At 42.0% G+C, this 57,671-nt stretch carries 46 protein-coding genes (1 of these 46 cut by a window edge); 10 read left to right on the forward strand and 36 right to left on the reverse strand.

Annotated elements, in window-relative coordinates:
- Window positions 1-69: 69 nt before the first annotated feature.
- From DFQ04_RS12485 to DFQ04_RS12525, 9 genes are all read right to left on the reverse strand, one after another.
- The gene (locus DFQ04_RS12485; protein WP_133556341.1) at window positions 70-435 is read right to left on the reverse strand and encodes a DUF2200 domain-containing protein; all 366 of its coding nucleotides are present in this window, start codon (window positions 433-435) and stop codon (window positions 70-72) included.
- A gap of 5 nt (window positions 436-440) precedes the next feature.
- Window positions 441-1,388, reverse strand: a complete 948-nt coding sequence (locus DFQ04_RS12490; protein ID WP_133556343.1) for a tetratricopeptide repeat protein — start codon at window positions 1,386-1,388, stop codon at window positions 441-443.
- Between the two features lie 15 nt (window positions 1,389-1,403).
- Window positions 1,404-2,216 (reverse strand): amidohydrolase family protein, encoded by an 813-nt coding sequence (locus DFQ04_RS12495; protein WP_133556345.1) that lies wholly within the window; start codon window positions 2,214-2,216, stop codon window positions 1,404-1,406.
- 152 nt (window positions 2,217-2,368) lie between these two features.
- Window positions 2,369-2,707, reverse strand: coding sequence for a hypothetical protein (locus DFQ04_RS12500; protein ID WP_133556347.1), 339 nt, complete (start codon window positions 2,705-2,707; stop codon window positions 2,369-2,371).
- A 16-nt stretch (window positions 2,708-2,723) separates the two neighbouring features.
- Entirely contained in the window at window positions 2,724-3,908 is a 1,185-nt protein-coding gene (locus DFQ04_RS12505; RefSeq protein WP_133556349.1) for a DUF1624 domain-containing protein, read from the reverse strand.
- A gap of 120 nt (window positions 3,909-4,028) precedes the next feature.
- Window positions 4,029-4,922 (reverse strand): NAD-dependent epimerase/dehydratase family protein, encoded by an 894-nt coding sequence (locus tag DFQ04_RS12510; RefSeq protein ID WP_208110533.1) that lies wholly within the window; start codon window positions 4,920-4,922, stop codon window positions 4,029-4,031.
- A gap of 134 nt (window positions 4,923-5,056) precedes the next feature.
- On the reverse strand, window positions 5,057-5,749 hold the full coding sequence (locus DFQ04_RS12515; RefSeq protein ID WP_133556351.1) for a cupin domain-containing protein: 693 nt from the start codon (window positions 5,747-5,749) through the stop codon (window positions 5,057-5,059).
- Between the two features lie 93 nt (window positions 5,750-5,842).
- A complete protein-coding gene (locus DFQ04_RS12520) occupies window positions 5,843-6,850 on the reverse strand; it encodes a serine hydrolase domain-containing protein (RefSeq protein ID WP_243739679.1) in 1,008 nt (335 codons plus the stop codon).
- Between the two features lie 172 nt (window positions 6,851-7,022).
- A complete protein-coding gene (locus tag DFQ04_RS12525; protein ID WP_133556355.1) occupies window positions 7,023-7,868 on the reverse strand; it encodes an alpha/beta hydrolase in 846 nt (281 codons plus the stop codon).
- Between the two features lie 228 nt (window positions 7,869-8,096).
- On the opposite strand from DFQ04_RS12525, the gene DFQ04_RS12530 reads away from it, so the two are divergent.
- Window positions 8,097-8,933: a hypothetical protein gene (locus DFQ04_RS12530; protein ID WP_133556357.1), complete on the forward strand. Its 837-nt coding sequence runs from the start codon at window positions 8,097-8,099 to the stop codon at window positions 8,931-8,933.
- Between the two features lie 217 nt (window positions 8,934-9,150).
- Here DFQ04_RS12530 and DFQ04_RS12535 read toward each other — a convergent pair whose 3' ends face one another.
- From DFQ04_RS12535 to DFQ04_RS12595, 13 genes are all read right to left on the reverse strand, one after another.
- Window positions 9,151-9,681 (reverse strand): VanZ family protein, encoded by a 531-nt coding sequence (locus DFQ04_RS12535; RefSeq protein WP_133556359.1) that lies wholly within the window; start codon window positions 9,679-9,681, stop codon window positions 9,151-9,153.
- A 91-nt stretch (window positions 9,682-9,772) separates the two neighbouring features.
- Complete coding sequence (locus tag DFQ04_RS12540; protein ID WP_133556361.1) at window positions 9,773-11,254, reverse strand: hypothetical protein; 1,482 nt, start codon at window positions 11,252-11,254, stop codon at window positions 9,773-9,775.
- 137 nt (window positions 11,255-11,391) lie between these two features.
- Complete coding sequence (locus DFQ04_RS12545) at window positions 11,392-11,691, reverse strand: hypothetical protein (protein ID WP_133556363.1); 300 nt, start codon at window positions 11,689-11,691, stop codon at window positions 11,392-11,394.
- Between the two features lie 556 nt (window positions 11,692-12,247).
- On the reverse strand, window positions 12,248-13,087 hold the full coding sequence (locus tag DFQ04_RS12550) for an agmatine deiminase family protein (protein WP_133556365.1): 840 nt from the start codon (window positions 13,085-13,087) through the stop codon (window positions 12,248-12,250).
- A complete protein-coding gene (locus DFQ04_RS12555; protein ID WP_133556367.1) occupies window positions 13,084-13,596 on the reverse strand; it encodes a hypothetical protein in 513 nt (170 codons plus the stop codon). The genes DFQ04_RS12550 and DFQ04_RS12555 overlap by 4 nt, the downstream gene beginning before the upstream one ends.
- A 19-nt stretch (window positions 13,597-13,615) precedes the next feature.
- The gene (locus DFQ04_RS12560) at window positions 13,616-15,874 is read right to left on the reverse strand and encodes a DNA methyltransferase (protein ID WP_133556369.1); all 2,259 of its coding nucleotides are present in this window, start codon (window positions 15,872-15,874) and stop codon (window positions 13,616-13,618) included.
- 141 nt (window positions 15,875-16,015) lie between these two features.
- Window positions 16,016-19,153, reverse strand: a complete 3,138-nt coding sequence (locus DFQ04_RS12565; protein ID WP_133556371.1) for a VPS10 domain-containing protein — start codon at window positions 19,151-19,153, stop codon at window positions 16,016-16,018.
- A gap of 213 nt (window positions 19,154-19,366) precedes the next feature.
- A complete protein-coding gene (locus DFQ04_RS12570) occupies window positions 19,367-20,749 on the reverse strand; it encodes a DUF6600 domain-containing protein (RefSeq protein ID WP_133556373.1) in 1,383 nt (460 codons plus the stop codon).
- A gap of 559 nt (window positions 20,750-21,308) precedes the next feature.
- The gene (locus DFQ04_RS12575) at window positions 21,309-22,310 is read right to left on the reverse strand and encodes a Gfo/Idh/MocA family protein (protein WP_133556375.1); all 1,002 of its coding nucleotides are present in this window, start codon (window positions 22,308-22,310) and stop codon (window positions 21,309-21,311) included.
- Between the two features lie 82 nt (window positions 22,311-22,392).
- Window positions 22,393-22,902 (reverse strand): heme-binding domain-containing protein, encoded by a 510-nt coding sequence (locus tag DFQ04_RS12580; protein WP_133556378.1) that lies wholly within the window; start codon window positions 22,900-22,902, stop codon window positions 22,393-22,395.
- Between the two features lie 100 nt (window positions 22,903-23,002).
- The gene (locus tag DFQ04_RS12585) at window positions 23,003-24,046 is read right to left on the reverse strand and encodes a zinc-dependent alcohol dehydrogenase family protein (protein ID WP_133556380.1); all 1,044 of its coding nucleotides are present in this window, start codon (window positions 24,044-24,046) and stop codon (window positions 23,003-23,005) included.
- A 106-nt stretch (window positions 24,047-24,152) separates the two neighbouring features.
- The gene (locus DFQ04_RS12590; RefSeq protein WP_133556382.1) at window positions 24,153-28,538 is read right to left on the reverse strand and encodes a fibronectin type III domain-containing protein; all 4,386 of its coding nucleotides are present in this window, start codon (window positions 28,536-28,538) and stop codon (window positions 24,153-24,155) included.
- A 251-nt stretch (window positions 28,539-28,789) separates the two neighbouring features.
- The gene (locus DFQ04_RS12595; RefSeq protein ID WP_133556384.1) at window positions 28,790-30,256 is read right to left on the reverse strand and encodes a Gfo/Idh/MocA family protein; all 1,467 of its coding nucleotides are present in this window, start codon (window positions 30,254-30,256) and stop codon (window positions 28,790-28,792) included.
- A 328-nt stretch (window positions 30,257-30,584) separates the two neighbouring features.
- Between DFQ04_RS12595 and DFQ04_RS12600 the strand changes: the two genes are divergently transcribed.
- Genes DFQ04_RS12600 through DFQ04_RS12615 form a run of 4 tightly spaced genes read left to right on the forward strand, consistent with a single transcriptional unit; the run spans window position 30,585 to window position 33,872 of the window.
- Window positions 30,585-31,709 (forward strand): Re/Si-specific NAD(P)(+) transhydrogenase subunit alpha, encoded by a 1,125-nt coding sequence (locus tag DFQ04_RS12600; protein ID WP_133556386.1) that lies wholly within the window; start codon window positions 30,585-30,587, stop codon window positions 31,707-31,709.
- Between the two features lie 14 nt (window positions 31,710-31,723).
- Complete coding sequence (locus DFQ04_RS12605) at window positions 31,724-32,011, forward strand: NAD(P) transhydrogenase subunit alpha (RefSeq protein ID WP_133556388.1); 288 nt, start codon at window positions 31,724-31,726, stop codon at window positions 32,009-32,011.
- Window positions 32,008-33,396: an NAD(P)(+) transhydrogenase (Re/Si-specific) subunit beta gene (locus DFQ04_RS12610; protein ID WP_133556390.1), complete on the forward strand. Its 1,389-nt coding sequence runs from the start codon at window positions 32,008-32,010 to the stop codon at window positions 33,394-33,396. Before DFQ04_RS12605 ends, DFQ04_RS12610 begins: the two co-directional genes overlap by 4 nt.
- Window positions 33,397-33,428: 32 nt before the next feature.
- Entirely contained in the window at window positions 33,429-33,872 is a 444-nt protein-coding gene (locus tag DFQ04_RS12615; RefSeq protein WP_133556392.1) for a hypothetical protein, read from the forward strand.
- 49 nt (window positions 33,873-33,921) lie between these two features.
- Here the strand turns inward: DFQ04_RS12615 and DFQ04_RS12620 are convergent, their stop codons facing one another.
- Together DFQ04_RS12620 and DFQ04_RS12625 are read right to left on the reverse strand one after the other, a co-directional pair.
- Window positions 33,922-34,527, reverse strand: coding sequence for a ribonuclease HII (locus DFQ04_RS12620; protein ID WP_133556393.1), 606 nt, complete (start codon window positions 34,525-34,527; stop codon window positions 33,922-33,924).
- Entirely contained in the window at window positions 34,496-37,171 is a 2,676-nt protein-coding gene (locus tag DFQ04_RS12625) for an MGH1-like glycoside hydrolase domain-containing protein (protein ID WP_133556395.1), read from the reverse strand. The genes DFQ04_RS12620 and DFQ04_RS12625 overlap by 32 nt, the downstream gene beginning before the upstream one ends.
- A 139-nt stretch (window positions 37,172-37,310) precedes the next feature.
- Here DFQ04_RS12625 and DFQ04_RS12630 point away from each other — a divergent pair, with 139 nt between their 5' ends.
- Both DFQ04_RS12630 and DFQ04_RS12635 read left to right on the forward strand, forming a co-directional pair.
- Window positions 37,311-37,676: a BlaI/MecI/CopY family transcriptional regulator gene (locus DFQ04_RS12630; protein WP_133556397.1), complete on the forward strand. Its 366-nt coding sequence runs from the start codon at window positions 37,311-37,313 to the stop codon at window positions 37,674-37,676.
- The gene (locus DFQ04_RS12635) at window positions 37,673-38,911 is read left to right on the forward strand and encodes a M56 family metallopeptidase (protein ID WP_133556399.1); all 1,239 of its coding nucleotides are present in this window, start codon (window positions 37,673-37,675) and stop codon (window positions 38,909-38,911) included. The genes DFQ04_RS12630 and DFQ04_RS12635 overlap by 4 nt, the downstream gene beginning before the upstream one ends.
- Before the next feature lie 4 nt (window positions 38,912-38,915).
- Here the strand turns inward: DFQ04_RS12635 and DFQ04_RS12640 are convergent, their stop codons facing one another.
- A complete protein-coding gene (locus DFQ04_RS12640) occupies window positions 38,916-40,055 on the reverse strand; it encodes a glycosyltransferase family protein (RefSeq protein WP_133556401.1) in 1,140 nt (379 codons plus the stop codon).
- Entirely contained in the window at window positions 40,055-40,927 is an 873-nt protein-coding gene (locus tag DFQ04_RS12645; RefSeq protein ID WP_133556403.1) for a UDP-2,3-diacylglucosamine diphosphatase, read from the reverse strand. Before DFQ04_RS12645 ends, DFQ04_RS12640 begins: the two co-directional genes overlap by 1 nt.
- 224 nt (window positions 40,928-41,151) lie before the next feature.
- Here DFQ04_RS12645 and DFQ04_RS12650 point away from each other — a divergent pair, with 224 nt between their 5' ends.
- Together DFQ04_RS12650 and DFQ04_RS12655 are read left to right on the forward strand one after the other, a co-directional pair.
- Window positions 41,152-42,111 (forward strand): glycosyltransferase family A protein, encoded by a 960-nt coding sequence (locus DFQ04_RS12650; RefSeq protein ID WP_133556405.1) that lies wholly within the window; start codon window positions 41,152-41,154, stop codon window positions 42,109-42,111.
- 95 nt (window positions 42,112-42,206) lie between these two features.
- A complete protein-coding gene (locus DFQ04_RS12655; protein ID WP_133556407.1) occupies window positions 42,207-44,681 on the forward strand; it encodes a S9 family peptidase in 2,475 nt (824 codons plus the stop codon).
- Between the two features lie 93 nt (window positions 44,682-44,774).
- On the opposite strand, the gene DFQ04_RS12660 is transcribed toward DFQ04_RS12655, so the two are convergent.
- From DFQ04_RS12660 to DFQ04_RS12690, 7 genes are all read right to left on the reverse strand, one after another.
- The gene (locus DFQ04_RS12660) at window positions 44,775-45,383 is read right to left on the reverse strand and encodes a sterol desaturase family protein (protein ID WP_133556409.1); all 609 of its coding nucleotides are present in this window, start codon (window positions 45,381-45,383) and stop codon (window positions 44,775-44,777) included.
- 159 nt (window positions 45,384-45,542) lie between these two features.
- Entirely contained in the window at window positions 45,543-46,307 is a 765-nt protein-coding gene (locus tag DFQ04_RS12665; protein ID WP_133556411.1) for a DUF2490 domain-containing protein, read from the reverse strand.
- Between the two features lie 84 nt (window positions 46,308-46,391).
- Window positions 46,392-47,123: a VIT1/CCC1 transporter family protein gene (locus tag DFQ04_RS12670; protein ID WP_133556413.1), complete on the reverse strand. Its 732-nt coding sequence runs from the start codon at window positions 47,121-47,123 to the stop codon at window positions 46,392-46,394.
- A gap of 45 nt (window positions 47,124-47,168) precedes the next feature.
- On the reverse strand, window positions 47,169-48,710 hold the full coding sequence (locus DFQ04_RS12675) for an ArnT family glycosyltransferase (RefSeq protein ID WP_133556415.1): 1,542 nt from the start codon (window positions 48,708-48,710) through the stop codon (window positions 47,169-47,171).
- A gap of 11 nt (window positions 48,711-48,721) precedes the next feature.
- Window positions 48,722-51,148, reverse strand: a complete 2,427-nt coding sequence (locus DFQ04_RS12680) for an alpha/beta hydrolase (RefSeq protein ID WP_133556417.1) — start codon at window positions 51,146-51,148, stop codon at window positions 48,722-48,724.
- Between the two features lie 72 nt (window positions 51,149-51,220).
- Window positions 51,221-52,564 (reverse strand): sensor histidine kinase, encoded by a 1,344-nt coding sequence (locus DFQ04_RS12685; RefSeq protein WP_133556419.1) that lies wholly within the window; start codon window positions 52,562-52,564, stop codon window positions 51,221-51,223.
- Window positions 52,554-53,936 carry a sigma-54-dependent transcriptional regulator gene (locus DFQ04_RS12690; protein WP_133556421.1) on the reverse strand — a complete coding sequence of 461 codons (1,383 nt, stop codon included), beginning with the start codon at window positions 53,934-53,936 and terminating at the stop codon, window positions 52,554-52,556. The genes DFQ04_RS12685 and DFQ04_RS12690 overlap by 11 nt, the downstream gene beginning before the upstream one ends.
- A gap of 181 nt (window positions 53,937-54,117) precedes the next feature.
- Between DFQ04_RS12690 and DFQ04_RS12695 the strand changes: the two genes are divergently transcribed.
- A complete protein-coding gene (locus DFQ04_RS12695) occupies window positions 54,118-54,543 on the forward strand; it encodes an FKBP-type peptidyl-prolyl cis-trans isomerase (RefSeq protein WP_133556423.1) in 426 nt (141 codons plus the stop codon).
- Between the two features lie 58 nt (window positions 54,544-54,601).
- On the opposite strand, the gene DFQ04_RS12700 is transcribed toward DFQ04_RS12695, so the two are convergent.
- The 3 genes in view from DFQ04_RS12700 to ftsH are tightly spaced (at most 60 nt apart) and all read right to left on the reverse strand, a layout consistent with a single transcriptional unit that may run on beyond the window.
- Window positions 54,602-55,444, reverse strand: coding sequence for a hypothetical protein (locus tag DFQ04_RS12700; protein ID WP_133556425.1), 843 nt, complete (start codon window positions 55,442-55,444; stop codon window positions 54,602-54,604).
- Window positions 55,441-56,217 (reverse strand): UDP-2,3-diacylglucosamine diphosphatase, encoded by a 777-nt coding sequence (locus DFQ04_RS12705; RefSeq protein ID WP_133556427.1) that lies wholly within the window; start codon window positions 56,215-56,217, stop codon window positions 55,441-55,443. Before DFQ04_RS12705 ends, DFQ04_RS12700 begins: the two co-directional genes overlap by 4 nt.
- A gap of 60 nt (window positions 56,218-56,277) precedes the next feature.
- Window positions 56,278-57,671 carry the 3' portion of an ATP-dependent zinc metalloprotease FtsH gene (gene ftsH, locus DFQ04_RS12710; RefSeq protein WP_133556429.1) on the reverse strand. Its footprint extends 685 nt past the window's final position, so 1,394 of the gene's 2,079 nt are visible here — the last part of the coding sequence; the start codon falls outside the window, past its right edge — the gene reads right to left on this strand; the stop codon is at window positions 56,278-56,280.

A 57,671-nucleotide genomic window follows, 5' to 3' on the forward strand; every position in this document is an offset into this window, starting at 1 on the left:
CATTATTAAATCCGAAAAAAATATATCCTCTTGGAAAATAGTGGTAAAAAAATCAGTCAAGATGTCCACTTAACTGCTTCTAAGAATCTTTTCCATCTTTTTCCCCTTAGCCAATTCATCCACCAATTTGTCCAGGTAGCGAACCTGTCTGGAGATTGGAAATTCGATTTCTTCAACTTTATAGCCACAGATCGATCCAGAGATCAGGGACGCATTTGGATGGAGCTTGGCTTTCTGAAAAAACTCAGCAAAGCTGACTTTGTCCTCAATCATTTTCTGGATTTCATCCTCTGAAAATCCGGTCAGCCAGGAGATCACCTGATGTAATTCTTCCTTGGTTCTTCCTTTTCTTTCAACTTTCTTGACATAGTGAGGATAGACTGAAAAGAATTTCATTTTACTCATTTTCTCGTCTGCTTCGGGAGTTACTTTCATAGTTCTTATCGGTTTTGAGAAAAGAGTTTAATCCAATCCTGCTCTGCTGCCAGATACCCGAATGAAGCAAATGAATTCGTTTCAAGAAGTTCTTCCATCATTTTCTTGGCATTTGAGGTGTCTCTATGATATAAATACCAATTGGCTACTCCGTAGCGCACAGCATCATTAGATGGATTTCCTCCTGGTCCTTGTTGAATGAGAGAATCCACTGGGAGTAGTCCTTTGTATAGAAGACAAAGATCGGCATAGCTTTGATTTTCGATGACCGTTGAGTCAGGATAGATCGGAGCCAAAAGGGAATCGGCTTTTGTCGGATTTCCGATACGCTGCTGGATCATGTACAACCAATGGGTGCTGGAGACGATATTGTCATACTGACTTCCACTGTCCCTGCATTTCAAATAGGCTTGGTATGCTTTTTCATAATCCCCAACGAGGTAGTAAGCTAAGCCCAGATGGTAATAGATATTGCCATGAAGCGAACTAACAGGAATGTTCAATGCATTAGGCATTCCGTCTGGCTCGATTTCATTTGGAGTTCCTTGAATTAGCTTGGCTGCCTTTTCCAAATCAGCAATCGCTTTATCATACTCCCGAATGGAAATGTAGCGATGTCCACGATGGCGATATAGTCGGGCTTCATTGGGGAATTTTTCAATTCCTTCGGAATAGATTTCTATTGCTTGCTTGTATTGTCCTAGGTATGCAGTTCGTCGCCCATACCAAATGAGTGCATCCACATCCTCAGGATTTGCCTCAAAGTTAGACTTTGCTTCTTCGTATTGAGCTAGAGTTTTTTCACCTGGAGTTGGGATGGGATAGATTTTTCCCAAAGGAGTGGTAAAGGTGGTGTCTTGTGAAGAAATAGTCTCAGTATTGTCACTGGCGCCTGGGCTGCAGGACCAGATAAATAATGCTGAGGCCACAAAGAATAGCATGCCGTTTTTCATACAAGAAATATAAGATTAGCGAAGTGAATTCACATCGATGTTAAACAGTTCAGCAGCATTTTTCCATAAGATGAGTTCCTTCTTTTCGACGGTCAGATCCAGTTGGTCGATAAATTTCAAATAGGAATTCATGTTAGAAATAGGCCAATCGGTCCCGTAAAGCAGGTATTTTGGATTTCCCGCGTAGGTGATCATTTGTTCAATCTCCTGTTTCATGAAGCGTTCAAACTTTTCGGAGAAATTCCCCAAGACCAAGCCTGAAATATCCGCATGGACATTTTTGTTTTTATAGACCACCTCCATGCAATCTTTAATCCAAGGATTTCCGAGGTGACAGATCACAATTTTCAATTCTGGGAAATCCACCGCCAGATCATCAATCTGAAGGGGATGAGAATACTTGACCCGGCCTGTAGGAGCATAGGTGTCTCCCGAGTGAAACATGACGGGGATATTGTATTCTATAGCCATTTCATACCAGACCTTGAGCCTGCTGTCGTTTGGATAAAAGGGTTCGTAGCCGGGATAAAACTTCAGGCCTTTGATCAATCCTTGGCCTAAATATTCTCCGATCTGTCTAATGTCCCAATGATTGTAATGAAGAAAGCTAATACCCGCTACCACCCCAAGATTCTTTTTGTCAGCGATGGCTTCCACTACCTTTTGGGTACTGGGTCGGTGTTCGTTTACCTTGTAGGAGGAAAGAACCAAGGAGTAGTCTACCTTATTTTCCGCCATGGTATCCGTAAGAAGTGAAAGGCAATCTTCTAAGGATTTGACACGGTCTTCGTGGTAATTATTGATATGCGTATGGACGTCAATGATCATTTGATTGGATTTTTTTCAGATAAAAATTGCTGATTAAACAGCCTATAACCACTAGAATAACTAAAAAATGCCCAAAAACCCAGAAATCAAGCTTTTTGATGGCAAATAAGGAAAGGAATGTGCGACTTAAGATTGGCTAAAAGATCAAAGTTTCAATTCAAGATTCTGTATAGGACAAGTAAAAATCCAATCAAGAAAATTGTAGTGAAAATCAACTTGTTGTATTTGGCGAGCCACTCAGGCAGGAAAATGTCAAAATTTTCCCGGGTAGAATCGGAATACTTTCTTGCCCAAACAGTCAAAGGGCAATGCATCTTAAAGATTGCAAGGGTCAATCCCTCAGCAATAATCATTGCAATCCCAATCCAAGTAAATAAAGTCACCTGATTACTAATCCCAGAATAAAGGACATAGAAAATCACTCCCACCAAAAAGGCCCAGATAATAGTATGGCCAACCTTGATCCAAAAGAGTTTCTGTTCTGGATTCATTTCTCTCTGAAGGAGTTTACAAATAGCTAAGCCACCACATTTCCTTGTGCTTAGCCTTGTAGTTCATATACCATCTGCAAGGAAAATAAAGGATTGCCACTACCCCGATCCAAACCAAATAAACAACTCCTAAAGAAAAGCCATAATCCATCAGTTTTAGACTCAAAAATCCCTCAGCTGTGATGATGAGATCCTGCCAATCTCCTCCCCCTAGTTCGATGGCTATTAGAGATAAGCCATGGATTAGCAACATGTGAGCGAAATAGTAGAAGAGGGGAACCCTTCCAAAAACTAAGAAAAAGTCCGTGATTTTATTTTTTACACCCTCAATGAAGTAAAGGAAAAGAAATGCCGGTCCCAGGGTTATACAGACATAAAGAAGGGAGGGGGGATACTTGGTTACGTTTATAAACGAAAGGAAAGTCTTCGTGCCTGTCTCGTAAACTGACCAAGGATGTAAATCCCCGTACACATTTATTCCCCTTAAGACCACAAATAAAGTAATGGCACCGAATCCAATTCTAAGAAGCCACTTTTTTCGCTTTTCCGGGTCAAAATCTTTACTGTAAAATCCCCCAAAAAGATAACCCAAGGCCATAAGGCCAATCCAAGGAATCAAAGGATAATGAAAATAAATGGCTTGAGAGGGATTAAATACCACCAGTTGGTCTTGATGAAGTATATACCAAAGAATAGAGGAGAGGCTACTTCCCTCAGCGCTTATCCCATCCAATAAATTATGTCCTGCGATTAAAACTGAACCTAGGATAAGAATGATGGTTTTTGGAAGATAAATAAGAAACGAAAGGCAAATCATACTTGCTCCTATTGCCCAGATCACTTGAACCAGCACAAGGCTATAGGTTAGATCAAACGTCCAGATCAAGGAGTTAAGTGCCACTTCAAGGAAAACCAACCAAATCCCCCGAGTCAAAAGAAATTTGGAAAGTTCTGGCTTGGATTTGTTTCTTCCATATAAAAATGCTGAGGTGCCTGCAAGAAAAACAAAAGCGGGGGCACAGAAATGGGTGATAAATCGGGTGAAAAACAAGATCGGAGTGGTAGTCTCTAAATCGGTAGGATCACCGTAAAATGATTGATAAAAGAAATAATCTCTTACATGGTCCAAGGCCATGATGACCATGACGACCCCCCTCAAGAGGTCGATGGATTCTATTCTTGAGGTCTGGATTTTATTCATCTGTTTGGGTTAAAAATTAAAAAAAAAGTGTTTGGTCATTCAATATAAAAGTTTTCCTCAAGAATGAAAATCAAACTCTAGAACATATCAATAGCTATTAACTCAAAAGATTTCCAAATTTTATTCTCCTTTCACATACTTTCTCCAATTGTGCTGTTCCTTAAATCCTAAGAGCTCTTTGATCTTTTTATTGGAAAAAAGCGCCTCATGTTCTTCCAATTCCCTGGTCACTCGAACTCCCGGGAAAAAGTGTTCCGCCAGCTCCTTGCTGGGAATGATGGCCCCGTTATGATCATTTCCGGCATTGAATACCTGATAACCCAAACCATCCTTTTTTAAGCATAAATCCACAATTTGTCCCAAATCACGGGCGTCAATGTAGCAGAAGGCATTTCTTCTCCTCACTTCAGGATGCTTGAAGTAATGTGGGAAAAGGGCTTGGTATTCGTGAGGTTCGATCACATTGCCGATCCTCAAGGCATAAATATCTACGCCTGTCCTTCTTTGAAAAGCCCGGGCGGTTTGCTCGTTCACTACTTTCGAAAGTCCGTAGCTGTCCATGGGATTGACGTCGTATTCCTCGTCCAGTGGTAGGTAAGCCGGGTCAGTTTTTCCATCGGAAAAACAAATCCCGTAAGTCGTTTCAGAAGAGGCAATGATGATTTTTTTGATCCCAAGTTTTACGGCAGCCTCAATCACATTGTAGGTTCCGACGGTATTGACCCGAAAAGTTTCATTGTCAGGTTTGATCAAAATACGCGGTACCGCTGCGAAATGAACCACCGCATCAAATTGAGGTACCCCAGTTCCCGGCTCCATCTCATCAAATCCAGCATACATGCTCATGGCATTGAACATCTGTCCTGAATCGGTGATGTCGGCGGTCAAATTATCCACGCCGGGATGATTCAATGGGGTCAGGTCTACATTCATTACCCGATGCCCCTGCTCTAGAAGGTATGGGATTACGTGTCGACCTGCTTTTCCTGAACCTCCGGTAAAGAATACTCTCATGGTAGAAATTTTTAAAGTTGATGGGATGAATTCCAAATAGAAATTCGAGGTACAAAATCTGAATAAGGAATCCAATCTGATTCTTGATTTGGATTCTCAAAAAAGGATTTTCGGTAATCGGTATCCTTTCTTATTTACTTGGCGGGAAACTCTAATAAAACCATTTCAGCTGCTTGGCTTCCTGAATTGGTGATGGAAAATTTCTTCTTTCTTGGAACGGCGATGAAGCTTCCGGGCTTTAAATCCTGATTTTGGGCTTTCTCATTTTGAATAGATGCATCCTGAAGTGAAACTAAAAGAAAGGATTGCTTGGGTTTTTCAAGTTGGAATTCCTTTCCTGCTTCCAGATTCAATCTGTATACCCGAACCCAAGTGGTATCAATCTCCAAATTGAGATCAGGGAGGTCCAAAGGATTTTCCTCCAAGTCAAAATCTTTATACAACAACTCCACATCCATGACATGAAAATCACTTTTGTCCCTATTCCAAACCCGGTGAGTACGGATATTATCGCCCGATAAATCCTCTACCACAATATCACCAGCGATGGATTCAGCATTGACCTCACTCGCTCCCTTTAACTGGGAGCCCACAGCCGTCGAGGTAAAATGGATAAATACGGATGGTGTGGTATGGACGTGGTAAAGGGTAGTGTCTCCGGGAGGAAATTCCACATTCAAAATCCGGATTTCCTTATTCTCAAAAACAGGACAATGTCTGGGTTCTTGATGGACTAGAACCTGGCTGAGGAGAGGAGTTTGAATCAAAAAAAAGAGGAATAAAACGACTTGCTTTTGAGAGCTGAAGGCAAATGGGCTTGAAGGCATAAAGTGGGTTAGAATAGGATAAAAGTCAAATCTTTGGTAAGATCCCGACAAGGGAAGCTGAATTTAAGCTTATCTATTTGCCAAAAGAAATTTTTACTCCTTTTCCCTTCCTACCAGCTTCACAATCTTATTGTAAATAATCTCAGTCAAATTCCAGGTAAATCCCCCGTTGGTATTGACAAACTGGACTACCACGGCGTCGAGATCTGGGTGGTATCTGGCAATACTGGAATACCCGGGAAGAAGCCCGGTATGTCCGTATTCATACACGGAAGAATAGATCTCCTGCTCCTTTTCAGTGAGTAGAGTTCCGTTATTGAGTATTCTTAAAAATTTTCCTACATCTGAGATCGTAGCCACCATGGATCCTCCAGGATTGGTGTAGTCATTTGCCTTGATGTCAGGTTCATAGCCCACAAAATATCCGCTCATGACGCTATCCAGAGGAACCTCCTTCAAAAGGCTGAAGGTATGCGTCAAACCATGAGGAAGTAGGAGTTTTTCCCGGATAAACTGATGGTGAGAATAGCCCAATGTTTTATCCAGGATTTCTCCGATCAGAAGGTAATTGGTATTGGAATAGGCATATTTTTCATCTGGTCCAAAATCTGCCGGAGTATCCAAAATAAAGGCCAAGGCCCCCGCATTATCCGGAGCTTTGTCCCAAGGGTAATCAGGATGATCACTGTAATTGGGTATTCCGCTTCGGTGTCGGATCAGCATGCGGAGGGTAATTCTGTCAGCATTTTCGATTCTTCCTTGGAGTTCTGGTAAAAGCTCGGCAAGAGTTTGGTCCAGGGAAAGCTTGTCTTCAGCCACCAATTTTACTGCGGCTGCAGCGATGTAAAGCTTGCTGATGCTGGCAATTTTAAAATAGTCATTGGGATCTGCAGGAATTTTGTTTTCTCTGTTTTTCCAGCCTGCCGTGTAGATTTTTGGCTCTTTCCCTCCTTGCTCCACATAGACAATAATCCCATCCAAGCCATACTCAATGCCTTGTTCTACTTGCTCCTGAATAGTGTCCGGCAAAGGGGCAATCCATGAAAACACAAGAGTCCATGGTACAAAAATCACCATACTGGCAACACCTAGCAGTGGCATGAGGATTTGAAAAAAACGTTTAGCGGAAATTTTCATGATGCTGGACCCGCAAGATAAGCATCTTTTATAAAATGGGTTTTTGAGGTGATTTCGACTCTAGGATGGTAGATTTTTCAGGAATAAGAAAAGGTCAAATGGCTTGATTTTAGGGTTTAAACGGATTGATTGCCTTTTACTTCACTTCCACTTTAGGCATTTTGTCCAACAAGCCCAGCGAAACCAGAAATTCATCTGCTTTTAAAAGTGTCTCCTTATAGAATTCAAAATTCCGGTAGTTGAAGAAGCCATGAACTTGATCTTCATAGAGGTATAATTCACATCTGCTACCTACTTTTTCCATGACCATTTGATAGTATTCCATCGTTTTTACTGGGATCAGCTCATCCTTGGTCCCCAGGAAAATCACGGTAGGCGGAGCACCTTTTTGGATATTGTGGAGGGGAGAAAATTCCTTGTAGTGAGCTCCGATTCGCTCAAATCCATAGCCACCCGGCCCATTGTCGATCACGGGATTGAAAAGGACCAAAGCATTGGGCTTGCAACTGATCGTCAAATCGTCCTTGGGATCATTGTAAGATTCAATCAAAGCCGTGGCTGCTGCCAAATGACCACCCGCAGATCCACCAGCCGCTACGATATGAGAAGGGTCAATTTGAAATTCTTCTGCATGAGCTCTGATAAAGCGCATGGCAGATTTGGCATCCATTAGGGATTCAAAAGGGGAGGTCTTGTTCCGGGAATTGACTCGATAATCGACCAAAAAGCAAACCATACCGCGTTCTGAAAAATACTTTGCTTGGGGTTCAAATTGGGCGGTCGAACCTCCATTCCAGCCTCCCCCAAAGAAGAAAACTAAAGCTGGATAGTTTCCTAATTCCTTAGATGAATTTGGACGATAAATTTCTAGAGTCAACTCCAGTGTGTCGATTTTCTTGTAGGTTATTTTTTCCTGGGAAAAGGCAGAAGTGGATAAAAAAATGAATAGGAGAGAAAAGAAAAGGTTTTTCTTGTAGTTCATTCTAAAATATAGGAAAAACACCTTCTAATACCTAGTTGATGTGGATTCTTAAAACTTAAACAAAGCGCTTTTAAATCAAATTGGGATCGGATACAAATTATATGTCAGTCAGTGATTGAATCAATAGGCTAGGGTCTGAAATTTTTTCTTGCTAAATTTTATCTAGCTAATCTTCAATTGGATATGAAATCAATATTGCTAGGTTTTTTTACTTTATACTGTTTCACTATGGCTTATTCACAAGAATCAAACCGTGTCAATTATTCCCAATTGGGACTTTCTTTTGTCATTCCAAATCAATGGCAAGGAAGTGAGGTTGGGGATGCAGTTCTGCTCCAAAGTCCGACTATTCCCGGAGTGATTTTAATCTCGACACACAACCAAACCTTGGCTCAATTAAAAGCTCAAGCCAATCAGACTATCAATGACAATCAAGGAACTTATCTTCAGCCCATGGGGAGTATTGAATCTCTGAATTCTCATACGATAGCAAGGACTTATCAGGGTACTTTGGAAGGCAATCCTGCGCAATCCTACATCATAACTTTGGAGAATCCCACCGGTGGAATTGGGGTGACGATTTTGGTGGCAGCACAGCCAGAGCAGTTTTCTGAAGAAATCAAAAAAGCGGGGATAGCATTGGCAGCTTCTTTTGAGTTTACCAAGGTTGATCGCTCTTCGGAATTGGCCGAATGGAAAGCCTGGCTTTCAGGCTGGAGATTAACCTACATGCATTCGTATAATTCTTCAGGCTCGGCCGATGTGGGAATTTATGGAGGGATTTCTGCCCAAAGGATCATCGATCTATGTCCTCAAGGGAATTTCAATTTTTCAGGAAAAAGCACTGTAATCATGGATGGTATGGCACCCAATTCGGGTAATTCCAACGGAAATGGAATTTGGGAAATTGTGCTTGGAGCTGATGCCACCCCTCATCTTCGACTTACTTTTTCCAATGGAGAAGTAAGGGAATACAAATTGGAATTTAGAGAGGAGAAACTCTTCCTTAATGGTGAAAGGTACTTTAGAACCAACGACGGAGATAATGATCCTCGGTGCTTTTGATTAACTTTTTCATCCTTTTCTTAAAGTTGGTTTACCCACCTTATTTGAGATGGAAATAGGTCAGGGACCTTTTGCAGAAGTTGAATTCAAGAAACAAAGTTGGATAGTTTTAAATTTTAGCCCTTCTAGGAAGTCCATAAGAATAGCCACGGAAAAGCATCTCAATACTAATTAATCCTTAATGGAAAATCAGATACATCTTATAAGTCGATAGAATCTACTGATACCGGATCGGAAGCATATCCAACTTTAAAAGCACCAGAAGTGTGACGATCAAAATCGTTCCGAGAGATGCTAATACATCGATGGTCTTTTGAACCCTTAATGGATTCCCAGTCCATATTTGGAGAATTTTTACTAAGCCCAAACCCAAAAATCCCCCGGCGGTATTGGTGATCAGGTCTGTGGTATCCAATGCTCCGATTTTAAAAATGTATTGAGAAGCTTCCAGAAAAAAGCTCAAGAGAAAGCAATAGAGTAGTTTTTTAAGGAAGGGTTTTTTGGGATAAAGAACTTGCAGATAGATTCCAAAAGGAAGAAAAATCAGGATATTCAGGATAATCTGACTCAGGTCAATCTTTCCATCAAATGTGAATAATTCAGGAAATGGAATCCAAGTGATACTTCTTGCATCCCGGTAAGAAAATTCCACCCCAAACTTCAGCAAAATGATCCAAGCCAAAACAGCCAAATAAATCAGCGCTAAAATTCGGGTAAATTGGTTGCTGGAATCTTGATTGAATGACATAGAATAAGGAAGTGGAATGCAAGGATTTTCCAACTTACCCACTCAAGACTTTTCTTACAATTTAATTTTTCTTAACCGACAAAAGCGTTTTTCAATTTCCACCCTGGCATTGACTGTAGGTATAGTTGGGGCCAAGCTGCACCAAAAAGTTATAGAACCAGTGTCCTGCAAGCATCATTCCGGCAGAACCTTGGAATAAGCCATGGAATTTTGTTGGCCATCCTCCAGGTAAATAGGGGACTTGAAAGTTTAAGGACTGAATAGGTACTTCCTTTAGATTTTCCCCCTCTGGAGAGATATTGACCAGGTAAAAACGGAAATTAAACTGTTCGTCATTTATAGGTGCTTGGCTTACATTCATAGCCCCACTTCCTACCAGCCAAATCGATTGATTGGGTAATTGGACCAAATCATAAAAACCCAATAAATCAACCCCTTCAGTTAACCTGAATAATTTGCTTGAGATTTGTTTTCCATTGGGATCAAATCGAGTGAGTAGGTATTCAAAACGAGATGCTGTTCTTGAAATACTCCAGATTTCTTGGGAATTACCCACTTGAATTATTCTGGCTTTAACTCCAAAATTCATATTCCAAAGGACCTTTAAATCCAGATCGGTAACCACAAATCCATTACTTATTCCCTCCGAGGTAAATACTAACTTGGAGTTTTCTAAGACGAAAAAATCCTCTGCAAAAAAATTAATTGGTTTTGAATCACCGACTTTGCCGTCTGAATCAATTTTTTTAAGCCATTTCAAATCGTAAGTGCCATAGGCAATAAAAAGCTCATCCTGCTCATCGACTGCCCCTTTTAGATTTTCCAGTAATTGGTAATTCTTTTCACTTCCCAATTCAAGTGAATATGTTCCGATGTGATTCCCTTTAAAATCAAATTTTACTGCAACAAATTCTTCCAGATAGCCCAATCCATAAATGACTTCTTTGCCAATAATTAGCCTCCTTAGGATTCCTTTTCCAAGGTTATTTTTCCAAAGTAGTTGCCCTTGTTGATCGGTGCTAAATATCTCGAATTCCGAATATGGGAAAATCCCCGGCGGATCAGAGGGACTATTTGTAGCAAATACCAGGCTTCCACCTGGCAGCTGCTTAGTGTCCACAGACGCCGAAATCCCATTAAAATCCCTTAAAAGCTTACTGTCAGGATCAGATGGGACGATCCTTAGGAATTTTCCAGGTTTGTAAGTGGTGTCAGTTTTGTGCACTGCCCACAGAGCGATATTTACCGCACTGTCCAAGTTTGAAGGGGCCTGATAGACTCCTTTTTCTACATTTACGGTACCGATAGCTGGAGAAAGATAAAAAGTAAACTCCTTTAGATCCCTGACTTTATTGTTTCCATCCTTGATCGTGATCTGACTGGCTTCACCGGGACATAGAAGATTTTGAGATATCTGAAGGGTGAAGTAAGTAAAATTGGGAGGTAGAATTGGTTTTTCTACGGTTGGATTGTCAGGATCAGGAATGACTGGAATGGGATCTTCTTCACAGGAGCTAAAAATCAAAGCCAGTCCAACGAAAAAAGGAGAAAGTGAATTCCTTAAAATCCTCATGATTAAAAATTCAATAGTCTGATACTAATTTAAAAAGTCCCAGTTCTTCAAAAAAAGCAAGAAATCATAGAATCCCATAGGATTTTAGTAAATGCTGCAAATGAATTTGAGGAGACAGAAAATCCTCTGGATACTTTTTATTTATTTGATTCCACCAATAGAAAAACCAGCAGGGTTGCGGTGGAGATCATCAGGGCATAAAAATAGAGTGACTTAGTAGAATATTTTGAGCTTTTCCATAGAAAAAAAGTTAGGATAGGCAGACCAAAAAGCATCACCAGGAAAGGCAGCCAAAGCAACTCATAAATCGCCCCAATAAAGGCCACTTGATACACATCAAAGAAGGTTCCGATAAACCAAAAAGCCAAAGTTCCAAAGGATAGGGAAATGAGGATAGGTCCTGAAAGGATGGATGCAGGGGAAGAGGTACGGCTCATACCTAAAATTATTTATTAAGGATGAGATAAGCTAAATCTTAATCTTCACCAGGATCAAGTAATTCGGAATATTATTTCGAAAAATAAGAAAAAACGTATCTGGAGATACGTGAATCTACCTGTAGCTAGAAATTTTCTCCCCCAGATAGAACGATTGTCAAAAATCATGGAACGTTTCTCCTCCAGATAGATCGTTCCTCAAAATCGGTAAAACGTTTCTCAAAAAAGATAGAACGTTTTTCTCCCAGATAAAACGTTTATCAAAATTTGAGGAACGATGATCCAAAATGATAGATCGATTCACCAAAAACCTAGAACGTTTCTTCCCCTGATAGATTGATGCTGTTTTTTTGCCAAAGGTTTCATCCAAAAACCAAGGACATCCTTGTTGCAGATACAACGATTCTACTTTTTTGCTTCCAACTGGGCTAAAAAACCAAGACTATCCTTGCTTCTGGTAGATTGATCCTACTCCAAGCTGGATTGGGTTTGGTGGAAGTAAGAAAAGGTTTGCAGGAGATACAATGCGTATTAGTAAACCGGAGGCAAAGCTTTGCTAGAAATCTTTTCGAATATTCCAGCTGATACAATTCAGAATGCCTCCATCCTTTGCGAGCTCATTGGATTCGATGGGGATGATGGAGTCCTTTGGGAAAGCCTCCTCTAAAATCCGAATTACTTCTTCATCCTCCTTGAAACCGAAAATAGGGGCGAAGATTACCTTATCCATCTGGAGGTAATTGATATAATCTCCGTTGGCATGATCATTACTGGTATTCTCATAGATGGGATAGGGAAGTTTGATTACCTCAAGTCCAGTATTATGAATGGCAATTTCGAAAGCTTCGAAGAACTTCTTGGGTTCTTTGGAATAGTCGTTTGCCAAAATGGTATGCTCATCCACAAAGCGAACCATCCCATCCGCATGCCCCGTGAAATCCCCGGGCTGGGCAGGAAGAAGGAATATCCTATCCAATTCCAAAAGGTTTTTCAGCTCTTCCAGAAGCGCTTTTCTCTCCCAAGTAGGATTGTCCTCAAAAATCCTATCAGTTACAAAGGCTTGACGGGCTGAGCGAACCAGGTTTCCACCATCCAAAACGATTTCAGATTTCTGGGTTTGAATACCTAGAGTGGAACATATCGCGTCCACATCGGACTTGGTCTTTTCGTATTTTTTGAATTTCAGATAGCTGGGATCATAGCTGAATTGTACAAACTTCTCCCCAACCTGAATCGGCATATAATCCACCGCCCAGACATCTTTGGTATTGGTTAAAAAATCGAAAGCAACTTTCTGCTTATTTAATTCTTTTTCCAATCCTGCATAAAACTCAGGATACTTTTTGGGAAGGGTATCAGCGAGGTAGAGAAAGTTGGTTTGGGAGTCGGGGGTCATTTTTTAGGGTCTATCGAGAAAGCATAGTTTCTTTCATGCATTCCATTGATTTGTGCATTTTTTCCCAATCCTTTTCTAGGGCCTGACTTAATCGGAAAAGATTCAAGACCTTCTTTTTGGATAAGTTTGGTTTGAATTGAACCCTCAAATGCATTAAACCCACTGAATAATGTCATGGCACAAACCATTGGACCTTTGATTACCTTTTTCTCATTTAAGTCATAAATTCCTCGGATTAAGATTCCTCCTGTTCCTTCAGGTACAGAGTTATCTAAGGCAATATCCACTCCAGAATAATGAAAGAACCAATCCCCACCTTTAGGTTGAATGTGATTTCTTCCATAGGTGGATTGATCTGAATGAGTTTTTGAATTCCAATAAAACTCGATCTCTATTAACCGATAGAGTTGATCATCTTTCTGAATTGCATAATTATCAAAAAGAATTCTAGCGATTTCTTTAAAGCCATCTTCGTTTTCTTTCTCAGGTGTGATTTTTAAAAAGTCCATTTTTCTAAATTGTATATGATTAATCAAAAAGGGTTTGCTGGCCTCCGCGTCTAAGTCTCCATCGATCTTCACCTACTCGCTCGGCAATATCTTCTAAAACCTTTAAGACTGTTTGATTTTCTGGAGTTATCCCATTCTTTAATAAAGGGATGATATATAAGATGATTTCATCAAAATGAGGTGATTTACCTTCTCTTTCCATTCTTCGTAGGTAACTCAGAAGGTAATATTTTACTCTAAGCCTTATATCCACATGGGTTCTGAACTTGGTATCTTTTTTTATGGTATAAAGTTCAGTATCATCATCATAGTCAAAATTTTCTAAAAGGAGAGGAGTCAGATCAGTGTACTCCTTTTTTAGTAAATCCAGAAATCCAAGTTCCAAGCCTTTGATGATCAATTCGTCATTGATTTGCTCTAGAGAAGCTCCGTCATTTTTGGCAATGATTCCTTCGATGGTTTGCAAGACGATTTGAGCAATGTCCATTCCTAAATTAGCTTTTAGGATCGCCTTAGGATTTCTAACTTTTCTAAAATTGATGATTAGCTGGCCTGAAAGTACGGTAAAGGGATTTTGTCTTTTTTTGAAACTGGTCTGACCATTTTTTTGAGGAACAGCACCAACGTATTCAAATCCGCAGGCTTCTGCTGTCTCAATAATTAAATGCCAAAATTCCGGGTCTTTGTGGGCGAAAACAAAAGACATCCATCTATCAAACTTTAATACCCGATACATTTCTTTGATAGATTTTGCCATCAAGTCATTGTATTCATCTTTACTCTTGTCATGCTCTCCTCCTTCTATAGCTTCGAGTGAATAATCTTCATCGGTCACTTCCAAATCCAACCATGAATTCCACATGGCTGATAAATCTAAGTAAGGGATTTTCTTGCCATAGGGAGGATCGGTATAAATGTAGTCTATTGATTCCCGAGGAATAAAACTTAAATCAGTAGCCGTCCCCTTGATAATTTGGGCGTTGGATATTGTGTTTTGGTTGATAAAGTATTCCATTTCTTTTTTGGCCTGGCATACTTTTTTAAATCTCAATTCGAAATAGGTAATTATATCTATATCTACTGGTTGGGGAGCAATTCTATATCTATAATATCTAAATGCTGCGGTATCACCCTGCCCAGCTGCTGGCTTATTTGGGGTTGTATGGTAGGTTAAATTTGCTTTCGTTACAAGACCTGAAAACATCAATAATAAAGATGTTCTGATATTTTGATCTTTTTCCTTGAGAATTAGAGATTTCAAAAGGCCTAATTGTGCTTTTTGTTTTGGACTAAATAGCTGGTCTGTGGTATCCACATCTGAACCTTTAGGCAGAGGAATGGAAGTTGGACCTGGATAAACTTTAAGGGCCTTATTGATTTCTTCGTCAGTTTGGGGTTCTTTTTTAACATAAGCCTCTTTTATCTTGGAAAATGCTTCAGCTAATTGTTTTTGAGAAACAGGGGCTATTAAGGACTGAACTAGAAAAACAGCCATTGGATTTAAATCAATGTTGATGGCTTTTCGGTTATTCATCAAGGCCTCAATTGCTGTGACTCCACTACCACCGAATGGATCTAAAACCAAGTCTCCGGGTTTGCTAAAGTTTTTGATGTACTCTGCAACCACATTCCAAGTTTGCTTTGTGAAATATCCATGTACCCCAAAATGTCTTTTGGCTTGCTGTTTTTTAACAGGAATTTCTTCCAATAAAGGGCGGGTATTGTAATCAAAACCTCCTTTGGCTTTTGCGTAGGTTTCGGTTCGTTCGTAAACCACGCTCTTGCCAACTTGAAAACTTGAAGGAGCCAAAAACATATTTAGCTTTTCCCAATAATGCTCTATCTCGTCAATTGGAAAAAGAAGAATTGGTTCATTGGTTGACTCCCTTCTAAATAGCGAAAACTCAAGCCCATTGCAGAGGGCAAAATATGTACTCCTAATCTCAGGATGTGACGAGTAGCTATAGACCTGTTCTATATTATCTTGATCTAAAATCCTTTTTTCAGGAGACTTAGCATCTAAAACCCAAGCAAAATTATCTTCTACTTTCAGAGAATAATCAGGAATAAGCTTGATTGGTATTTTCTTATTACTTCCAATTTTTAAGAAAGGATGTTCAAGGGTTTTGCTCCTTACAATGCTGTCATTTCTATAACCAAGAGCCTTAAGGATTGGAAGTATGATAACTTCTCTAACACTATCTTCCTTAAAGTCAGGGTTATCTATTAAAGAATGAAAATTTAGGTTTCCAAATAATTCGTTTTTTGTAATACGCATTTCTAAAGTCAAAAAGGATAATTTCTATAGATTCCCAATTTGTAGAAAGAAGTTGATTTCATACAATTTTTTTAGCTAGGCGCTGGGTGAAGTTTGTAACTTCACCCTTATATCCTCACCAATTTGCAATTGGTTACTCCCTCACTTCACAAACAACACCCCAACTCCTTTCTCAGTAGCCAATTTATTAAATGCTGGAATGGCGGATTGAAGTAGACGATCGCCTTCGGCTTTGAGCGGTTTCCATTGTTCAGAAAGGCGGGCGTATTCGGCTTTGGTGCCTTCGTTGATTTTTGGAATGCTGCTTTCTCCATGGTTGAGCATAAACATAAAGTTGGCCGTAAATTTATTCGGGAAGTTCTCCACATCATCGTAGGCGGTGGATCGTCTCTGAATCATGTCCTCATCCCAAGCCTTAAGGGCTTTGAGCAGGGTTTCTCCTTCGGTTTTTAAGGAAGCCAAGTCAGGTTTGTCTTCCAGTTTTTTCAGCAAATCAGCCAATTGATCTTGGTAGTCTTTGGCTGTATTGATCATGGTGTGCATGGTGGTCACCTCGGATTCGAGTTGGCTCATCCAGGCATGGTATGCCTGATAATCGGCAGGAGTCAGCCCATAGGCTGGAATATCCTTGATCTCAGCTTTGGCTTCTGAGCTCGTATCCATTCCGCTTAATTTGACTGTGTATGTACCGGGGATGGCTTTATGGCCTCGGTAGCTGGATTCGATATAGGCCGTCGGAACTCCCGGCATGGTAGGATAGCGAAGATCCCAGACGAATCGGTTCAGGCCTTTTCGGACGGAAATCACCGGGTCTGAAGGAGGCCCACCTTCCCAGGATTTGGCTTCTGGGTCTTTTTTCGAGGAGATCTTGCGAACCAGTTTGCCCTGTGCATCCAAGATTTCCAAGGTCAATTCGGTGGAGTCAGTGACGGTTTCCGGAAGCTGGTAGTGAATCACCATTCCATTGGCTGGATTGAGTCCCTGAAAAGGATGAGTTCCGGTAAAATCATCCAGATTCCCTCCGTTCATACTGGAATACCAGTTGCCTAAAAGTGCATCCTCGGGCGTAAGCAAAATGGGTTGATCCACCTTAGCTTTTACCTCCCGCACGGCATTCAGTTCATCCAGAATCCAATAGGATCTACCTGAAGTAGCCACGATCAGGTCGTTGTGGGCGACTTTTAGGTCGGTGATAGGCGTGATAGGAAGGTTGAGTTGGAAAGGATTCCAATTCGCTCCCCCATCCTGGGAAATGTACATGCCCTGCTCGGTTCCTGCGAATAGGAGGCCTTTTTTCTCTGTGTCTTCTCTCACTACCCGCGTGAAAGCTCCGTAAGGAATTCCTTTGGAAATATTCGTCCAGGTTTTGCCGTAGTCGGTGGTTTTGTAGAGAGCAGGAGTGTAGTCGTTGAATTTGTAGCGGGTGGTAGCGATATAGGCCGTGGCCGGATCGTGAGGAGATACGTCGATGGAATTGACTAAACATTCCTGAAGACCTTTTGGAGTGACATTAGTCCAGGTTTTTCCATTGTCCCGAGTTAGATGGACCAAACCGTCATCACTTCCTGTCCAGATGACACCGGCTTCATGGGGGCTTTCCATCACATAGGCCAAAGTGCCGTAATTTTCCGCACCTACCGCTTCATTGGTGTAGGGTACTCCTGGAGTTCCCTGCTTGGATTTTTCATTTCGTGTCAGATCAGGAGAAGCTTCTGTCCAGGTTTTTCCCCAATCCTGAGTTTTGAGCAAAATTTGGGAGCCATGGTAAAAAGTATTCGGCTCGTGCTGGGACCAGATGATCGGCGCGTTCCAGTTGAAGCGGTATTTCATATCCTTGGCATCCATGCCGAGGTATTGGATCGGTGCCGCCATGATATTGGTAGAGCCCTGAGTTTGCATATCCAAGACCTCAATTGTACCCTGATAGCTTCCTCCCAAGACATAACGAGGATCATCTGGATCAAAGGCCAAGAAAGCAGATTCACCCCCTGCGGAATAATTCCAATGCTCTTCACCGATTCCCCCTCTGCCCAAAGCCATGCTGGAAATCACCACGGAAGTATTGTCCTGCTGACCTCCATAAATGCGGTAAGGGAATTGGTTGTCCACGTTGATTCGGTAGAATTGGGCTGTAGGCATGTTGTTTTGGGTAGACCAGGTTTTTCCTCCGTTGAAAGAAATCGATCCACCCCCGTCATCGGCCAAAATCAAGTTGTTTGGATTTTTGGGATTGATCCACAAATCATGGTAATCCCCATGCGCTCCGTCAATGTCCTCAAAGCTTTTTCCCCCATCAATTGAAACCAGCATGGGGGCGCTTTGCACGTAGACTTTGTGCTCATTCACCGGATCGGCAAAAACCTCAATGTAATACCAAGCCCGCTGGGTGAGTCGGTTGCTTTTGTTGATTAAAGTCCAGCTTTCTCCGGCATCATTGGAGACAAAAAGACCGCCCAGATCCTTGTAAGTATCACTTTCTACCAAGGCATAGACCTTGTCAGAATTGGCTCGAGAAACCGAAATGGCGAGTTTTCCTTTTTCCTTGGGAAGACCTTTTTCCAATTTAGTCCAGGTTTTTCCTGAGTCAGTGGATTTGTAAAAATTAGAACCCGGTCCACCAGATTTTACCTGCCAAGGAAATCGCTGATGCTCCCACATCGCGGCATAGAGCACTTCCGGGAAATTCATGTCTAGGGAAAGCTCCACTGCACCAGTCATATTGTCCACGAATAGCACTTTCTCCCAAGTCAATCCACCGTCAATGGACTTGTAAACGCCTCTATCTTCATTTGGAGCATAGAGTGCTCCTTGAGCTGCAACATAGACAATGTCAGGATTGGTAGGGTGAATCTGAATTCGGGAAATGTGCTGGGTTTTTTCCAGTCCGAGTTTTTTCCAGGTCTTTCCTGCATCGGTGGATTTCCAAACTCCATCCCCGTAGGAGGTCATTACCCCACGAGGAGCATGCTCCCCCATACCTACGTAGATGATATTGGGATTGCTTTCGGCAACTGCTACCGCTCCGACCGAACCCGTGGTAAAAAATCCGTCTGAGATATTTTCCCATTGTTGCCCAGCATCCGTGGTTTTCCAAAGTCCCCCTCCGGTAGTCCCGAAATAATAGGTGAGGGGATCATTGACCACTCCTGTGGCTGTCACCGATCTTCCCCCGCGATAGGGGCCGATATTTCGGTATTTGATGGGGAGTTTGGAATCGAAGGTTTGGGAAAATGCGGAGAGGCTAAGGCTGAAGAGTAAGCCAAAAAGAATCTTTTTCATGTGTTTATAAAGGATTTTTCGGTCACATGGAATCTCGACTCGCTTTTAATCATACCCCTGTGCGGCTTTGTAGTCGTACTCGATTTCATGTAAGGTTGGACTGGTTTTGTTCCTTAAGATAGACAAATCCCAAAAATTTTAGGAGGTAGGACAAAGGAAAAAGCCCGATCAGAAAAACTGACCGGGCTGAGTTGGTTTAGTAATCTAAAGAGCTTAATTATTTTTCTCTCGGCTGTTTCCTCGAGAGGAGGATGAACTGGAAGTTCTGCTTTGGGTAGAAGTGGAGCTTCTACTTGGAGCGGAAGACTTCACCTCTGGTTTGCTGGACTGAGTCCGGCTAGGTTGAGAAACTCTGGCATCCGATGATCTGGAAGGAGCTGTTCTTACCTGAGGCTCAGAGGAACTTCTTTGCTGTGGCTGCCTTACCTGAGACTCTCGGGAAGGAGCAGAGCTTCTTTGCTGAACAGATCCTCGATCCTGATTTTGAGGCTGAGTTCTCACCTGACTATCTCGAGAAGGCTGGGTTCTCACCTGAGAATCCCGAGCAGGCTGAGGAGTTCTCATCTGTTCCTGTCTTGAACCTTGGGCCGGAGCGGTCCTGGAAGGAGCTGTTCTACCTGAGTTCGAAGGAGCAGGCTTCATGTCAAATCCCTCATTTCTGGAAGGAGTAGCCGATCTTCCGCTTGGAGTTTCAGATCGGTTTACCGAACCGGTTTGGCTATTTGCAGATCTGCTGGACTGGGATGAGGAGCCGGAATTAGATGGACTCACCTGTCTGCTGGATCTTGCGGTTTTTGCCTGATTTGCATCCAAAACTCGGGACGGTCTGGCGTCAACAGTTCTTCCTCGGCTTTGCTCCAATTCTGGTCTGTAAACTCGGACCTCATTTCTAGAAACGGCCATTCTGCCTGGTGCTTCCGAGGTACGGATATTATAAACCGGCACCACTTTGCGGGTTACTTGCTCAACTTCTCTTCGGCTTGGACCTCCGTAGAAGTTGTAGTTGTTGTAGACGACAGTATTGTTGATCACCTTGGTTTTGTTGATGATTTTCACCCTGTGCGCATAAGGAGCATAGTAGTGGTAAGGATAGTTGTGGTAGATTCTTGCCTGAGGTAAGAATACCCAGTGGAAAGAAGGAACATTTACCCTTACGCTGATGGATACTCCAGGACCCAGAGGAGCCCAACCGTAATATCCACCACCTGTTCTCCAGCTTACCCAAGCAGGTGCCCATTCATAACCAGGAATCCAAGCCCAGCTTTGGTAGTAATCGTCAAAGTACCATCTACCGTAGTGGAAAGTTGCCCATCCCCAATCGTAGTCAGATACCCAGGTGTTTCCGTATTCGGTCATTACCCAGCGTCCATTGGTGCCATAAGGATGAAAATCATCATACACCGCAGGCAGCCAGATGTAGCCGTGTCGGGCATCTTTTACCCAGTCTCCATAAGGAGTGAGCTCGTCATAAAAGACCTGAAAACTGACTCCTCCATATTTTTTTGCCTCGGCAACTGAAGTAAAGAAAAGTCCCGAGATCATCAGTGAAGCTAGGAATGCGATCCTTAGCCAGTGGGGTTTTTGGTTTGCTTTCATGGTAGTCTTGGTTTAGTAGTGGAAAATTCAAGTAATCAGGTTTGTGGTGGTTCTTGTTGGTAATTGGCTTTTGCCTTTAAGATGTCAATTGATTCAGAAAGGTTGCATCATGTATTCCCAAAATCAGGCCATTTTTCAAAACTTTGTTAAAATGAATCAGATTTTAGGATGTCTATCGTAAAAAAATAATAAAAGGTTAGATGCTTTTATTTTTGTTTTTTAAAAAATAGAAATCAAATAAAGTAACTTATATTAAAAAATAAATTAAGTCTAATTTCGAGTTTGAAATTTATGAAAAAGCAGAAACCCGTTTTCCTATTTTCTAAACGGTAAATGTGGTTTTTAAGGTATTTTGGGCTTCCTTAAAATTCTCTTAAGATTTTTTGATTTTTTTTCCTTGAGGAAAATGGGGAAGGTGAAACCCGGGTTTTTCCCACTATCCGTCCACTGAGCACAGACGACAGTCAACAGCAATTAAAATCTATTCTCAATCCCCTTTTTATTTGGTTAGTGTCAACGAAAGGGAAAAATCTAATTCCCCAAAAAAAGGGAGGTATACTCAGATGCGATTTTTGACCAATTCCCCCATCACCCAGTTTGCTCTGGCGCCGGATTCTCCATGGCTTGGGCTTTGTCCCTGTCCGAGCAATTCATGTACAATGCTTTGGATTAAGGGTTGCTGGATATGCTTAGGGAGTTGGACATGAAAGTTAAAGGGCTCTTCATCATCCCGGATTAGGGTGAATTCCCCTTTTCCAAAGGTTGCAAATCGAATCTGACCTTGGTCTCCATCGATAATGACCTCGTCTACTTCAGCCGAATGGGAAGAAGTGAAGCACCAATTTCCTGTTCCCAAAACTCCATTTTCAAAGGCAAAACTACCCACTACGATATCTTCTGCTTCATAGGCTTTGGCCTGATTGGAAGAAAAACCTGAAGCATGGGTGATTTTACCAAAAAAGAAATCCAACAAATCTAGTTGATGAGAGGCGAGGTCAAAGAAATATCCTCCTCCGGCGATTTCCGGAACAATCCTCCAGTTGTTTTCCAGCTTGGCAATAATCTCCGGCTCTACCACTTGCTTGAGATTAATATGCACAGTGCGTATAGCTCCAATTTCTCCTTTGTCAATTAATTCCTTGATTTTCAAAAAATGGGGCAAAGCCCTTCGGTAATAGGCAACAAATAAAGGGACTTCATGCTGGTTGCAAACTTCAATCATATCCAAACATTCGGCATGAGTTCGGGCCATGGGTTTTTCTACATAAACCGGTTTTCCAGCCTCTGCTGCAAGTTTGGTCAATTCCAGATGGGCATGGGGAGGAGTGGCAATATAGATTGCATTTACCTCGGGATCTTGGATAAGACTTTTGGCATCAGTGTACCATTTTTTGACTCCATGTCGCTCGGCATAGTCTTTCACCTTGGCTTCATCCCTGCGCATGACTGCCACGAGTTTGCTATGTGGGATTAGGTTCATGGCTGGGGCGGATTTGACTTCACATACGTTGCCTACTCCCAACACTCCCCAGCGGACTTCGGAATCACTGAATTTTTTCATGTTGGAAATTAGAAAAGATTCGGGCTTTAGAGTAGTCTATCAAGAAAAAGCCCCGAAAAATTCGGGGCTGATTTTTAGTTTCTTATTGAGTTGGTGGAGGAGTTCTTCTTTTCATCACCAAACTATCTGCTGGGTAGGTGGCAGCAAGCATCGCCATTTGCTCCTTTGCCCAATCGATCAGGACTTGGCGCTCCTGGTCTGTGAGGTTAGCTTCTGGATGAAGTCCAAAATAAGTGTAGGACTCCAATGGCATTTCTTTTTCCTCAACCATTTCGATCACCTCCTCAAATTTGTGGTTTTGAACTGCAAGGGGAAGATTGGTGAAGGAGGAGAAATTCAAATGTCGCTTACCGTCATTGACATGGTCAGCCAAGAAAAATTTAACTGGCTGGATGTTGGAATACCAAGGGTATCGGGTCAGATTGGTGTGACAGTCGTTGCATGCTCCTTTGAGGATCATGGATACATTGTCCGGGACGTTGTAACTTTTGGATACGTCAAATTCATTGTCGTTGCTTTCGTTTTTCTCAACAGGGATAAACTGGATTAAGACGAGCAAGGCGACTAGTCCTATCGTGATTTTTTTGATCATGTTTTTGCTGGGTTAATGAGGTTTAGATAGTAAAAGAAGGGTTGAGTTTAATTCAAATCAGAAAACTGATTCAATTAATTTCTATCAAGTTAATTACAAATCAGGAAAACCGGTCAATCATCACAATTCCATTTTCCTGAAAAGTATCCATGGAAATCAAGGCTTCAACCGAATCCTCCAGACTAATTCTCTTGCCAATCAAGTTCTGTGGAGCGATTTTTCCTTCCTTAATCATCTGCATCATTTCTGGATAGGCATAAGCCTGCATGCCATGGCTTCCCAGTAATTCCAATTCCCTAGCAATGACCAAATGCATGGGGATTTCAGGATTGGCTTCCGAGCCAGCCATTAAGCCAACTTGGATATGCTTTCCCCTTTTTCTCAGGCAGGCCACAGAATTGTAGCAGGTGACTTTGCTACCCAAGGCATCAATAGAAACATGGGCTCCGCCTCTGGTAATCTCGAGGATTTGAGCTGGGATATCTTGGGATGCTTTTCCATTGAGTAGAACGCTGGCTCCGGCGGCTTTTGCAAGGCTTAATTTTTCTTCAGAAATATCAATGGCAATTACCGTAGCTCCCAAGGCAGCGGCAATCATAATCGCTGAAAGTCCCACGCCTCCGCAACCATGCACTGCCACCCATTGTCCACCACTCACTTTTCCCTGAGCAACGACTGCTCGAAATGAAGTGGCAAATCTACAGCCTAAGCTTGCGGCAGCTTCGAAACTCATTTCTTCAGGCAATCGGACGAGGTTTGTCTCTGCCCGATGTACGGCAACATATTCCGCAAAGGAACCCCAATGCGTAAATCCAGGCTGAAATTGGTCGTCGCAGATTTGCTGATTTCCGCTTTGGCAAGTGGGGCAAGTACAGCAGGCACAGACAAAAGGAACAGTCACCCGATCTCCGATTTTCCAGTTTTTCACTCCTTTTCCAAGCACCTTGATCACTCCGGCAAACTCATGTCCCGGTACATGAGGCAATCGGATATCTGAATCATGTCCCATCCATCCATGCCAGTCACTTCGGCAGAGTCCCGTGGCTTTCACTTCCAAAATCACTCCTCCATCAGGAGCAATGGGGTCAGGGACATTTTGAACAGAAGGTTTTTCCTGAAAAGATTCGACTAGGAGGGCTTTCATTTATTTTTTGATAAAGGATACTTTGGCTTGAAAAGTAAAAAATAATCCCTCACCGAAATAATTTGAAAGAAAAAATGGCGACTGAATCAGCCGCCATTTTTTGAAATTATTGAATAATGATTTTTCGATTCATCAAGGTTCTGTTGGATTGGAGTCGGATCAAATAAATGCCCGGCTTTTCTCTACTCACATCCAGCTCGATTCGATTTTCACCCACCTTCACTTCAGCTGATTGGGTCCAGGAGCTCTTTCCAGACATATCCAGCAATTCCAGATTTCCCGTAAAACTTACTGAGGAGTAAAATTCAAGGTAAATCTTATCTCTGGATGGGTTTGGATAAAGTCGGATTCCTTCATAAAACTCCAATTCTGGAATTTCGGTGTCGGTTGAGGTATCTTCTGGATTTAACTCCCTATTGGCGACAGGATATGCTTTGGTACTGGTTTCAACCAACAAAGAATAGCAGCTGGTGGAATTTTCGCCTGTCGCGGAGATTACCTGAATGTAATAGGTCGTACTTGAGTTGCTTGAATTCCAGACAATTTGCTCTGGGTTGATTCCGCCATTATTGGAGGAGGATATCAACTGTCCTGAAGAATTGTAGAGATACAAATCAAAGTTGGCAGGCAATCCATCCAAAGAAATTCTCAAATTGGTTGACCTTCCTTTGCCCAAATTCACCGCAAACCAATCTTCATCAGAAGAACTGGAAATGGTGGCATTGATAACTGATCCGGTACTGATGGTTTTGGCATCCTGCCGGGTATCGTTATTCTCATACAAATCCACGCAGAAATTGCTAGCTGTAGTAAATGAACTGCTGGAATAAGTGCTGGTGCTTATAGAGCAATTTGCCTTTACTCTCCAGTTGTAGTTCTGGTTTTCCTTAAGCCCAGAAAGGGTCAGGGAAGTGCCAGGAGTATTGGATGCTGCGACAATCCAGGTTGAGGAAGTAGCCAATTTGTATTCAACTTGGTAATCCAATCCATTTGAAACAGCATTCCAACTTACAGTTGCCGAATTCAGATCAACATTTGGAGTTGTAAGTCCGGTTGGAGCATCGCATGAGTTTGGATTAGTAAATGCCTTAGTGCTTGTTTCGGCTAGCAAAGTGTAGCAGGAGTTGGAAAAACTTTGTCCATCTCCTTTGACCAAGATGAAGTAGGAAGTTCTGGATGTTCCGGAATTGTAGATGACAGTTTGAGTGGCTGAATTAACGGCCTCGGAACTAGCCAAAAGATTTCCGGATGAATTGTACAGATATAAGAAGGTATTACTTGTAAGTCCTTCCAAATTAACCCTCAAATTGGTGTTTTTGCCATTTCCAATTGGGATTTCAAACCAATCTTGGTCCGTAGTACTTCCGATTCGCGCATTGATCGGGGATGTTCCAATTACTTTGGCAGCAGTCCGAGTTTCATTGGATTCATAAATATCCTCACAGACTTGAACCAGAGTAGTAAATTGACTTTGTAGATAAGAGCTAGTTCCGCTCAATGTTCCACAATTAGTTCTTACTCTCCATTCGTAGTTGGTATTTTCTGCCAATCCTCCCAACGGATAGGAGTTTTGAGGATGATTTGAGGCAAGCAAAATCCAATTGGAACTTCCCGAGGTTCTGAAATCTAAATCATAGCCCGATGCTCCAGAAACTGAAGCCCAATTTAGGATAGCAGAATTCGAGGTAATTCCTGAAGTATTCAAATTGCTTGGAGCATTGCAGGTAATGGCAGTAGTAAATTGAGCTTGAGAATAGCTTCCTCCACCTTCTGTGCAGATAGCCTGAACTCTCCATTCGTAGCCTGTACCCTCTGATAGGTTGTTGAGGTTTATCTGCGTTTGGTTAGTCCCCTGGGTCAAATTGATCCAGTTTGTATCTCCGACTTTTCTATAATCTACGGAATAGCCTAGGACTCCAGAAAGCGCTTGCCATGCTAGTGTGGCAGAATTGGTGTTTATAGCTGAAGTCTGCAAACCTTGTGGGGTTTGACAGGTAACTCCTGTTGTGAATTGGCTGGTTGCGGCTGATCCATTTCCACCTGAACAGACGGAGGTAATTCTCCATTCATAGGTAGTCTGCTGAATCAAGCCGGTTAAAGACCATTGGGTTGCAGAAGTTGCACTAGTAGCTAAAGTCCAATTAGCATCTTGGAGTCTTTTGTACTCCACAAGATATTCAGTTGCTCCAGGAGCAGCGGTCCAGTTTAGGGTAGCTGTGGTGGAGCCAACCGGATTTGCAGAAAGGTTAGAGGCGCCAGGGCATGCCGAATAGATTGGACTTTCCCAAATACCTCTACCATAGGTACCAACTCTAATTTTTCCGGCATTTGGAACCAGTTCCACTTCATTGACTGCAACTAAGGGTAAATTTTCCGTCATATTTACCCAGGATGTCATTTGGTTGTTTTTGTAATAGACACCAATATTCATCCCTACATAAACACCTTCTTGTGGCGTATCGTCAATGACTACACTACGTCCAGCCATACTCGGCAATCCAGTTGAAATATTGGAAATAGTGGCTCCAGCATCTTCAGAATAAAGTAGTCTATTAGCAGAAGAGGTGGTTGTAATCCAGATTCTTTCTGGATTATTGGGGTGAATTCCTATGGATGAAATAGTAGATCCAATGGAATAGTTAGACCAGTTGCTTCCACCATCATTGGTAACATAAAGTGTACCCCCCACAGATGCATAAATATATTTCGAATCAGAAGGTGCCACAAAAAGTGTATTGAGATTCGAGGTAATAACATTCCCTGAAATCTTGGTCCAACTTACTCCCAAATCGGTGGATCTATATACTCCATTCCAACCAGCATAAATGGTATTGGTATTAGATTCGACCGCAATCGGTGTTACCCAATTCCCAGTAGCTGGCTCACTAATGCTACTGTATGAAGAGCCACCATTGGTCGTTCTGTACATACTTCCATATTGGCTAGTTCCCCAGATCAAATTGGCATCCAGAGGGCTGACTATATTGTCCATTCCATCAGCTCCTAACCAATCTATCCAGCCATTATTTTTATAAATACTGGTTCCATTGTCTTGGGCACCACCCATCACCAAGGCAGGGTTTGTTTTGGAATTGGAAATTCTATAAAACTGACGAATTCCAAGGCCGCTCGTCAAGTCCGTCCAATTGTCGGCGTAGTCTATGCTTTTATAAATCCCTCCATCAGAACCGGAATAAATGGTGTTTCCTACCCACTCCAAAACATGGACATCAGCATGATTATATCCAATAGAATTAGGAAGCGACCAAGCTGTAGTAGGAGAAAATGAATATCCTCCATTAGTTGATTTCCAGCAAATAATACCAGCAATGTGAACCTCATCCGCGTTGTTGGGATTGACCGTCATCGCCATATCATAGCCTGCCTGCCCAGTGGTTCCTGTGCCCGAGGTTTCGTATCCGAAGTAGTTGGTGCCAGAGGATGAAGAACCTATTACGGTTGTATAAAAAGTAGCTCCTCCGTCGTCAGATCTATACATTCTTCCAAAAACGCTTCCACTCGCCTGCACTGCATACACTCTTAAAGGTGAAGCTGGGGAAACAGCTACTAAAGTTCGTCCTGTGGTGGAAAGTCCTTGTGAACTGCCTAAAGTAGTCCAGGTTTCTCCTCCATCTGTGGATCGTTGAACTTGGTTGTCTGATGCTATTAAAACGTTAAGGTTTTCAGGCAGAAATTCGATGTCCTCAGCAAAAACAGTTGATTTTCTTACGAATGAATTTCCTCCATCAATAGATTTACTGATCCCGCTGGATCCTACAGCAAAAAGTATGGTTGGGTCGGTTGGGTGAAAAAGGATTTTATAAACCGTCCCAACATTGGAATTAGCTGAAGTCCAATTAAATCCTCCATCCAAACTTTTTAGAATCGTACCATTTGTTTTTCCTCCATATACAATGTTTGGATTGCTAGGATGCACGGTAACCGAATACATGGTCATCATGCTATTGTCATAATCAGCCAAAGGAATCCATTGATTTCCGCCCTGGGTACTTTTCCACATGCCTCCGCCTGGAGTGGTGACGTAAATGATATTTGGATTGGAAGGCGAAACGGCAATAGAGGTTATTCTTCCCACTCCAGGATTCCATCCAGATGTCCTATTCCAATAGGTAGGACCTATCTCGGTCCAAGTACCTTGAGTTGCAGAAGCCATTAAGGCTGCTTGCTCGTATTGTTGTTGATCAAATCCTTCAGGAAGAAAATACCCATTTTCGTCCAAGTGGAATTGTTGTTCGTATTTCCAGCGCTCGTATTGTTTGAAGCCAGTTCCTCTAGTTCGCCCAACCGCATCGAAAAATCTTTTAGCCAAAGCGTCAATTTCCTGAAGCTTCATGTCTCTTCGCTCCATGAGCTTCCAGATGTCTATTCTTTTATCCGCTGAATTTCCCTGAGAAAATCCGGGAATTGAGAGCCCAACGAAACAGATAATTACTAGAAGTAGGGACAGGAAAATGTGTAGTTTTTTCTTCATACTAATTTGATTTTACATCCACACCAAGTGAAAAACTATTCGAAGAATAAAGAATTTTATTTTAAATCAAAGACATTTAACAATTTATTATTAATTAAAAATAATAATATAAAGAATAAAATTCTGAAAAATGAAAACATAGTACTAAATAGATTATGCGAAAATCATTTTCCTGATTTCAAACTGAATTTATTAGAAACAAAAAAAACCTGCCTTTTGAGCAGGTTTTTTGAGTGAGTTTTGAAAGAAAATTAAACTTCGAATCCAGATCTGTAGGTTCTTCCCACAAATTGGTTTGCTTCTTCCAAATTGGTGATTCTCATGTTTTCCCCGTCCCAAAGCAATTTGCGACGTCCAAAGAATTCATCTCTTCCTTGTGCATTCTTTCTTTTGAGCATATAGCTTCTGATAGCTAAGTTACCCATCAATACAGTTTCAGTCATTGGACCGGCATAGTCGAAAGAGGAGGTAAGGCCTTTGTGCTCTTCTGAGCCAAAACCTGCCTTACAAGCATCTACCCACTTGCGCTGATGACCGTATTCCGGTTCGGTATCTGGTAGCCTATCTGGTCCAAATTCCTGGGTGCCATCATACAAGAACAACTTCGGCATCAAAGGGGAGCTGTCGTTGATGTTATGTGTAATGATGCCTTTTTCTCCGATCATCATGACACCATTGGCAGAATTCGCTCCACCCAAATCCATGTCAGGAGGGATAATGTCGGGGTGAGAAGGTCTAATTCCTCCGTCCATCCAAGTCATTTCCAGTGGAACAGGATTTTTGGCAGTTGGTCCGTAGTGGAGGGTGATAAATGAGGAAGCAGGGCAACCTTCAGGGTTGTAATCGGCAGTCCACATTTGGGAGAAAACTGATCCCACTGAGCATTCTGCATCGGTAGGGTAGTTCAGCCCTAGCATTCGGAACGGAATATCCATCAAGTGGCATCCCACATCACCCAATGCACCGGTACCATAATCCCACCAACCTCTCCAGTTGAATGGATGGAGATTTGGGGTATAAGGGATTTCAGGAGCTGGACCTAGCCACAAGTCCCAATCCATAGCATCCGGTTTGGTGCTTGGGTCAGCTTTTGGAAAAGCACCACCCTGAGGCCAAACTGGCCGGTTGGTCCAGATTTGCACTTTGGAGACCTTGCCGATTTTATTCTCATTCATCCAGCCACGGATCATATCCATCAGGGGATTGGAAGCACCTTGGTTTCCCATTTGAGTTACCACCTTTTGGTCTCTGGCCATCTGGGTGAGCATTCTTGCTTCTCGGATATTATGGGTCATTGGCTTTTGCACATAGACGTGCTTGCCTCGCTCCATGCAGTATTTTGCTGCCGGACCATGGACATGATCTGGTGTGGAAATGGTTACGGCATCGATGTCTTTTTCCGTATCCAGCATTTTTCTGTAGTCCGCATAAAGCTTTGCGTTGGGGAAGCTTTTCACGGAGTCTTTGGCAGAACCTGAGAAATCCACATCGCAAAGGGCAACTACTCGCTCTCTACCGTTTACAGAGGCATTCAAGATGTCACTTCTACCTTTCCCTCCTGCTCCGATGGCGGCTAGATTAAGCTGATCTGAGGGTGCGGTATATCCCACTCCGCCTAAAACATGGCGGGGTACTATGAAAAAGGATGAGGCTATCGCCGCATTTTTAATAAACTCTCGTCTGGATTGACCAGAAGAGGGTTGGTCTGGTTTTTTCATGGTTTATAGTCAATTAAGGTTTTTCGAATTCTTAAGGTAGAAAATAATGGGTTTTAAGAAAACGGGGGAGGTCAAAAGATTGATGAATGGGCATTCTGAAAGCTTCAAAGGACAATCCATTCCCTTTTTTACAAACCTTCAGGAAAGATCAATTCGAAATCTTCTTTTTCCAGATGGGTGGATTTTTGAAAAAAAGACAATACAAGATCGATTTCGTAAATAATTCCTGAAATTTTCTGGAGCAGGATGGCTTCTTCCGGCATTAAAATTTACTTTCGGTAAGTTAAGTGTTAACTTATTTTGAAAGACCCTGTATTAATCTCCAACCATGAAAATAGGAGTACTTAAAGAAACCAAGGAATTTGAGAATCGAGTGGCGCTCAGTCCGGATGTGGTCAAGCTGCTCAAAAAGAAGGAATTTGAGGTTTTGGTCCAAGCCGTTGCTGGGGAAGCTTCTTATTTTCTGGACAAGGATTACACCGACGCAGGAGCTGAAGTGGTTTCCTTGGAAAATGTCTTCCAAGCCGATGTGATCTTGAAAGTCAATATCCTGACTCTAGAAGAAATCAACCAGATGAAACCCGGCTCAGCATGTATTTCTTACATGTACGCCTACCAGCATCCCGATGTCATTGAGGCTTTGAATAAAAAGAATATCACTTCTTTTTCCATGGATGCTGTTCCTAGAATTTCAAGAGCCCAAAAAATGGATGCCTTGTCTTCTCAAGCCAATCTCGCAGGATATAAGGCGGTTCTTTTGGGAGCAAATCATTTGGGTAAAATTTTCCCTTTGATGATGACTGCTTCTGGAACCATCACCCCGGCCAAGGTTCTGATTTTCGGAGCAGGTGTGGCAGGTTTGCAAGCTATTGCCACTGCAAAGCGTTTGGGTGCAATTGTAGAATGTACCGATGTGCGTCCGGAAACTAAAGAACAGGTAGAATCCCTAGGTGGAAGATTTCTCACAGTGGAAGGAGCGGAAGGAGTAAAAGTCGAAGGAGGATATGCCAAGGAAGTTTCTGCGGAGTTCTTGGAAAAACAGCAACAATTGATTCGTGAAAAAATCAAGGAAGCTGATCTGGTAATTACCACAGCTTTGGTGATGGGGAAAAAATCTCCAATTCTGGTCACAGAAGACATGGTCAAAACCATGAAAACAGGTTCTGTGATCGTGGATATGGCAGTGGAATCGGGAGGTAACTGTGAGATTTCTGTAAAAAATGAAACAGTGGTTAAATATGGAGTCACCCTAATTGGTGAATCTAATTTGCCTTCTCTGCTTCCCGTCAATGCCAGTCAGCTATACGCAACCAATATCAGCACCCTTTTACTTCACTTGGCTAATGCTCAGGGATTCATTTTTGACCCCGAAGAGGAAATTGCCAAAGGAGTTTTGATTACCCAAGATGGACAGCTTGTTCATGCATTTACCAAAAGTATTCTCAAAGTCTAGACCCTGATTTACCTATGGATACCGCAGCACTTCTAATGCTTATTTATGTATTGGTTCTTGCCAGTTTTCTTGGTTTCGAACTGATTTCCAAAGTACCACCGACTTTACACACTCCCTTGATGTCCGGCTCCAATGCCATTTCCGGAATTACCATTGTGGGAGCTCTGATCGCCACAAACGAAATGGGCTTTACCACCTTGAGCAAATGGCTGGGAATGTTTGCCCTAGTTTTAGCAACCATCAATGTGGTAGGTGGCTATGCTGTTACCGATCGAATGCTTAAAATGTTTAAGAAGAAATGAGCAGCATCGTACAAGTAGCCTACCTGGTTTCTTCCATCCTTTTTGTGATGGGGATCAAGTTTTTGGGAAAAACCAAAGACGCCCGAAGAGGAAATTTCCTTTCTGCTATTGGGATGCTGATAGCAGTGGTGGCCACCTTGGTCACTTTGGACATTTTGACTTTTGTTGAAATCTTCGCCTGCATTTTGGTGGGTGGAGCCATTGGGCTCTACTACGCCAAAAAAGTTGAGATGACCCAAATCCCTGAAATGGTGGCCCTTTTCAATGGATTTGGTGGAATTGCCTCCCTTGCTGTTGCGCTCTCCGATCATTTTTTGAAAACAGAAGTCTTGCAAGTGGAAATAGATACCGTCAACTCGGTAAGTATAATCGCCTCCGTATTGATTGGAGGGGTGACCTTCACCGGATCTATGGTCGCTTGGATGAAATTGAATGGAAAAATCTCCGGTCAACCAATCATGTTCACCGGACAGCATCTGCTCAATTTACTCTTGTTGGTTGCCTTTTTGGGAGTAGCTGTAATGACTTATTTATTCCAGATCGAGCCGATTTACATTACGATTTTGGTAGTGATAGCTCTTTTGGTTGGGGTTCTAATTGTAATTCCAATTGGAGGGGCAGATATGCCGGTCGTAATTTCTTTGCTGAACTCTTATTCAGGAATGGCAGCATGCGCCACCGGTTTTATCCTGAATAATAATGTACTGATTGTTGCAGGTTCGCTGGTCGGTGCTTCCGGGATTATTTTGACTCAAATCATGTGTAAGGCAATGAATCGCTCCCTGATGAACGTCTTGCTCGGAGGATTTGGACAAACAGTTGCGGCTGGTCCTCAGGATGGGCCTCAAATTGTGATCAAAGAAGTAGGAGTGGAGGAAGCCGCTATGCTTTTTGATTCAGCTTCCTCAGTCATTGTAGTACCTGGATATGGAATGGCTGTAGCACAGGCTCAGCACGTGATTCGGGAGTTGATGGAGCAATGCGAAAAGAGAAATATTGATTTCCGATTTGCCATTCACCCGGTAGCGGGTCGTATGCCGGGGCATATGAATGTGCTTTTGGCGGAGGCCAATATCAGCTATGACAAGCTGATTGAGATGGAAGCTATCAATGATGATTTCAGCAATACTGACTTGGTATTTGTGGTGGGAGCTAATGATGTGGTGAATCCGGCAGCCCGAACCAATCCACAAAGCCCTATTTACGGAATGCCGATATTGAATGCGGATAAGGCAAGAACTGTCATTGTTTCTAAGAGAAGCATGGGAAAAGGATATGCAGGTATCGAAAACGAGCTATTTGGCTACCCTAATTGTTTGATGCTATTTGGGGATGCCAAACAGACCATCACCAAGGTAGTTGGGGAAATGAAGGAAATGGCCTGATTAATTGGCAAAATAATTGCCTGAACTGAGGTATGTATCTTTCATTTCTAAGCCATCTGATTCTTCCATTCTTATTTGTTTGGAATCAGGTTCAGTACAGTGAGTTAATCGGTTCTTGGCAATTGACCTATTTTGACGGAATTGAAAATATCGTCAAGTCAGCCGATTACCAAAATGCCTCCAGTGCTCAGCGGGCTAATATGGATGCCAAAATCAAGTACCGATTGGAGAGTACTGTTTATCAGTTTGTGGAAGGAGATACTTTGAAATTCATTGATTTTGTCAACCAAACTGTTGTCCAGAAAGCGGCAAAAGTAGAATTAAAAGATGGGGAAATCTTGGTGATTCACGAAGAAGACCAAGATCGTTTGGCAAAGATTGTTGAATTGACCCCACAAAAGTTGGTTTTGTTACCGATCAGTGCCACTTCCAAATCCGGAAAAATGGTTTTTGAAAGAATACCAGAAAAGAAATAATTCACCCTTGAAATAGACGAAAGCCTCAGGAGATTCTCTTGAGGCTTTTTTATATACCTAAATCCAACTGAGCCTTAAGCAACTGAAAGCTTTTTCGGTGCCAAATTGTAGGTCCATGTTTTTCTATGCCTTCCCTGTGGGCTTGGGTTGGATATCCAGCATTTCTTTCCCAGGCGAAATGGGGGAATTCTTGTGCTAATTCCTCCATCAAATTATCTCGATAGACTTTTGCAAGGATGGAAGCTGCGGCTATAGAGGCAAGTTTTCCGTCTCCCTTGATCACACAGGTATAGGGCAATTTCAGGTCTGATCTCCATCGATTTCCGTCAATAAGCAAATGTTCCGGCTCAATTGAGAGCTGAAGTACCGCTCTTTTCATTGCCAAAAAAGAGGCATTCAGAATATTGATCTGATCGATTTCTTCCACACTTGCTTCTGCAATCGCCCAAGCCAAAGACTTTTCCTTGATTTCTTCAATCAGTTCTTCCCGGTTTGATTTGCTGAGTTTTTTGGAATCATTAATCCATGGATTGGAATAATCCTGAGGTAAAATGACTGCTGCAGCAACCACTGGGCCTGCAAGACATCCCCGGCCTACTTCATCACATCCTGCTTCCAGACGATTAGCTTCTAAATAGGGTAGAAGTGCGGGCATCTTCGGTAATAGAACTCGGTTTGTAATATTTATGGATCATTTCAGCGACTAAGGCAGTCCAACCCGTCTGATGGGAAGCTCCAAGGCCTCGACCATTGTCTCCATGGAAATATTCGTAGAACAGGATATAATCCCTGAAATGGGGGTCTTCCTGGAATTTTTTACTTCCGTTGAAAACAGGCCTGTTACCTTTTTCATCTTTGGTGAAAATCTTCATGCATCGCATGGAAAGCTCTTTGGCAATGATGTCAATGGTAAGGAAATTCCCCGAACCTGTAGGATACTCAATCGAGAAATCCCCTCCATAGTAAAAGTCAAACTTCTTCAATGACTCAATAATCAGGTAATTAATCGGAAACCAAATCGGACCTCTCCAGTTGGAATTTCCGCCAAACATCCTTGTATCTGATTCTCCTGGGGTATACTTGATTGAAAGCGTATCCCCATTGATTTTCATCGTATAGGGATTTTTCTCATGGTATTTAGAAAGAGAGCGGATTCCAAATTCACTTAAAAACTCGGTGGAGTCCAGCATGCGACGGAGGACGTTTTTCATACGATGTCCTCGAAGCAAGGAAAAAAGCCTTCTTTTATCGTACCCTGGCTGAATCCAGCTCGATACCAAGGCAGCCAATTTGGGTTTTTCTTGAAGGAAAAAATCCAGTCGCTTTTTGAATTCAGGCAAGTTGTCGAAAAGATCTTCTCTTATTGGTTCTACTGCGAAAAGCGGAATCAAACCCACAATTGAGCGAACTTTTAGCTTTTTAGGATCCTTGCCTTCCACATGGAAAACGTCATAAAAGAAGCTATCCTCATCATCCCAAAGGGAAATGTGTTCTGAAGACATTTCATTCATTGCCCCTGCGATGTAAAGGAAATGCTCCAGGAATTTGGTGGCACTAAACTGATAGACCTTGTTGAATTCACAGAGATCAAGGGCAATTCTCAGCATGTTAAGTGAAAACATGGCCATCCAAGAGGTGCCGTCGGCTTGCTCCAATTTGCCTTGATAGTATTGAGCGTGGTTTCTGTCGAATAGGGAAATATTATCCAAGCCAAGGAAACCTCCCTCGAAAATGTTGTTTCCCTCGCTGTCTTTTCTATTTACCCACCAGGTAAAGTTGAGCATGAGCTTGTGCATGGCTCTCTCCAGGAATTCCTGATCGCCTTTTCCCCCATTGAGTTTTTTATCGATTTGATACACCCGCTGGACGGCATAGGCATGAACTGGAGGATTGACATCGGAGAAATTCCACTCGTAAGCAGGAATCTGCCCATTAGGGTGCATATACCATTCATTGAGCAGAAGTAGCAGCTGGTTTTTTGCAAACTCCGGGTCGATTCTCGCGATGGGAATGCAATGGAAAGCCAAATCCCAGGCCGCATACCAAGGGTATTCCCACTTATCCGGCATAGAGATGATGTCATAATTCTGAAGATGTCTCCAATGCTGATTTCGACCTTTTTTCCGCTGTGGGTGTGGAACATATCTTCCCGGATCTCCCTCCAGCCAACGGTTTACATCGTAATAATAAAACTGCTTGGACCACATCAATCCGGCAAAAGCCTGTCTTTGGATCATTTTGTGATCCTGATCTGTCACCCGATTTTGGATGGTTTCGTAGAACTCATCAGCTTCTTTTTTACGGATTTCTATTTTTTCATGGCAGGCCTTTAAGGGTTGGTCCTCCATCTGATGCTGCATCCGTACCTTGATCTGATGCATTCCTCCAGCTGGAATTTCCAATTCATAAATCGCGGCGGCTTTGGTTCCCAGATTTTTTGGATTTAGCTTGCTCTGATCTCCATGAATGATGAAATCATTCACCCCGTCTTTGGTGAATTTTCTTTCATTTGGTATTCCATAAAGCCTTTCACGGTTAGTCTCATTGTCGCAGAAGACTAGATTGTCATTGCTGCAAAAGGAGAAAATATAATTCCCGGATTTAGGATTAAAGGCCTTGACAGTATTATCGTTGATTTTGGAGATTTTAGGCATAAAAGGCTCATGCCCTGTAAACCAGGTTTTTCGAAACCAAATCGTAGGCATGGCCCAGAGCTTAGCTTTTTCAGGTCCTCTATTGTAAATAGTGACCATAGCATAAATGTCCTCAGCGTCTTCCTTGGCGTATTCAATGAAAATGTCAAAATACCGGTCTTCATCAAAAATCCCGGTATCGATCAATTCATACTCAGTCTGAAGCTTTCCGGCCTTTTTATTTTCGTCGATTAGTTTTTGATAGGGAAATTCAGCCTGAGGATACTTATATAGCATCTTCATGTAGCTGTGCGTAGGAGAGGAGTCGAGATAGTAGTAGATTTCTTTTACATCTTCTCCATGATTTCCCTGATTACCCGTCAGGCCAAAAAGGCGCTCCTTGAGGAAGGGATCTTTTCCATTCCAAAAGGCCCAAGCAAGACAAAGTTTCTGTTTGTGATCAGAGATCCCTCCAATACCTTCTTCACCCCAGCGATAAGCTTTACTTCGGGCGTCGTCATGGGTTACATTTTCCCAAGCCGCTCCATCAGGACTGTAGTCTTCCCGCACGGTTCCCCATTGTCTTTCTGTAAGATAGGGGCCCCATTTTTTCCAGTGCTTTTTACGTTCCTTATCCTCTTGTAATCGAATATATTCAGCTAACATGTAGGTGTTCTAGGTTGAGCGAGTTTCGAAATTAGAACATTCTAGCTATTAACAGTAAAGAAAAATCAAGGGTTTTTTATTCTACATTTGTAGAATTTAATTTTTGTTCTACATTTGTAGAAAGGAAATCGGTTGAATTATGAAATTGACAGGAGCAGAAGAAGAATTGATGAATTATCTCTGGGATTTAAAGAAGGCCTACATGAAAGATTTATTGGATGCCTACCCCGAGCCTAAGCCCGCAGCAACCACCATTTCGACTTTATTGAAGCGGATGCAGGAAAAGGATTTTGTGGGCTACAACTCACAAGGAAAGTCCCGACAGTATTTTCCCTTGGTATCTAAAGAGAATTATTTTGCCAAGCATCTTCAAGGCCTGATCAAAAACTTTTTCAACGATTCCCCAGCTCAGTTTGCTTCATTTTTTGCGAAGCAAACTCAGTTTTCTTCCCAGGAACTTCAGGAGCTTAAATCTATTATCGAAGACCAAATTCAGGACCAATGATCGCCTATTTACTGAAATCCATTCTTTGCCTTTTGGTTCTTTTGCTGATCCATAGGCTGATTTTGCAGCGAGAAGTCCTGCATCGATTTAATCGTTTTTTCCTTTTGGGAGCAGTAATTGGATCATTTTTGATCCCTTTAGTGACGATTGAAGTAGGTCAAGAACCTGTTATTCTGGAAATCACCGAAGATCTAGGCAAATGGGCTCCTGACTCACAAGAGGTTAATTTCTCTTCTTTGCTTTCTAATGAGGCAAAATCACCTATAAATGAACCGAAAAAGGCTTTCCCTTGGGTAGAACTTGGTTTTGGAATATATGGATTAATTAGTTTTCTGTTTTTTGTGCGCTTTATCCGGAATCTGAATTCTATTTATTGTCAGATTCGAAATCACACTCAAGTATCTTATAAGGGTGAAGTTTTGGTCTTGTTGAATAGAAACACTTCTCCTTTTTCATTCCTGAAATACATCTTTGTTTCCAAATCCAATTTTGAGCAAGGAATTTCCGAGGCCGTGTTCCTCCACGAGAAATGCCATGTTAAGGAAAAGCATTCTTGGGATATACTTTTAATTGAGGCCTTGATGATACCTTTTTGGTTTCATCCTGGGTTGTATATGGCGAAACAGTCTGTTCGCTTGAACCATGAATTTATTGCAGATCAATTGGCATTAAAAGCCAGTTCTCTATCTATATACCAACAAGAATTATTAAATAACCTTTGTGGAAATTATAATCCTATACTTAGCAGCAGCTTGAACTTTTCATTAACTAGAAAAAGATTAAAAATGATGACCAAGAAATCCAATCCCAACAAAATTAAACTCTCCTTTTTGGTGCTAATTCCAATTCTACTTGGGGTAGGATTTGTTTTTGCTGAAAAAGTTAAGGCTCCCATAAATGGTCAAATGGAAAAGGAGGCTAAAGTTTATACCCTTGTAAACACCACGACTTTCAAAGGTCACCAGCTAAAGGAATATTTGACCCTATATGGTCAATTCCAGACCAAAGTCAATGCAAACCGACTTTTCACCATGCCTTCTAATACTGAAATTGAGGCATTGAGGAAGGAATTCGATGCACTTCAAGCTAGCTTTTTGAAACTTTCTCTTGAGGAAAGAAAAAAAGTGCAGCGAGTGAGCTTTCCTTATGCCCGTATAGAAAAAGACGGTTTGGTTACCTACAAAAAGTTTGAAGATCTCACAGAGGAAGAACGTGCTACCCTGACGGGATGCTGAAAGCCTAGCCAAAGACTGGGGAAGAATCAAATTCCCCATCTGGATTTTTCACGCCACTTTCTTGCTCGGCTGATACAATCAACTCACTAAGGATATTCGGCCAGGAATCGACCCATTGATGAAATTGAAAGGATACTTTGGTATCCTTTTTTTCTGCCTTTTCCAAAAGAGAAAAATCAAAAGAGTTGGATGCTATGCCGGCTCCGGAAGCCTCTCCGTCCAAAGCATTGCAAGCTTGCTCGTATTGCCCAGCCACCGGAATCATCAGGACAGGTTTACTCAAATACATCGCCTCGCAAACCGATTCAAATCCTGCTGTACAAGCTAGACCTTTGCAAGCGGCCATATCCTGAAGAAATGTTTGGTCATTTACCCGGTGAAAAGAAAGATTGGGAAGCGGATATTCGATTGGTTTGGCGGATTTCTTATCCCAGTAGGCTTTGATTTTTACCAGTGGATTCGATTTGGCAAAGGCCAATACTTCCTCTCCATACCCGGGATTCACCATATAGGCCAGGAAAAAATCTTCCGTTTTTACCTCAAGTTTTCTCACCTCTTTTCTCAACAAAGGAGGGACCACCCGGAATTTGGAGTTAATCAAATCGTTTTTAGGGAGAAAAGATAGAGCCAAAACCTGAACTGCTCCCAAAGCCGTTAGGTGGGTATTGAGTTGAAAAAGGAATTTGTCCCAAGGTTTTCCTTTGGCAAAAATGAATTCAGGATGATGGATTAAATATTGATGTCCGATGACCCAAAATCTCGAGTTTGGTCGGAATAAAAAATTGTAGAGTCCCCCCAAAAGGTCATAAAAATTGAGAATGACATCAGGATTTCGGGACTCCACGACTTGGTGGATAGTTTTTAGGCTTTTCCAAAAAGTAGGAGCCATCAGGGCGTTTTTTCGAATAGTTTTTCCGAGGAGGATTTTCTTTTGCTTTTTGTCGGCGACGAAGTTGGGACTATCGACCAAATGGATGGGAGCTTTGATCTCTCTGGAAAAGAAATCGGGGATTTCCCTTCGCTTGCTTTTGCCGACGATGATTCCGCAAACTTCATGACCTTGACTTCGAAGGAGGTGATAGAATGCAATGGCTTGGGTCATATGCCCCCGACCTTCTCCCTGAACGATAAATAGAAACCTCATCAGAATCGGAAATTTTCAGAATTCAAATCATCCTTTGGGATTTCGAAGGAAACCTTCTTTAAGGGTATTAAGTCGTCTTCCTCGGTGAGTCGCAGAGAAGTAGCTGGGGGCTCCTGATGGGAAATGGACTTGAAATCTATTTCACTGTAATAAATCAACTGCCAGTTTCCTTCGTGATCCTCTGCCAAGGCGCTCATGGTTTCTACCCAATCACCAGAGTTCAGGTAGTGGATCCCGTCAATGATTCTATTTTCTGCTTTATGAATATGCCCACAAATGATCCCGTCACAACCCTTTGCTTTGGCCATTTTGGCAAGCTCGGTTTCGTATTCGTCGACGTAGGAGACAGCTTGTTTGACCTTTCCTTTCACGTATTGAGAAAGTGAAAAATAGGGTAATCCTGACTTGAATCGGTAAAAATTCACTATTCTGTTGAGCCAAAGAAGAAAAGTATAACCCATGTCCCCGAGGTAAGCAATCCACCTAAGGTTGGTAGTAATGCTGTCAAAGATATCCCCATGGGTGATGAAGTATTTCTTTCCACAAGATTCATAGGTCATGTCAGTTAGAATATGGAGTCTACCGATTTGGAGAGGAAGGATTTGTTCCAAAAAATCATCGTGGTTTCCTCTCAGATAGTAGACGTTGGTATGATTGTTCTCAATCATTTTTAGGATTCTGTTAAAAAACCGGGTGTGTTTACGCTTCCAACTTCCAGATTTTTTGAGTTGCCACCCATCGATGATATCCCCGTTGAGAATCAGGTTTTCGCACTGGTATTGCTTCAGGAATCTTGCAATTTCTTTGGCTTTGGAGCCTTTGGTACCCAGATGAACATCAGAAATGATGATTGTTTTATAGGATGTCTTCACTATACTGGTTTTGATCGAAAGTTATTCTCCCGATGTAATTCCATGATGTCTAAAGTGTTAAGGGTTTGTTTTGATTTTGATTTTTATTCGATTAGGTGTGAATTTTTTATTATCCAGATGTGAAAATTTCAGTCCAAAGAAAAATTTATTTTTGTCAGTTCCCATTTGTGACATTTTCTTTATTTACTTAATATAGCCTTTCAGCTTATTTTTAAACTAATTTTATGGATATCAGCATCGTTTTAGAATGGGAAAATGCAATCTTATCTGAGTTGGACAGAACTTCTCAACTACTTGTTCAAATTTTTAAACAAACCTCAACTCGAAATGAATCCTTTGAGCTGTTAGTATTGCATAATGAAAATCAGGTTAGTGGAGTTTTTATCAAGGATTTTATTGACAGATGCGTTTCTGAAAATAGTCTTGAGGTAAATCTTCCCATTCATATTGTCGATGTTCAAGAAGCACACTATTTCCAATTGAAGAATCAAGGTGTAAAACTGGCAAAGGGAGAGAAAATTATTTTTTTTGACAGCGATATTGTCCCAGAAGAAAACTGGATGGAGGTGATTTTAGAAGTTCATTCGAAGTTTCCGAAATCAATTATTTCAGGATATTCCTACATTGATTTTAGTGATTGGATTGGGAAAGCGTTTTCCTTATCCTGGTTCTTTCCTTTGCCTCCAGAAGATTCCAAACTAGAAAAAGTCGAGCTTGTATTTTCCAATAATTACATCGCTCCAAGGAAAGTTCTGCTGGAAAATCCCTATCCCGAGATGAAAGAAGGAGTTACTAGAGGGGCAGATGTTATTTTGTGGGAAAGATTGATAAAAAAAGGGGTCGAACTTTATAAACATAGCGGAGCAAGGGCCTCGCATCCTGCTCCAAATGGGCTAAACCATTTTTTCAAGCGTGCTTTGGCTGAAGGAAGAGATGATTATCAGCGCTTATATGAACCTGAGTTTGCTGTAAACCACCCTTTTTCGAGATTTACCAAAATTTACCTTTTCCGAAGTAGAAAGGCTCTGAAATCCCCCTTTGTAAATGGTAAAAGAGTCAATCTAAAGTCTTATGAAATCCCCATTGCTGCTGGGACAATGGTGTTTTATTACCAATTGTATTTTTTTGGGGGATTAACAGCAAAACTATTCCCCTCCTTAGCCAAATCGAGTTGGAGAATCTAGTTTTCGATATACAATGAATCAATTTTTATTTGAGCGGTACCTTTTGTAGAGTTTTGACTTTTTAGCTTCGCTTCCAAAGAAAAAATGGAACGAAAATGAGGAGAACTTTACTTGTTTTTGGGCTTGTCTGGGTCAGTTTGACCTCTTTTGCCCAGGATCAGATCTATCAGGGAAATTATGAGCTTGCGGCTCGTTTTTCTCCGGAAAAGCTTAGAAAGATGATTTTTTCTACCAGCGTCATTCCTCACTGGATGAAAAAATCAGATCGCTTTTGGTACGAATACGAAACTTCAGAAGGCAAAAACTGGTATGTGGTTGATCCGGTCAGAAAGACCAAAACCCCACTTTTTGATCGCGACAAACTAGCAGCTGAAATCACCAAGGCAGTAAAAGATCCCTATGATGGACAGCATCTCAAGTTGGACGATTTGAAATTGATGGACGATGAAAATACCATCCGCTTCAAGGTGAAAAGTACGGCGGATGTCTTGAAGTCTGACTGGGAAGAAATCAAGGCTAAGAATAAAAGTGCGAAGGATTCGATGGAAAAGAAGGTTCACACTTTCCTTTTCAACATAAGCACGCAGCAGCTAACAGAGATCGAGACTGAAAAAGATCCGAAGAGACTTTCTTGGGCTAATATTTCCCCGGATTCATCCAAGGTGGTGTACATGAAAAACTTCAACCTTTACTGGATAGATAAGGAAAATTTCCTGAAGGCTGTAAAGGACGAAAAGGATTCTACCCTTGTTGAAAACCAACTTACTACCGACGGAGAGAAAGATTATTCCTATGGATTTGATGGAAGAGGGGATGACAATGTAGAGGAAGAAAAAAAGAAAAATGATCGCAAGCGGGTAGGAGCTCTTTGGAGTTCGGATAGCAGGCAATTTATCCTTACCCGAACAGACCAGCGTCAAGTGAAGGACCTTTGGGTAATCCATAATACCAGAGATCCAAGGCCGACTTTGGAAACCTACAAATATTCCATGCCAGGAGAAAAGGAACAGCCTCTGACTGAATTGTTCCATTTTTCATTCACTTCCATGGAGCTTAAGCAACTCCCGATTTCCACCTTCAAAGATCAGACAGTTTCACTCTGGTCCACCACTCCTCCTGCGAATACAAGAGATGATGACTTCCGTCCTGCTACTTGGTTGGGGGATTTGGATGAATTTTACTTTGCCCTGACTTCCAGAGATTTGAAAAAGGTGGATGTTCTCCGCTGGAATTTGGCTAATAACCAAAAGGAAGTAGTCATTGAAGAAAGAAGTAATACTTACATCGATTTTGAAAAGATCGAACTGGCAGGAAATGATTTGGTTTGGTGGTCAGAAAGAGATGGCTGGGGACATTTATACTTATATGGAAAAGATGGTTCCATGAAGCGCCAATTGACCTCAGGACCTTTCCATGTGGCAGGAATAGCCAAAGTAGATGAGCGAGGAAGACGAGTATTCTTTACCGCCAATGCCCGTGAAAAAGGGGAGGACCCTTATTTCGAGCACCTCTATTCAGTCAGCCTAGATGGAGGTGCAATTTCTCTGCTTAATCCTGGCGATTTCAACCATGAAATCGACCTCAATGACAATTCAAGTTTCTTTGTAGACAATTTCTCCCGGGTGAATACTACTCCGGTGGCGATTTTGAAAGATCGCAGTGGAAACAAGGTCATGGATCTGGAAACTGCCGATTTGAGTCAGCTGTTTGCTGCGGGTTACCAGTTCCCTGAGCCTTTCAAATTCAAAGCAGATGATGGAATCACCGATTTGTACGGAGTGATGTATAAGCCATTTGACTTTGACAGCACCAGAAAATATCCGCTGGTGGAGTATGTCTATCCAGGTCCTCAGACTGAGGCCGTAAACAAGTCATTTGGAAGAAGTATGGACCGTACAGATCGATTGGCTCAGTTTGGATTCGTCGTGGTGACTTTAGGAAACCGTGGAGGACACCCTTCCCGCTCCAAGTGGTACCATAATTATGGTTATGGAGATCTGAGAGATTATGGATTGGCGGATAAAAAAGCAGCGGTAGAGCAATTGGCGGATCGTCATTCTTTTATTGACAGAAATAAGGTGGGTATCCATGGACATTCCGGAGGAGGATTTATGTCTACTGCCGCAATGCTAGTTTATCCGGATGTATTCAAAGTTGCTGTCTCTTCAGCAGGTAATCATGAAAACAACATTTACAACCGCTGGTGGTCAGAGAAGCATCACGGGGTGAAAGAGGTCATTTCACCTAAAGGAGACACGACTTTTGTTTATCAAATCGAGAAGAATCCGGATTTGGCTAAGAACCTAAAAGGACACTTGATGCTAAGCACGGGAGACGTGGACAACAACGTTCATCCAGCCAATACGATCAGGATGGCTGAAGCATTGATCAAGGCAGGCAAGCGATTTGAGTTCGTTATTCTTCCTGGACAAAGACATGGCTATGGAGATATGACCGAATATTTCTTCTGGAAGATGGGCGATTATTTTGTCCGTCATCTTTTAGGAGACAATACTCCTCCACCGGTGGACATGATCGAAATGCAAAGGGATAAACCTATGGATAAGTGATGAGTTTAAAAATTTAGAGTTTGAAGTGAAAAGCCCGGTTTCGTTTAGAAATCGGGCTTTTTGGTTTTTGAAATAAGAGGAAATGTCACTTAATCAATGGGTCGTTTTCCTGAAAAAGCCAAAATAATTCTCCTCCATTTTTGGACTTATTTCAGCCTCTTTTGGTGGGAGGGTGTCAAATAGCCAATCCCAAAGTATGGTGCTAAAACTATATCCGCAATTGGGGTATCGGGTATGGTGGAGGATATGTGCTCTTTGGATTTTTGGCAGAAGGATTTTTCCAATTGGCTTATGCAATATGTAGTGTAGAAAATTATAGAATAGGAATCCAATAAAGAATCCAGCGAAAGCAGTAAATAGGTTATTGAGGGTTACAGCAAGGAAAAAAATGCTTATACCCAAGGAGAATACAAGAATCCTGTGCCACATCTTAACTTTTAAACTGTGTGGGTTAGCATGGTGGTTATGATGGTTAAAGAGTTCATCTTTTTTGCCGGGAACTATAAGTTCATGCATTAGAAACCGATGGATGCTGTATTCTACAAAAGTCCAAAGTAGCCAACCGTAGGCAAAAAGGAATATAAAATACCCTATCGTACCCTTCAATAAAAATGCGGCAATAAGTAAAATACTCAAACAAGAGCATGCCCAAGCTAGGCTTCTGAGTACTTCAATCTGTGGGTTTTTTGATAATGTTTTCATGGCCTGTGATTTTTTTGATGAATTTATTTCACCCTCCTTTCCAGACCATTTCAGATTTTCAAATACTCGCAGGGATTATTTGGGTATATCAATTAACTACCAAGCTCAAGTAACTTCAAAAGCAGCGATTCATTTTTGGGGAATTTTTCCAGCAGGTAATTATTGATTTTTACTAAAATCCAGATTATGTCTGATTTGTAACCAGGCTATGTTGCTTAGCAAGTAAAAATCTTCTTTCAAGGTGCTTGCAAATTGCCGATTGTAGGTGAAAGAAATACTGAGTTGCTTGTTCCACTGGAGAGTTGGACTCAGTATAAGGCGGTTTTGGTCAAAAACTCGTGTAGCTTGTTTTCCCGCATTCCAAAATATTTCATTTCCAAGGTTTAAAACCAACCTTCGATTGGGTTCATTTTTTGAAAGCTGAAATAAAGGAATTGCAAACATGACCGAATAGCGAAAGCGATAATTAAAGTCAGGAAGTTCAAAATTGGAAATTGGGGACCTGTCTTCATAAAATCTCTCTTCGATACGGAATCTCTGGCTTAAGCCAATTTTTCCCAAAGGGGTCTTTAATTGGATTTCTTGATAGGGTCTATACTCATACCTGATTACTTTTCCTTCTCCATAAAGCCCCAAATTGGCAAATCCAGCGGCTATTCTTAGAGATGGGGTAATAGAATACCCAATACCTCCACGAATAATATAGGCGGTAGATATAGAAAATCCTTCTCTCCAGCGGAAGCCTCCATCTAAAAGAGCGGTCCATTTGGTAGAGATTTTTCCCTCGTGGTAGGATTGGATCCATTGCTGGGAGATCGTATCCACTTGTTTTTGTGAAAAAGCAGAAATGCTGAGCAATAGGAAAGCAATTCCCAGTAAGTATTTGAATTTAAATGAAGGTAAAATTTGACTTAACCTTTTCAAAAGAGGTCTGGGTAATTACTGATTTGGTGGAGAAATAGCGGATGGAAATATGGGCCAAATATAAGGGTTTGCTAGGCTGATATTCTAGACGCTTACTCCAAAAAAGTATCCCACAAGAGCAGTAAGCCCCATAGCCAATGTTCCCCAAATTGTTATCCTACCAATTGCTTTTGAAATGCTAGATCCTCCTGTTTTTGCAGCGATTGCGCCAAGGATCATTAGTGAAACGATTGAAAACCCATACAAGGAATACTCCATAAACTGAATGGGAGCGAATAGTGCAACAAGCATAGGTAGAATCCCTCCAATGGTGAATGAGGCCCCAGAAGCTAAAGCAGCTTGAATAGGATTCGCTTGGCTGATTTCATTTAGCCCTAATTCATCACGGATATGCGTTCCAAGTGCATCTGCTTCGGTTAATTCTTTAGCAACCTGGGTGGCGGTTTCTTTTCTTAAACCTCTTTTTTCATATATCTGCGCCAAAACCCGAAGTTCGGCTTCAGGCATGTCTTTAAGCTCCTGGGCTTCCCGTTTGATATCCGCCTTTTCTGTGTCGGTTTGGGAGCTTACAGACACATACTCTCCTGCTGCCATGGACAATGCACCAGCTACCAGACCTGCCAATGTGGCCAATACAATAGGGTCCCGGGTAGTACTGGCGGCTGCGATTCCTATGGCAATACTGGAAATAGAAATGATCCCATCATTTGCTCCTAAAACTGCCGCACGCAGCCAATTGCTTCGATGGATATAATGGGAATCCAAGTAATTATCCAAAGTCAGATTTCTGGGGGTGTTTTTAGAAGAGGAAAGCATGGGTTTTCGCTTTAATTCACCTCAATTTACAGCTTTATAAGTCAATTACTTTTCTGACTTAGAATCTCTTTCCCATAATTTTTTCTCTTCATTTATCTCCTGCTGAAGGATTGAATTCACATCTCCTTTGGCGTTTTGAAGCAAGTAGACTGTGGTGCCGGCCTCCCGAGCCAAAGGATGAGAGACACTGCCGATTTCGGTATAGGATTCGAAGAATTCCTTTTCTCGTTCAGTTAAAGGCTCCTCTGCTACTCTAACCAAAATCAGATGGCGAATCGGCTGCTCAAGGTCAAACCAATACAGGTAATCGGCATTCATCGTGAACGCCTCTAGACCTGCAGTTTTTGAATAGAAATTGATAGCCCCTGCTTCTCCGTAATTTCCGCAGAGAACCAAAATTCTTCCTGGGTCTGAGACTTGAGCAACCGCCTTGTCCACGAGGCCTCCTAATTCACTCCAACCCAACATATCGGCAAAATCCTGAGGTAGGGGATATTCTTTTCCATCTTCCCAGCGATTGAGTCCCAGCATGGCATAATTCGGTGGGGAAACCAAGATTTTCTCCGGTCCAACTGTAGGATGAATCAAATTAAAAGCGGGAAGAAAAAGAAGAACTGGCAAGATCACTGCTAAAGGGCGGAGTTTTTTGATCCAGCCGGCTTCTGTTACTTTTTCCAAACCCAAAGCTGCCAAACCCAATAGGATAGGATAAAGCCCCAATGCATAATACCCTTTGGCCTGGAAAAAAGCCAAAATAGCCAGAGTCAAAAACGAGGAAAAGAGAACCCATCGATAAGGTCTTCCCCAATTTGAAAACCAAACAACGATCCAACCGGGAATAATCAAAAGCATGGAGGGATAAAAAAACAATGCTTGCTCCATTAAAAAGCCAAAGGGACTATTGTTGACCAGTTGATTTTGTTGAAGTAAACGCATATGGGTCAAAACCGGAAACCCATGGGTGATTTGCCAGATCAGGTTAGGGAGAAAAAGCAGAAAAGCTAGGGCCAGACCTCCATAAAAGTGTTTGTTTTTAAAAACCTTTATCCTAAACAAAAGGAGTGAAATCATCATCCCTAAGCCCAGAAAGGCTATGGAATACTTGTTCAGCATTCCGATTCCAAAAGCCAAGCCCAGTAGATAGAGCCATTTTGGATTTGAATTTTGATCCCATCGAATAATGCTATAAATAGCTAATGTCCAGCAAAGAATATCCATGGAATTGGGTTGGTAGAGTAGATTCACCCGGATCATAGCTGAGCACAGAAGAAAAATAGCGGACAGGCTTTGGGCAAATAGCCCGCCGCCTATTCGTTTCACCAAATCCCAAACCAACAAAAGGGTTAAAACCCCATAGAAAGCTGGGAAAAATCGCACCCAAAATTCTCCTCCTCCCAGCCAATCGATGACTACAGAATTCCAGGAGGTAAATGGGGGCACTGACAAATAACCCCAAGCCAAATGTTTGGCTTGGTCCAAATGAAGAAACTCGTCCCGCTGAAGGTCATAATCCGGATGCACAGCCAGGTATTGCAAGGCGAATTTTGCAAGGATAAAAACGAATAGGAGGTAAGTCCCTTTTTTCATAGGGTTAGTTTTTAGTCTTGAGAGCCAGATTCTTCCGGGAATCTTGGCATCAACCCTACCTGATCCAGAACGACCACTCCTGCTTCAGATTGGTCGAAAATGAATCGGATTTGCTTTAGTTTTTCTACTTGGAAAAGAGGGTTTTGGACAGCCAATTTTGCCAAATCGAACTGATACAGTTGAAAGATACTTTCGGTCTCGTCCTTTTTATCCAGAAATTGAATTTTCATCACTCGGGATTTGATTAATCTTTGCAATGGGGAAAATTCACTGAGCAAAAACGAGATTCGCTCTCCCTGCTCGTCCGTCAATTCCAAAGTGAGATCCAGAGGAGTTAAGGCTTTTTCATCTTCATCCTCCTCCTCATCTGATTTTTCTTCTTCGGATTCATCCTCTTCCTTTTCTTCCCCAGAATTATCTTCCTCATTAGAGTTGTTTTTGATCCACTTTCCACTGCTTTTTGGATTGGAACTCTCATCCGATTCGGCTAAGGAAAAAATCAATACGGAGCTTGAGTCGGGTCGGAAAGATTTTGGTCCCAAAGTCAAGGTGTAACTGGCACGAATCGAGTCCAGTAATGCAGGTTTGTTAGCTGCATCCCAATCCAAGCTATCCTCTCCAAATTCTTCGTAATTCCAACCTAAGAAAACAGCACGAGTTCCTTTCAATCCATATTTTGGGATAACTTCCCCTTCTCTCCAAACACTCAGGTTTTCCCCTTGGGCTTTTCCACCATCACTTAAAGAAAGTACATCGTAATCCTCATCAAATCCTGCCCAAAACTTGCTTTTGGAGTCTTCAAATTGATTCAAGTAAATAGTCTCTGGAAGCCAGTTTCTTCCTTTTCTGGCATCGGTAAAGAGAGGTAGGTAGCCGGTTTTATGGTTTAAGGTAGTTTCTAGAAAGGCAGTGATAAATACTTTGGCGATGGTTTCCTGGTCTTTTGGATCCATGAGTTGGCCTCTATTTAGGACTCCACCAAACGTTGCCAGCATGTCATTATCGCCCCAACTGGAATTAAACTGTCCATGATTCGCATTTCCGATGTAGACTCCTGCCTTGAATCTATACAAGGAATCGGTAAATGAAATCCGCTCATATTGCTTGGCACCGTCAAAGGATTCCACATCCTGATCCTGGGCCCCATGGATACCCAAGTAGCTGACGCTTTTAAATTTGGTCAGGCTGCTTCCGGGTTTGTATTGCCCGTCCACCGGTGCAATGGCAATTACAGATTGGATGTCAAAATGATAGCCAAGGGGAATGCTCGCATCATCAGGATAGAAATCCATCTGATTGAGCATGGCGGCATGGCCCACTGCTTCTCCACCACGTGAATGGCCGATCAGGGCCAATTTATCCATGGCCACTTGTCCAAAAAGTTCATGGGATGGGTCTTGATTCCATTCCTTCCATTGCCTTAAATGTTCCAAAAGCATCCAACCTCTAGCGTCATTTTCTTTTTCGAGGCCATTAGGAAAATCTGACCAAGATCCATTGAGGAAGTTTTCATCTACAGAAACCAAAATAAAGCCCCTCGATGCCAAAAGCTCGCCCAAGTATTCATAGCCAGGATCGGAATAATCCTGCATCGGGTGATTTCCATGTACTATTAAAACGAGAGGAAAAGGTCCCTTGCCTTTAGGTTTCCAAACTCGTCCATTAACAGGTAATTCCCTAAAGTCAAACCCCCATGCATAGGTTCGGTATTTGCTTGAAAGGCCTTCCCAATGATCCAGAAAAGCAGTTCCGTCCACCGATCCAGTATGAAACTTAACTCCCTCAGCAAACTCCTCCCGACGTTTATCCTTTCCCGATCCATAGGTAAAAAATTCCACTTCATAGGAGCCTGGGTTGGCAGGGGATTCTAGGTCAAGCGGAGTGATTTTTTCTTCAGAGAGTTTGGCCGCATTTATCAAAGGCTTCATTTCCAAGCCTCGTATCAGAAGGAAATAGGAAAAAGCTCCTATTCCAGCAATGCCCAAACCAAAACCTAACACAGCTATGGATTTTTTGGGTAGAGTGAGTTTTTTAAAATGTTTGGGTTTAAAAACTGCAACCCCAGCTCCCAAAAGTGAAAAAACAAGAATCAAAAAGACCACGATCCTCGGATCCCCAAACCTGACAAGGAGGAGGAGAATACTGCCCATTAGAAGGGCAATCTTAAAGGGCTTTGGAATCTCATTTAACTTCTTGATTAGCCAACTTCCCAGATATGCGAGTAAAACTGAGGCTAAAATGATCAAAGCGCCCAGGGCCATGATCCAAGGATCACTGAAGTTCCTTGCCATGCCTAAAACTTCGATGACAAAAAAGATACCCGAGCCGATCAACAGTCCATAGGCAGCACCTTTGATGGAGTAATCTCCAGGTTTGATTTTGTTAAAAAGTTTGGCTGTCCAGGATTTGAGTCGGAGGTAGATTTGCTTGATGTGCATGAAAAGAATTTTAGAGTTCAGAAAATACAGATTTTTTGGGGAAGTCTTCTTTATTCTAAAATTCAGAAGGATTTACCCGTTAAAAATTAACTTAAACGAAGTGCCTTCTCCCAAATGAGATCGGACTTGAATATTCCCTTTGTGTCTTCTCATGATTTGCTTGGAAAGGGAAAGTCCAATTCCAGAGCCTTTTTTCTTGGTCGTGAAGAATGGGATAAAGATTTTTCCAAGCGCCTCTTCCTCTATTCCTTTTCCCGTATCGCACACTTCCAAAATGATTTTTCCTGCCTCGTCGATGTAAGCTTTTAAGGTGATCAACTTTTCTTCAGCATCTTCGCAGGCCTGAATGGCATTTTGAAGGAGATTGATCAAGACTTGTTCTATCTGGTTTTGGTCTCCAAAAAGAATCAGTTCCTTGGGATTGAGTTCTTTTCGCAAGGTGATTTGGTGATTTTCAAGTTGGTTTTGCAAAAGGATTTCCAGCTGGTCGAAAAGTTTTGAAATTCCAATACTGGAGAACTTTGGGGCAGGGATATGCGCCAAGCTCCTAAAGTCAGAAACAAACCCAATAAGTCCCTCACTTCGCTTCTCAATCGTGCTGATCCCCATCATGCAATCTTCCATGTCAGCCGGTTGGAGGGGTTCGTTATGTTCGAGTTTATATTCCAATTCTCCTTTTAATGTACCAGCCAAAGATGAAATCGGGGCAATGGAATTCATGATCTCATGAGTCAGGATTTTGACCAAGTTTTGCCAAGCTTCCATTTCCTTTTCTTCCAATTCGGACTGGATATTCTGAAGAGAAACGAGTTTGAATTTTTCTCCTCTCATCAACAACTCGATCACATAGACCGAAAGCTGCATGATTCCATCTGGATGGGCGATTTTGATCAGTTCCGATCCTCCTGTTCTTAGGTTTTGGATGGCTAGATGTAATTCCTTATTGATACCCTCAATTTCTGAAATGTTGCTCAACTCGTCCACATTGAGGATTCGCTTGGCAGCCACATTTAAAATCTGGATTTGTCCATCCTCTCCGAAGGTGATCAGGCCAATACTTAGATGCTTGAACACAGACCGGAAATATTGGTAATTGGCTTCTTTTTCGGCCTGATCCTCTTTCAATTTGGCCAAAATGGCATTGAATTCTATGTGCAAATCGTCAGTTTCCGTCCCATCAAATTTGACAGGATAGAGCTGGGAGTATTTGTCCTGCTTGATGTTATCCAAGAAAATCCGGACTTTTTTAAAGGAACTTTCCGAATAGCGCAGGAGAAAAATGACTTGAAAGATGACCAAAATGAGCAAAAGGGAAATCATAAAGACTCCCCATTCGCCTACAATGGAATAGGCTAGCAAAAACAGCAAGGCTGCTACTAGGGCTATTCTGCCCAGAAGACCAACTCTATAGTCCATATTTTTCCAGTCTTCGGTACAAAGAAGCTCGGGTCAAGCCCAATTCTTTGGCCGCTTTTGAGATATTGCCTCCATTTTTGTCAATGGCACGCTGAATGGTTGTGCGCTCCATATCATCCAAATTAAGCGTGGCAGTAGCCTGTACTTTTTCTGAAGCTGGTTTGGCAGAAAGGAAAAAGAAATCTCGGGAATCCAATTGATCGCCCTCTGCCATAATGATGGCTCTTTCGATGGCATGCTGAAGTTCCCGGATATTTCCTGGCCAAGGGTAACGCTGCAAAAGCTCCATGGCGGAAGGGGTAAATGAGGAGAAGTTTTTTCTGTATTTCTGAGAATACTGCTTTAGGAAGTGATTGGCAAGTTGAGGAATATCGTCATGCCGCTCCCGCAAAGGAGGTAGGAATATTTCCACCGTATTGATTCGATAAAGCAAATCTTGGCGGAACGTATTGTCTTGGACCATTTCATGCACAGGCATATTAGTAGCACAAATCAATCGGATGTCCACAGGAATAGGCTTGTTGGTACCAATTCTGGTCACTTCTCTTTTTTGTAAAACAGTCAACAATTTGGATTGAAGCGGCATAGATAGGTTTCCGATTTCATCCAAGAAAAGGGTCCCTTTATCCGCAACTTCAAATCTTCCTGCCCGATCGTCTTTAGCGTCAGTGAATGCACCTCTTTTATGTCCGAAGAGTTCGGATTCAAAAAGTGTCTCTGTAATAGCTCCCATATCAACACCGACGAAAATCTCATCTTTTCTTAAGGAGCGGTCATGAATGGCCCGGGCAATTAACTCCTTTCCTGTACCATTTTCACCCAGAATCAAGACATTGGCATCTGTCTGAGCCACTTTGTCAATGATGGAAAAGATATTTTTCATGGAAGCTGAACTTCCTATGATATCTGCGTATGGTTTTTTGAGGTCTGTTTGCAGCGCCTTCTGTTTACGCTGCAACTTATCTACCTCATTATAGCTTTCTTTCAGCTTGATAGCTGAATGAAGGGTGGCAAGAAGCTTTTCATTTTGCCAAGGCTTGAGGATGAAATCTGTTGCTCCTTCTTTCAACGCCTGTACAGCCATTTCCACATCACCAAAAGCAGTGATCAGAATGACTACAGCCTTTGGATCAATTTCTTTGATCTGACTTAACCAATAAAATCCTTCTTTTCCGGATGTAGTGTCTTCCCGGAAATTCATATCCAAAAGGATCACATCGAAACTGTTGTTATTGATCAGAAAGGGAATCCGACGGGGATCTTTTTCGATGATCACCTCTTTTGCGTGCTTTTTTAAAAGCATTTTTGCAGCAAATAATAGGTCTTCGTTATCGTCAATGATCAGGATCTTTCCAAGTGTCTGATTTTCCATGGTTGCTTGTTTTGCGGGTATAGTGGGAAAATGATGCCAAGTGAGATTACAAGCAATATGGGCAGATTTTAGTAATAATGTGTACGATAGTGTACGTTTTTATACTGTTTCCGAACACTAGTGTCCGGTTGGGTGTCCGATTTATAATTAATATCTTTGCAGTTCACTAATACTTAATCTCATGCAAGCTAAAAAAGGAGATGCCGTGAAAGTACACTACACAGGCCGGTTAGATGACGGAAGTGTATTTGATAGTTCGGTATCCAGAGATCCACTAGGCTTTACTCTAGGGGACGGAAATATGATCAAAGGATTTGACGCTGCCGTTTACGGTATGGTCATTGGCGATAAGAAAACAGTAACTATCCCAGCAGCTGAGGCTTATGGTGAAAGAAGACAGGATATGATGATTGATGTGCCTTTGTCTCAGGTGCCGCCAGATATTAAGCCAGAAATCGGTCTTCAATTGGTGCTTCAGGGTGGAGGAGGACAGCCAATGCCTGTTACTGTGGTTGACGTGACCGAAGAAAAAATCACCTTGGATGCAAATCATGAATTGGCTGGAAAGGATTTGATATTTGATATCGAACTAGTGTCTATCAACTAAGATTTAGCCAAAAAGCTTTGAAACCGCCCTATTTCATTGGGCGGTTTTTTTATGTCATTCAATTTCCTCGAAGAGCTTTTAGTTCTTTTGGGATGGGATAGATTCCGAGGCTGTCCTTTTGAACCAAGACTATGATCTCTTGGCCGATCTGTACGGAAAGGATATCCTTCTCAGGAAGAATTCCCAAATCAAAAACCTCCTTTTGACTGATGGAGTACATTTTTAAATTCCCAGACTCCACCCAAAATAGGTTTTCTTTGTAAAAACACAGCCGTTGATTGAGTTGGAGTTCAACTTTCTGAAGAAAATTTCCCTGATTATCGAAAATGTAAATTCCAGATTCGGGAACATTCATAAAAACTCGGTTTTTAAATTCCCGGATTTCTGTCACTGCCAATTCTGGTGAATCTAAAATCAAATTGAGAGGCTGAGACTGAATCAGCTGGTTTTGAAGATAATTCCAGCTTTTTAGGGATAGGTCCGATTCATCCCAAATCCAAATCAAATTGTTATTTCCAAGAGTTGAAGCTTTTGGAAGGTTGATTCCGGGCTGAATCATGCTTTTCTCCACCAGAGGATTTAGAAATCGATCCAAAATCCTGTATTCCTGAAGGTCTGCAGAAAAGCTGAAAATATTCACTGTCCAAGCGGCCTCGAGTTGATGAAGCCTGCCTTGACGAGGAGGAGAGAATAGATTTAGCTGTTTACCCTTTGAATCAAAAAGGTAGATGTCTCCTGAAATAGTACTAGCAAAAATCTGATCTCTGGTGTCCAGAGAAACTAAATCAAGACCTGAAATCTGAACTTCTTTATTTGGAGGGCCAAAGCTTAATTGAGTGATTTCTTGAGAAAAGGAAGGGGAAATCCAAATCAAAAAGAAAATCAACAGCCAAGTTCTCATCCTTGAAAAGTTTTCAGTTCAACGTTGTCTGAAGATAATTCCAGAAAGGTATTTTGGCTTACCCACTCTCCTAAGTTGAAGTAAGTAGAATTTTTTGTCACCTCCAGTTTTAGGGGAAGATGTCTATGGCCAAAGATGTAAAGGTCATGGTGAATATTTTTTTCCACCTCTTTGCAATACTGCCAAAGCCATTCATCCTCTCCGAGGAAGTGGTTTTCATTTTTCTCCATGTTCGAAATTCGGCTATAGCCTGACCAGGTCTTAGCTAATCTGATCCCAAGATCGGGATGGAACCAGCGAAATAGCCATTGGGCTAGGGAATTGGTAAAGACTTTTTTGAGCATCTTATACGTTTGATCTCCCGGACCTAGTCCGTCACCATGGCCAACCAAGATTTTTTTTCCTTCTACCACCAATTCAATTGGATGATCATAAACAGGAATTCCCAATTCTTGGGTGAAATAGTCTTTCATCCAGAGGTCGTGATTTCCTGTAAAAAACAGGATAGGAATCCCTCGGTCTCGAAGTTGGGAAATTTTGGAAATAAAGGGTATAAAGCCTTTGGGGACCACCTGTTTGTATTCAAACCAAAAATCAAAAATATCTCCCACCAAAAAGATCGCGGCAGCTTCATCCGAAATGCTTTCCAACCAACGGATAATTCTTCTTTCACGAATTTTACTTTCCTGAGTATTGGGAGCTCCCAAATGAAAATCAGAGGCAAAGAAGATCTTTTTGCCTTTTAAGGAAAAGTCCAATGGTTGGGATTGCATGGATTAAAGATACTAGGGGAGTGCAAAATTAAAAAAGCCCCGAAAAGTTCGGGGCTGAATTTAGTTGATTTGATTATCTGGATTAGGCTGCGGAATTGGTTCAGAACTTAATGGATCTGAAGATTCTGGTTCAGCTTCTTCTTCCTTGGAGATTAATTCTGGACTCTTAGGAGCATCCTTTTTATTGGTGTAGGCCTGATAGGTCGTTTCCTTTGCGAAAGGACGCTTTCCGATAAGTTTTTCTAAGTCTGACTGGAATAGAATTTCCTTCTCAAGAAGTTCTTTCGCCAAAGTTTCCAAATGAGCTCGGTGTTCCTTGAGCAAATCAAGAGTTCTTTGGTAAGCAAATTGAATCAGCTTGCTTACTTCCTGATCAATCATTTCAGCAGTGGCTTCTGAGTAAGGCTTGGTCATTTTGTAGCCATCCGCTTTGCTGTCATAAAAAGAAATATTACCCAGCTTTTCATTCATCCCGTACACTGAGACAATGCTGTAAGCCATTTTAGTGATTCTCTCCAAATCGCTTAATGCACCGGTAGAAATCTTTCCGAAGATGATTTCTTCTGCAGCCCGACCTCCCAAGGTCATACACATTTCGTCAATGAGTTGCTCGGTTTGGTAAAGGAACTGTTCCTTTGGAAGGTATTGAGCATAGCCCAAAGCGGCTACACCTCGAGGCACGATTGAAACTTTAACCAATGGGTCGGCGTGCTCCAGGAACCATCCTGCCACAGCGTGACCGGCTTCGTGATAAGCCACAATTTTCTTTTCTTCTGGAGATATGATTTTGTTCTTTTTCTCCAAGCCACCGATCACTCTGTCTACAGCGTCTTGGAAGTCCTGCATATCTACAGCAGCCTTATTTCTTCTTGCAGCTATCAAGGCAGCCTCGTTACATACGTTTGCAATTTCAGCACCTGCAAACCCAGGAGTTTGAGCTGCCAATTTCTTAGGATCTACGTCTTCAGAGATTTTGATTGGTTTCAAGTGAACCTTGAAAATCGCTTCTCTACCCACGATATCTGGTTTGTCAATGGAGATTTGACGGTCAAATCGACCTGGTCTCAATAATGCGCTATCCAAAACGTCGGGTCTGTTGGTTGCTGCTAGAACGATAACTCCAGAGTCTGTTCCGAAACCGTCCATTTCAACCAAAAGGGAGTTCAATGTATTTTCCCTTTCGTCATTTGAACCCGGCATCTGTCCCTTACCTCTTGATCTACCAATAGCATCAATCTCATCGATAAAGATGATACAAGGTGCTTTTTCTTTCGCCTGCTTGAAAAGGTCACGAACTCGTGCAGCTCCAACCCCAACAAACATTTCCACGAAATCTGAACCTGAAAGTGTAAAGAAAGGAACTCCAGCTTCACCGGCTACAGCCTTTGCGAGCAAGGTTTTACCAGTACCTGGAGGGCCTACCAATAAAGCGCCCTTAGGAATTTTACCTCCCA

This window comes from Algoriphagus boseongensis (assembly GCF_004362805.1).
GTDB lineage: Bacteria > Bacteroidota > Bacteroidia > Cytophagales > Cyclobacteriaceae > Algoriphagus > Algoriphagus boseongensis.

Excerpts from the sequence above, each read along its gene's own strand:
- DFQ04_RS12605 (WP_133556388.1), top strand. The coding sequence starts at position 31,724 with ATGGATACCGCAGCACTTCTAATGCTTATTTATGTATTGGTTCTTGCC.
- DFQ04_RS12615 (WP_133556392.1), top strand. The coding sequence starts at position 33,429 with ATGTATCTTTCATTTCTAAGCCATCTGATTCTTCCATTCTTATTTGTT.
- DFQ04_RS12565 (WP_133556371.1), bottom strand. The coding sequence starts at position 19,153 with ATGAAAAAGATTCTTTTTGGCTTACTCTTCAGCCTTAGCCTCTCCGCA.
- DFQ04_RS12555 (WP_133556367.1), bottom strand. The coding sequence starts at position 13,596 with ATGGACTTTTTAAAAATCACACCTGAGAAAGAAAACGAAGATGGCTTT.
- DFQ04_RS12680 (WP_133556417.1), bottom strand. The coding sequence starts at position 51,148 with ATGCACATCAAGCAAATCTACCTCCGACTCAAATCCTGGACAGCCAAA.
- DFQ04_RS12700 (WP_133556425.1), bottom strand. The coding sequence starts at position 55,444 with ATGAGAACTTGGCTGTTGATTTTCTTTTTGATTTGGATTTCCCCTTCC.
- DFQ04_RS12490 (WP_133556343.1), bottom strand. The coding sequence starts at position 1,388 with ATGAAAAACGGCATGCTATTCTTTGTGGCCTCAGCATTATTTATCTGG.
- DFQ04_RS12505 (WP_133556349.1), bottom strand. The coding sequence starts at position 3,908 with ATGAATAAAATCCAGACCTCAAGAATAGAATCCATCGACCTCTTGAGG.
- DFQ04_RS12595 (WP_133556384.1), bottom strand. The coding sequence starts at position 30,256 with ATGAAAAAACCAGACCAACCCTCTTCTGGTCAATCCAGACGAGAGTTT.
- DFQ04_RS12570 (WP_133556373.1), bottom strand. The coding sequence starts at position 20,749 with ATGAAAGCAAACCAAAAACCCCACTGGCTAAGGATCGCATTCCTAGCT.
- DFQ04_RS12635 (WP_133556399.1), top strand. The coding sequence starts at position 37,673 with ATGATCGCCTATTTACTGAAATCCATTCTTTGCCTTTTGGTTCTTTTG.
- DFQ04_RS12620 (WP_133556393.1), bottom strand. The coding sequence starts at position 34,527 with ATGCCCGCACTTCTACCCTATTTAGAAGCTAATCGTCTGGAAGCAGGA.
- DFQ04_RS12660 (WP_133556409.1), bottom strand. The coding sequence starts at position 45,383 with ATGAAAACATTATCAAAAAACCCACAGATTGAAGTACTCAGAAGCCTA.
- DFQ04_RS12695 (WP_133556423.1), top strand. The coding sequence starts at position 54,118 with ATGCAAGCTAAAAAAGGAGATGCCGTGAAAGTACACTACACAGGCCGG.
- DFQ04_RS12535 (WP_133556359.1), bottom strand. The coding sequence starts at position 9,681 with ATGTCATTCAATCAAGATTCCAGCAACCAATTTACCCGAATTTTAGCG.
- DFQ04_RS12675 (WP_133556415.1), bottom strand. The coding sequence starts at position 48,710 with ATGAAAAAAGGGACTTACCTCCTATTCGTTTTTATCCTTGCAAAATTC.
- DFQ04_RS12560 (WP_133556369.1), bottom strand. The coding sequence starts at position 15,874 with ATGCGTATTACAAAAAACGAATTATTTGGAAACCTAAATTTTCATTCT.
- DFQ04_RS12685 (WP_133556419.1), bottom strand. The coding sequence starts at position 52,564 with ATGGACTATAGAGTTGGTCTTCTGGGCAGAATAGCCCTAGTAGCAGCC.
- DFQ04_RS12640 (WP_133556401.1), bottom strand. The coding sequence starts at position 40,055 with ATGAGGTTTCTATTTATCGTTCAGGGAGAAGGTCGGGGGCATATGACC.
- DFQ04_RS12585 (WP_133556380.1), bottom strand. The coding sequence starts at position 24,046 with ATGAAAGCCCTCCTAGTCGAATCTTTTCAGGAAAAACCTTCTGTTCAA.
- DFQ04_RS12495 (WP_133556345.1), bottom strand. The coding sequence starts at position 2,216 with ATGATCATTGACGTCCATACGCATATCAATAATTACCACGAAGACCGT.
- DFQ04_RS12630 (WP_133556397.1), top strand. The coding sequence starts at position 37,311 with ATGAAATTGACAGGAGCAGAAGAAGAATTGATGAATTATCTCTGGGAT.
- DFQ04_RS12705 (WP_133556427.1), bottom strand. The coding sequence starts at position 56,217 with ATGCAATCCCAACCATTGGACTTTTCCTTAAAAGGCAAAAAGATCTTC.
- DFQ04_RS12650 (WP_133556405.1), top strand. The coding sequence starts at position 41,152 with ATGGATATCAGCATCGTTTTAGAATGGGAAAATGCAATCTTATCTGAG.
- DFQ04_RS12625 (WP_133556395.1), bottom strand. The coding sequence starts at position 37,171 with ATGTTAGCTGAATATATTCGATTACAAGAGGATAAGGAACGTAAAAAG.
- DFQ04_RS12485 (WP_133556341.1), bottom strand. The coding sequence starts at position 435 with ATGAAAGTAACTCCCGAAGCAGACGAGAAAATGAGTAAAATGAAATTC.
- DFQ04_RS12500 (WP_133556347.1), bottom strand. The coding sequence starts at position 2,707 with ATGAATCCAGAACAGAAACTCTTTTGGATCAAGGTTGGCCATACTATT.
- DFQ04_RS12655 (WP_133556407.1), top strand. The coding sequence starts at position 42,207 with ATGAGGAGAACTTTACTTGTTTTTGGGCTTGTCTGGGTCAGTTTGACC.
- DFQ04_RS12590 (WP_133556382.1), bottom strand. The coding sequence starts at position 28,538 with ATGAAGAAAAAACTACACATTTTCCTGTCCCTACTTCTAGTAATTATC.
- DFQ04_RS12515 (WP_133556351.1), bottom strand. The coding sequence starts at position 5,749 with ATGCCTTCAAGCCCATTTGCCTTCAGCTCTCAAAAGCAAGTCGTTTTA.
- DFQ04_RS12525 (WP_133556355.1), bottom strand. The coding sequence starts at position 7,868 with ATGAACTACAAGAAAAACCTTTTCTTTTCTCTCCTATTCATTTTTTTA.
- DFQ04_RS12575 (WP_133556375.1), bottom strand. The coding sequence starts at position 22,310 with ATGAAAAAATTCAGTGATTCCGAAGTCCGCTGGGGAGTGTTGGGAGTA.
- DFQ04_RS12580 (WP_133556378.1), bottom strand. The coding sequence starts at position 22,902 with ATGATCAAAAAAATCACGATAGGACTAGTCGCCTTGCTCGTCTTAATC.
- DFQ04_RS12690 (WP_133556421.1), bottom strand. The coding sequence starts at position 53,936 with ATGGAAAATCAGACACTTGGAAAGATCCTGATCATTGACGATAACGAA.
- DFQ04_RS12545 (WP_133556363.1), bottom strand. The coding sequence starts at position 11,691 with ATGAGCCGTACCTCTTCCCCTGCATCCATCCTTTCAGGACCTATCCTC.
- DFQ04_RS12600 (WP_133556386.1), top strand. The coding sequence starts at position 30,585 with ATGAAAATAGGAGTACTTAAAGAAACCAAGGAATTTGAGAATCGAGTG.
- DFQ04_RS12540 (WP_133556361.1), bottom strand. The coding sequence starts at position 11,254 with ATGAGGATTTTAAGGAATTCACTTTCTCCTTTTTTCGTTGGACTGGCT.
- DFQ04_RS12510 (WP_208110533.1), bottom strand. The coding sequence starts at position 4,922 with ATGAGAGTATTCTTTACCGGAGGTTCAGGAAAAGCAGGTCGACACGTA.
- DFQ04_RS12520 (WP_243739679.1), bottom strand. The coding sequence starts at position 6,850 with ATGCCACTGCTAGGTGTTGCCAGTATGGTGATTTTTGTACCATGGACT.
- DFQ04_RS12530 (WP_133556357.1), top strand. The coding sequence starts at position 8,097 with ATGGCTTATTCACAAGAATCAAACCGTGTCAATTATTCCCAATTGGGA.
- DFQ04_RS12610 (WP_133556390.1), top strand. The coding sequence starts at position 32,008 with ATGAGCAGCATCGTACAAGTAGCCTACCTGGTTTCTTCCATCCTTTTT.
- DFQ04_RS12550 (WP_133556365.1), bottom strand. The coding sequence starts at position 13,087 with ATGACCCCCGACTCCCAAACCAACTTTCTCTACCTCGCTGATACCCTT.
- DFQ04_RS12670 (WP_133556413.1), bottom strand. The coding sequence starts at position 47,123 with ATGCTTTCCTCTTCTAAAAACACCCCCAGAAATCTGACTTTGGATAAT.